Raw genomic sequence first — 57,671 nt, forward strand, 5'->3', positions numbered from 1 at the left:
AGGTAATCCGGGTATTGTGGGTTCCGGCATGGCGACGCATCAAGGCGCGTACACGTGCCTCAAGCTCGACCAGCTCAAACGGTTTTGCCAGATAATCATCGGCACCAAGATCAAGCCCCCGCACCCGGTCATCTATATCGTTGCGTGCTGTCAGGATCAGGACCGCACTTTCCGATCCGCGATGGCGCAACCGGCGCAGAATTTCAAGCCCGTCCATTCGTGGAAGATTAAGATCAAGAACGACAAGACCATATTCCTGCGTACGCAGGATTTCATCGGCTTCTTCCCCGTCGGAAATCACGTCAACCGCATAGCCCGCCTGCTGCAAAGAGCGGGCGATGCCATCGGCAAGTGCGGCATGATCTTCTACGACAAGGACTCTCATTGTGTCGGGTTCGGTCCCCTGTTAAACCAGCATGGTCTGGTGCATATTGACCCAAGCACATGAATTTTCCAGATTTTGCCGGATCGTGAAAGCCCCGATCACGATCATCCGGCAATAAGTTCTGCGAATGACCGGTTGATGAGGGCCTGTAAGCGATGACCTTGCGCAGTACTATCATTTTTGCTGTTTTCTGCGCAGCAATTTTCACTGTTCTGCCTGCGTCTGCCGAATTGTTTGTCTTTCCGGCTCCGCGCAGCACAACACCAGGTAACCCGGAACAAACCATGCTTTCGGAAAACGAAGCTGTGGTTATTTATGGTTCGGCCGATATCGAGGCTTTCAGACCAGCCATCGAAGGTTTTCAGCAGAGCAACCCGAATATACGTGTCGAGTATCATCAGCTTCAAACACTGGAAATGTATGATCGCACAATCGCCGAACGCGAAGCTGGCGAACCCAATGCCGATATCGTCATCAGTTCGTCAATGGATTTGCAGATGAAGCTCGCCAATGACGGTTACGCCTTCTCGCATCAAAGCGATGAAACCCGCGCATTACCCAACTGGGCACGCTGGCGGAACGAAGCCTTTGCAGTAACACAGGAACCGGCTGTAATTGCCTATAACCGGCAATTTTTCAGGGAAAACAATCTTGAGCCACCCCGAACCCGCAATCAGGTTATCCGGCTGCTAATTGAACATGACGATCTGATGAGCGAAAAGATCACGACCTACGATATCGAACGCAGCGGGGTCGGTTTCCTGTTTCTGGCCCGTGACGAACGCTATTTTTCAGGTATCTGGGATTTTGTGCGTGCCTTGGGTCAGGCAAAGGTAAAGCTTTATTCAAATACGTCGCCAATGCTTGAAAAGATAGCGAGCGGACAGGTGGCGCTGGGCTATAATCTTCTGGGATCATATGCCGAAACCTTCAGCCACCGAAATCCCAATCTTGGCGTCATCCTGCCGGATGATTTTATTGTGGTTTATTCGCGGATCGCCATCATTCCGCGCGGCGCGCGCAACCCGGAACTCGGCGGGCGGTTCCTTGATTATATCCTGTCGATCGAAGGCCAAAGCATTCTGCAGGATGAAGGCAATTTCAATCCGGTGCGCCCAGATGTCCCGCCCAGTCCGTTTTCGTCGCTGATTTTTGACCGTTACGGGGAACGGGTTCGGTCTTTCCCCGTGGGGCCGGGGCTTCTGGTTTATCTGGATCAGGCGAAACGCCAGCGGTTTTTAAGCCGCTGGCAAGATGCACTGCTTAATCGTCGCTAAGTTCCGATGGCACCGGGCGACGTTCCGGTCCGTCATAATTCCAGATCAGGCGACGCGGGATTGGACCTTTGTTACGCCCCCCCTGATTGGTTTGCTCCCACGCGTGGGCCAGGATCCCGACCGACCGTGACAAACAGAACAAACCGCGCGCCAGCGGTGCGGCAAAGCCAAGCTCGGCATAGATCACGGCGGTTGCACCATCGATATTCATCGGGATGCGTTTACCCTTCCGTTCCAGAAGGGTTTCCTCGATCTGGCTGGCAATTTTGCCAAACCGGCCAGAGACGATGCCATCACTCGCAGCCTCTGAAACAAGCGACAATAATCTTGGTGCCCTTGGATCAAGCGGATGGAAGCGATGCCCGAAACCCGGAATATGCTTGCCATGTTCGGCAATCTGGTGATCCAGCCCGGCAGCGGTCGCATCAGCCAGATTTTCGCCCCCATCCATGCGTGCGGCAATATCGTGATAAAGGGCAACCGCCTGTTCACCCGCACCACCGTGAACATCCCCCAACACATTAACCGCACTTGCCATCGCATTGTTCAGACCAATTCCACAGGTCGCAGCCATGCGGGCAATTGCAATGCTCGGTGCTTGCGGCCCATGATCGACAGCCGCGACGAGGGCCGCCTCAAGCAATGCGGCCTGTCCTTTTGATGGCAATTCGCCACGCGTCATCAACCAGATCATCCCGGCAAAGCTGATATTGCCAATCAGATCCTGAATGGGATAACCGCTATAATGGATTTTGCCCGGCTCCATATCGATGATGGATGTTTTCCACCAGTCACTGACTTCGTTTTCGATATCTTTTGCGGTTTTATCGCTCATAAAACGCCCTCGGCTTTCAGGGTGGCGACCTCGTCGGCAGATATGCCAAGACCGGCCAGAATGGTTTCATTGTCCTGCCCAAGAACAGGTGGCGGTGCGTCGACCGACGGCGCATCTCCGTTCATCTTGATACCGGTACGCAGAATTCGGATATCCCGTTCGGCACCCGGCACATCAGCAAAATCAGCAAGCATCCCGCGATCCGCAATTTGCGGCAGCGAAAGGGCCTGTGGCACAGACAAAACCGCGCCTGCCGGCACACCAACGGCGTTGAATTTGGAAACCCAATGATCAGTTGATCGGGTGACAAGCACTGCTTCAAGCAGATCGCTCAATTCCCGGCGATGCGACAGGCGTTCCGTGCGAGTGATAAAACGGCGATCAGCTTTAAGTTCCAATAGTTCCAGAACGTCGCAGACCGCCTCAAATTGTTCCTGTTTGTTAGCAGCGATATTGATTTTACCGTCCTGCGTGCGGAATGTCCCCGATGGCGACGAGGTGAAATTGTCATTACCATTCGCAGTCGGCTGTTTGCCCGCGATCAGGAAGTTCGACACCACCCACCCCATCGTGGCAATTACGGATTCCAGCATCGATATGTCGATAAAGCTGCCTTTGCCCCCGTTGCGGCCCAATGCACGCCCGGCAAGCGCTGCAGTGATCGCATAGGCCGCTGTCAGACCACCGATGGTATCGGCCATCGGGTATCCCACACGGTAGGTTTCCCGATCTTCTTCGCCGGTGATCGTCATAATGCCCGAAAGCCCCTGCACGATCTGGTCATAGGCCGGCAGCTTTTTCATCGGACCGGTTTGTCCGAACCCGGAAATCGCGCAATAGACCAGTGCCGGATTAACCTTGGACAGCACGTCATAACCAAGTTCAAGACGATCCATCACGCCGGGTCGAAAGTTTTCCACGACCACATCTGCCGTCGCGACCAGTTTTTTCAGAATGTCCTTACCGCGCGGGTCTTTGAGGTTCAGCGTCACGGATCGTTTTCCGGCATTTTGCGCCATAAACGAAACCCCCATCAGCTTTTCATTCAGCCCCTGATCCGCACCCAGTTGGCGGGCAAGGTCACCACGCCCGGGCGCCTCGACCTTTATGACATCGGCACCGAGATGCGCCAGTTGATGGCAGCAAAACGGCCCTGCCAGTACGTTGGTCAGGTCCAGAACGGTAATTCCGGCGAGTGGTTTGGTCGTATCCATGACATTTCCTTAAATTCTGTCTGATAGAATTTAATTCCATTATATAGAATTTCCTGATAACGTAAAACGCTCAAAATCGAGCCAGAGCTCTTCACGACCAGCAAGATTTGGAAATGTCATGTCAGAACAAAATGTTAGTGCCGTCGAACGTGCCCTGATCATTCTCGATGCCTTTACCGATCAGGATCGCGATCTGTCGCTTAAGGATCTGTCGGAGCGGACAGGAATGTATAAAAGCACCCTTTCAAGACTGGCCGGAACATTGGAGTCTCGTGGATTTCTGGCAATCTCGGGGCGCGGTCGCTATCGACTTGGCCCTGCATTGTGGCGATTAGGATCAATCTATCGCCGGTCATTTCGAATGGATGATGCCGTACGTCCGCATTTGGCCGCACTGGTAAGGGACAGCGGGGAAACGGCCTCTTTTTATATTGCAGAAGGCACAAATCGCCTGTGCCTTTTCAGGGAAAATTCACCAAGCAGCCTTCGTCACCATCTGGAAGAAGGTGCAATTCTTCCGGTTGACCGTGGTGCAGCCGGGCATGTCATCCGGGCCTGGGGAGAAGGTGTTGATGATCGTGCAATCGAGGTGCTTGATGCAGGATTTGCTGAAAGCGAAGGCGAACGCGACCCGGATATATCGGCAATCGCCGTCCCTGTTCTCGACCACCAAAGACGCCTTTTGGGAGTGATCGCCCTATCGGGACCACGCAGCCGGTTCGATGGCGCAAGACGCAAGAATGCCCTGATTTCCCTGAGAAAACATGCCATTGAATGCGGCTCGATCCTATCGGCATGACTTTCAAACGACGATAGTCTTTGCCGCCTTATCATAAATGCTGTGAATTTTTTTCACCCTGTTTCACGCGATGACAGGTTGGTGACAGGTTTGCCTGCTACCGTCTCCCGGCTGCCGATCCGCCAGGTCGCATGACCTAGCTTAAGGATAATCAAAAAGGATTATCGGCAAGGGAGGCCTTTCGCTGTTTGTTGTCATGGGGTACCGGCATGTTGCCGGAATGCAGGCACAGCCAGACCTTCGTTGCAGATATCTTGTCCTGAACGAATCGGCCTGCCGCCATTCGGCGGCTCAGGAAAGGTTTTTGTGTCTGGAGGAGACGACATAATGAAGAAGCTGACGATGTTTTCGCGTCGCGGATTTCTCGCAACAGCAGCAGCTGTTGCGGTTTCAACTGCTGCATTTGGTGCCTTTGATGCCAAAGCACAGGAATTTAACGATATTCACTTGATCGTTCCGGGTGGTGCCGGCGGCGGTTGGGACAGCACCGCGCGTGGTACCGGTGAAGCCCTGACCAAATCCGGTCTGGTTGGCACTGCGTCCTATGAGAACCTGTCGGGTGGCGGCGGCGGTAAAGCCATTGCCTATATGATCGAGGCCGCTGATCGCCTTGATAACACCCTGATGGTCAATTCGACACCGATCATCGTTCGCTCGCTGACCGGTGTGTTTCCGCAGTCGTTCCGTGACCTGACCCCTATTGCCGGTGTTGTCGCAGAATATGCTGCCTTCGGTGTTCCGGCCGACAGCCCCTATAAATCCTTCACCGATGTCGTCGAAGCAATCAAAGCCGATCCGAATGCTGTGAAGTTCGGGGGTGGTTCGGTTCGTGGCGGTATGGATCATATCGTAGCCGCCTACGCCGTTCAGAAGGGCGGCGGCGATGCCAAACAGGTGAAATACATCCCGTATGATGCCGGTGGCAAAGCAATTGCCGGCCTTTTGTCGGGTGAAACCGAAGTCATTTCGACCGGTCTTGGTGAACTGCTTGAACTGCATAAGGCAGGTCAGATCCGCATCCTCGCCGTGACCTCGACCGAACGCATCGAAGCAGCTCCGGACGTTCCGTCGCTGGGCGAACTTGGTATTGATGCAGAATTCGTCAACTGGCGTGGTTATTTCGGCTCCCCTGCACTTCCTGCCGAAAAAGCAGATGCCTATGCCAAGCTGTTGAAAGACCTGCAGGCAACCGAAGAATGGGAAACCGTTCGCAAGCGTAACGGCTGGGAAAAATTCTATAAGCCGCGCGCCGAATTCTCCACCTTCATGGAGAATCAGGAAAAAATGGTTGGCGACCTGATGCGCGAACTTGGCTTCCTGAAATAAGCCACTCGACCTGCAATAAAAAAGATCTCTGAAGGAAACCACGCCATGTCCATCAATCGTGACAAATTCGGCGCGCTGCTCTTTTTGTGCCTTGCGCTGATCTATGGCTACTACGTCAGCGATATTCCTCTTCTCTTCGGTGACGAAGATGCCCCGTTCAATGCCCAGACACTCCCCAATGCACTTGCCTGGGTATTGGGCGTGGTTTCCTTTATCCAGCTTGTAATGCCTGCCCGCGAAGAAGCGGGCAGCCTTTCAGCAGCCTTTCAGGGTCTGAAATGGCGCAGGGTTATTCTGCTTGCTGGCATGATGATTTTTTACGGCCTGACCATTCGATATCTCGGCTTCCTGATCTCGACGATCATTTTCCTGTCATGCGGCTTTGCTATTCTGGGAGAACGCCGGATCAAGGTCCTGCTTGGGGCATCCATTCCAATCGTCGTCGCATTCTGGTTCCTGCTGTCCCAACTGATGGGCATCTATCTGGCACCGGGTGATATTTTCGAGTTGCTGGGCTAAGGCGAACAAAAATGCTTGATGGAATTCTATCTGGTCTCTCGACCGCTGTGATGCCGATCAACCTTGTCATGGTTGTCGTCGGCTGTTTTGCCGGTACCTTTATCGGCATGTTGCCAGGCCTCGGGCCGATCACCGCAATTGCGCTGATGATCCCGATCACCTATGGCTTTGATCCGTCAACCGGCCTGATCCTGATGGCAGGTGTGTATTACGGTGCCATCTTTGGCGGCTCGACCTCGTCGATCCTGATCAACGCACCCGGCGTTGCCGGAACCGTGGCCACGGCTTTTGACGGTTATCCGATGGCCCAGAAAGGCCAGGCTGGCAAAGCACTTGCCATTGCAGCCTATTCTTCTTTCTCCGGCGGTACGATTGCCGCAATCTTCCTGCTGATTGCCGCGCCGATGCTGGCCTCGGTGTCCCTTTCGTTCCAGTCGGCCGACTATTTTGCCCTGATGGTGCTGGGTTTGACGGCGGTTTCAGCCTTTGCCGGCAAAGGGCAGGTGCTGAAGGCGATTACCATGACGCTGTTTGGCATCATGATTTCAACCATCGGGACCGATCCGGCAGCCGGTGTCGCCCGATTTACATTCGGCAGCATGGATCTTGTTGACGGTATCAGCTTCCTGTTGCTGGCCATGTCGACCTTTGCCCTGTCGGAAGCCCTGTTAACCATCCTGCGTCCGACCAAGGACACGAGGAGTGATGAACAAAAGGCGCTTAAAAATCTTGGCTCGATGAAACTCAGCAAGGAAGAGGTCAAAACCATTGTTCCGGTAATTGGCCGTTCATCCATTCTGGGCTTCTTTACCGGCGTGCTGCCCGGTGCCGGTGCGACCATTGCGTCCTTCCTGGCCTACGGGATGGAACGCAATCTTGCCTCGGCCAAGGAAAAGCTTAAGTTTGGCAAAGGTTCCATCCGCGGGTTGGCTGCCCCCGAAACCGCGAACAATGCTGCGTGCTCGGGTTCGTTCGTACCGCTTCTGACCCTTGGTATTCCGGGTTCGGGAACGACGGCCGTGATGATGGGTGCCCTGATTTCCTATGGTGTACAGCCGGGACCTCGTCTGTTTGTCGAACAGCCCGACGTTTTCTGGTCGGTCATCATTTCGATGTATATCGGCAACATTGTTCTGCTGGTGCTGAACCTGCCGCTAATCCCTTATATCTCGCGCTTGCTGGCCCTGCCGCAGCAGTTACTCGTCCCGTTCGTTCTGTTCTTCTCGCTGATCGGTGTCTATCTGGTGACGTTTAACACCATGGATATTCACATGATGGTTCTGGCTGCGGCGATCGCCATTGGCCTGCGTCTTTTGAACTATCCGATGGCGCCAATGCTGCTGGGCTTCATCCTTGGCGAGATGATGGAAGAAAACCTGCGTCGTGCACTGATGATTAGCGATGGTTCGATTTCCTTCCTTTGGGAACGTCCGATCACGCTGGTAATCCTGCTGATCAGCATTGCCTTCCTGCTTGCACCGCTTATCGGGAACACCCGCCAGTGGCTGCGCAATCGCAAGGCTGTTCCCAACGACGGTGAAATGTAAGACCACAACAGTCTTCGACGCGAAGGATCCATGAATAATGCGTTTTCTCGATAACCTTGCGATCGGCCCCAAAACTCTTTTGGTTCCTGTTTTTCTGATGATCGTGATCATTGCGATGGGTATCGCAACGGTTCTGACACTGGAAAGCGAAAAGGAAACGCTAAACAACCTTCGCGTCGAAGCTTATGAACGCCGTTCCGATGCACTCACACTCAGCGATGCACTAAACGAGGCGCACGGAACGCTTTTCCGAATTCTCACTTGGGATTCAAACGGCATCAACGCCGCTTCCGTCCCGGAATTGCGCGAAAAAGCCAGCCAGCTTTCGACTGAACTGGCCCCGCTTGCCGAGCGGCTGGCCGAAGTCGGCGGGGATGAATTTACCAGTGCCTATAACACTTATATGGCCGAGGTCGACCAGTTCCTGATCGAAAGCGAGATGAACATCTATGGCGCGCTTGAAGTCATCGCGCGCGCCGATGAATCTTTCAGGGCCCTTCAGGTGCCTCTCGACAAGATCCTTGTAAAGTCCCACGACGTTGCAACCTCCTCGTTTGGTAATGCTTTAACGCAGGCCGAAACACTGCAAAAGGCATTCGTCATTGTCGCAATTGTGGTGATTATCATTGCTGCAGTCGTATCGGTCTTTGTCTCCCGCCGCATTTCACGCCCGATGACCGATCTGGCAGAACTGATCGAACAGATTTCCAAAGGCGACCTTGATGTTGAAATTCGCGGTGTGCAGCGCCGTGATGAAATTGGTGTGGTTGCCCGCTCGGTAACGGTTCTGCGCGATCAGTCAAAAGAAGCTGAAAATCTGCGCCATGAACGTGAACGGGTACGCAAGATCGAACGCGAACGCCAGCTTGAGCTGGTCACGGCAACCGATAATTTCCAGCGCGCCGTGCAAGAAGCCCTTGGTGGATTTGATCGCGAGTTCGGTTCGCTTAACGGCTCTGCCAGCGACATGGAACAGATAGCAACATCGGCAACCGCCCGCGCCGCCGATGCCAACCATCATTCCGAAACGGTTCTGCACCATATCGAAGCCGTTTCACAAACCACCGCCAGCCTGTCAGAAGCTATCGGGGAAATTGGGCAACAGGCCCAGAGATCGGCCGAGGTTGCCGGACGTGCTCGCAATGAAAGCGAACATTCCCGTGCCCTGTTCGAACAGCTGACCGAAGCCACCCAGCGAATTGGCGATATCGTTACCCTGATCGAAGATATTGCCAACCAGACCAACCTTCTGGCATTGAATGCCACAATTGAGGCTGCACGTGCCGGTGATGCAGGCAAGGGCTTTGCCGTTGTCGCGGGCGAGGTTAAAAACCTTGCCTCCCAAACTGCGCGCGCGACCGAGGATATTTCAGCCCAGGTCGAAGAAATCCGTGGCCTGACGGACAATGTTGTCAGCGCCCTTGAATCGGTTGCCAACGTGATCGGCGAAGTTGACCAGTCCGCCGCGGCCATTGCTGCAGCTGTCGAGGAACAGCAGGCATCGACCAACGGCATTTCGGCCAGTATTCATGACGCCAATGGTGGCATGCGTACGGTTGCCGATGCGGTTGGCGCGCTCGATACAGAAACCGCACGTGTCCATAACGGTTCGGAAAATGTTTCACGGGCAACAAATACCCTGAATACCGAAGCTGCCCGCCTGCGCGACGCAATTGCCAGCTTCCTTGATCAGATCAACAAAAACAAGGCTGAGGCATAATGACCGTTCCGCCGGAAAAGCCTGCAAACGATAATTGGATCAACCGCCTTTCCGGCAGCCTCACCCCGAAGTTTTTCAAAAATCTGTTCATTGCACTTGGCATCGGATTGGTTGGTGGACTGATCGCACACAGCATTGATATGCCACTGGCCTGGATGATGGGGCCGATGCTGGCGACTTTCATTGCAAGCCTGCTGCGCGTGCGCATGGGCATTCCGATGCGGTTTCGCTCGGTCATTCTGGGTGTGATTGGCGTTTTCCTTGGCGCATCCTTTACCCCCGATACCCTTGATCAGGCTGCCCGCTGGCCGATCAGTATGATTGCCGTGCTGCTTTATGTTCCGATTATCACCCTTGTTGTCACATGGTTTTACTGCAAGGTCGCAAAGCTTGATCCCGCAACCGCTCTTTTTTCAGCCACACCCGGCGGGTTGACACCGATGGTGGTTCTGGGCGCGGCCGCAGGCGGTAACGAACAGGAAATTGCCCTGACACAGGGTTTGCGCGTTTTGCTTCTGGTGATGTCAGCCCCACTGATTGTTCTTATGATCACCGGTGTCGTGGCAAGCGGTCATGGTGATAACGAAGCCATACAGATGACCATGTCCGAGGGCCTGATCACGGCGGCATGCGCGATCATAACCGTCATTATTTTTCGCAGAATCGGCATTCCTGCCGCCGAAATGACCGGCGCTATGCTCGCCAGCATGATTTTGCATGTGACAGGTTTGGTCGAAGGCAATTTACCTGACTGGCTTTTGGCCGGAAGCCTTTTGATTCTGGGCTCCGCCATCGGCAGCCGTTTTGCGGGTGTCAAACTCTCCTTTCTGGCCCGTCTGGCCGGTTATTCGATCTTTGCAACGGTTCTTATCCTTGCCTTTACAGGTGTCGTGGCATGGTTTGTTTCCGATTGGCTGGATCTTGATTACATTGCTGTCCTTCTCGCCTTTGCGCCCGGTGGGGTCGCAGAAATGTCGCTAATCGCGTTGGCACTGAATGTTGAACCCAGCTTCGTTGCCTTCCACCATATCGTCCGCATTTTTGAAATCGTCTTGCTGGCACCGATTATGGCAAAGTGGTTCGAACGATATCGTCAGAAAAAGATAAACAACCTTTAGTTATAAAGCATTGGCGTCTTGTGATTAATTCGCTAATCTTTTTCTGCATATTCGGGGCAGGGAACAGATAATGCGAACGAGACTTTCGGGGCGGGACTCGCGAACATTCGGCTTGCATGGCCAAACACTCTTGCGGAAGCGGCTTTTCGATCTTTCAGTTGCAGCAACATTACTGATCGCGGCATTGCCGGTACTGCTTTTGATTGCGATTGCCCTGAAATGTGAACATCATGGCCCCATTTTGTTCAAACAGGTTCGTATCGGATATCTTGGCAAACCATTCACCATTTATAAATTCTGTACTCTTTGGGACTCGTTAGTCGCGGATGGTACACCTTTGGCGCCGACAAAATTCCGAAACTTCCTTCGGCGCTGGGGCCTAGACGAATTACCTCAGCTATTCAATGTCGTTCGCGGTGATATGTCACTTGTCGGGCCACGCCCGCACACGCCAGATGACAATCAAAATTTCACCCGGCACTTTGCATTTTACAACACACGCCATCAGGTACGCCCCGGCATCACAGGCCTGGCGCAAATCAACGGCTGGCGCGGTCAAATCCGGTCGGATTTTGATCTGAAAAGTCGCCTTGACTGTGACATTCTCTATATCAGTCGGCAATCTATCTCGTGTGACATACTCATTCTGATCTGCACCATCTTACGCCCGGGGTGCTGGGTGAATGGTCCTTGCCGAACATCCCCTGAAACCCTGTCATCATATCGCGTCAGATGAAAAACGTCGGCTTTAAGATTGCTTTGCTGTGTGGCAGCCTTATATTTGCCAACTGTTTCATCCCTATGGTTTGCGCAAAATCCGGAATAACTCAAAAGGACAAGCGTGATGCAGCAATTCAGCTTGGCCTTTTAGATCTGGTACCGTCGTTATCGGTGACTGAGGAATTCAACGACAATATTTTTCTGTCTGATAACTACCAAAAGTCCGATGTCATCAGCCGCGTCGCACCTGCCTTAACCTTGCAATCAAATTGGCAGCGGGCCCGGTTGCGGCTTGAGGCTCTTGGGGATGCAGGATTTTACACCCAATCAGACGAAGATGATTATCTGGATGGCGAACTTGGTGTTTCCAGCGGATTTGATATCGGTCCGGCATTGGCCGTCGATGGTGATTTACGCATCGCCAAACGCCACGAAGATCGTGGCGGCGATGATATTCCGACCGGTGCGGCCGAGCCCGTCAGCTATGTCGATCAAAATACTGAAATTGCGGTTCGCTATTTTGCCGGTGATGTTCATTACCGCACCGCCATAGCCGTGCGGCAGCTTGATTTTGACGATACAACGCTCACCAATAGAGGCATTGCCAATAATGATGATCGGGATCGCACCGAACTGCGACTGATCATGCGGGCTTCCTATCAACTGGGTCTTGGCCGCGAAGCTTATGGCGAAACCACATTTAACCAGCGGGAATATTCAAATACCCCCGACGATCAGGGCATTTTTCGCAATTCGAACGGTTACCGTTTGTTGGGAGGCATGACATTTGATCTTACCGATCTGATCAAGGCGGATATCGGGGCAGGATGGATGTCGCAAATTTATGAGGACTCCCGCCTGCAAACCAATGAAGGATTTTCAGTTCGTGCCGCAGCAACATGGAATATTACACGCATGACCGCGCTGGATTTCCGTGCCAAGCGTGAAATTGGTGAAACCACCGTTACCGGCGCCAGCGGGATCATCGGCGAAAGCTTCGATGCCGGTATCGAACATGAACTCCGCCGCTGGCTAGGTATCCGGCTTAACGGTGGTTATCAGCATGATCGGTTTGAGGGGGCAGGACGCGCGGACAAAATAACCCGCTTTGGTGCAGGGATACGGTATGAACTGAACCGCTTCGCCGATCTGGATGGTTCCTGGCGATATGACCAGCGCCGGTCAGACGAAACAGGCCATGATTACCGCCGCAATCGTACTTTGCTGACGCTTCGGCTGAAAATGTGATGTCATGAAAAACATAATTCTGTCTGCAATCCTTTTGTTCGCTGTTTCAAGTGGCATTGCAGTCCCAAAGTTAAGTGCCCAAACCGTCTACACGATTGATAGCGGCGATAAGCTACGCATCACGGTTTTTGACGAGGAAGCCCTTTCAGGTGATTTTTTGGTCGGCGCTGATGGATCCGTCACTCTGCCCCTGATCGGAACGGTTGCTTTACGCGACCTCACACCACAAGCTGCACAGCAAACCATCGCCAACGCCCTCGCAGACGGCTATATCCGCAATCCTGTGGTATCCATCGACGTTCTCCATTTCCGCCCGGTCTATATTCTTGGCGAAGTAAACGAGCCAGGTGAATACGAATATGCTTCGGGAATGAATGTGTTAAATGCCGTCGCCCTTGGCGGCGGATATACTTATCGCGCCGATCACGACGACATCGTTATCATGCGCGGTCGCGACGATAACCGTATCGAAATACCGGCCAACGAGCACAGCATTGTTTTGCCCGGCGATATTATCCACATCACCGAGCGGTATTTTTAAAACACATTACACACGAATAACCAATTGATCCCATTGGAACGTTTATAAAAAACTGACGAAAAACCGTGTTTCAGGAAGAACCCCATCTTTACCTGCCGGTTTAACCATGCTGAAATCCGGCCACGCGCAAAAGCGCCCCACCATGAAAATGCGCTATCTTCAGGGAGCCCCAAATGTCTAATACTGCGGAAATGCGTCACGGCGGACGTATACTGGTTGACCAACTTGCCCTTCACGGCTGCGAGCGAGTGTATCTTGTTCCGGGCGAAAGCTATCTTGCCGTGCTTGACGGGCTTGTCGACCATCCGGATATCGCCCCGATCATCTGCCGTCAGGAAGGCGGTGCCGCCATTATGGCCGAGGCACACGGCAAACTGACCGGAAAACCCGGCATTTGCATGGTCACCCGAGGACCCGGTGCTACCAACGCATCAGCGGGCGTGCATGTCGCCCATCAGGACAGCACCCCGATGATCCTTCTGGTCGGGCAGATCGGACGGGACATGGTCGACCGTGAAGCATTCCAGGAAGTCGACTATCGCAAGATGTTCGAACCGCTTTGCAAGTGGGTCGCCCAGATCGATGACATCAACCGCATCCCTGAATATATCAGCCACGCCTATCATATCGCGACCTCCGGTCGCCCCGGACCGGTGGTACTTGCCCTTCCGGAAGACATGCTGTCCTCGGCAGCCGAGGTTGCCGATGCCAAACCCTATGTCCCGATCGAAGCCAAAACCGCCCCCGAAGACGTCGCCCGTTTCCGTGGCGCACTGGCAGATGCAAAGCGGCCGATCATGATCGTTGGTGGTGGTGGTTGGACCGCAGAAACCACTGAAAACCTTAAATCGTTTGCAAAACGAAACAATGTTGCGATCGCCACCAGTTTCCGCTGTCAGGACTATATCCCGAACACGCACAGCCATTTCATTGGCGATGTCGGCATCGGGATCAATCCGGAACTGGCGAAATTCATTCGCGAAAGCGACCTTGTGATCCTTGTCGGGTCGCGCATGGGGGAAATGACCAGCAGCGGCTACAGCCTGCTTGAAATCCCCTGCCCGAAACAGAAACTGATCCATGTTTACGCAGGCCCCGATGAACTGGGTCGTGTTTATCGTCCTGATATCGCAATCAATGCATCCCAACGATCATTCATCCGTGCGATTGCCATGATGGAACCGGTGGATGGAAGTGGACGGGAAGAACAGATTGAAACGGCCCACGCTTCATATCTGAAATTCTCGACGCCGCTTGATACGCCAGGCGATGTAAAGATGGCGCATGTTGTCGCAAAGCTTCGCGAAATCCTGCCCGAAGACGCCATCGTGACCAACGGGGCCGGCAACTATGCCGCCTTCCTGCATCGTTTCTTCCGGTATGGCAAATATCGCACCGAGCTTGCACCGACTTCGGGTTCGATGGGTTATGGCCTTCCGGCATCTGTGGCCGCCAAGCTGACCCATCCGGATCGCCTGTCGATCTGTCTTGCCGGTGACGGATGCTTTATGATGCACGGTCAGGAGTTCGCAACGGCGGTTCAGTATGGTGCGAACATCGTCGTGATCGTGGTCAATAACGGCATGTTCGGCACCATCCGCATGCATCAGGAACGCAATTACCCCGGTCGCGTTTCCGGCACCCAATTGCACAACCCGGATTTCGCGGCCTACGCTGTTGCCTTTGGCGGACATGGCGAAACGGTCACCAAGACCGAAGATTTCGGACCGGCTTTTGAACGCGCCGTGCAATCGGGAAAACCCGCAATTATCGAGGTGCAGGTTGATCCGCAGGCCCTGACCCCGATCAAGACACTGGATCAAATTCGCGCAGGTAGTTGATCCACCAAACTGTGAAATACGGCGAGGTCGCTTACCGCCTAGGCAAGTCGATCTCGCCATTTTCAATTGCCTTGCGCAACTTGCCAACGGTTTCGGCTAGCTTCTCGTCAATGACATGCAAATAGGCTGTCCAATCCGAAAGCTTTTTGAGCTCTTCCTTGCCATCGGAAATTCCGCGCAAACCGATTAATGGCACATCAAACTTCTGGCAAACGCGCAGAATGGCATAGGTTTCCATATCGACCATATCGGCATCAATGGCATCATAAGCGACACCCGACACAACGTTTGCCCCCGTGGACAAACGGGCTTGCGCGACCCCTGGAATGCGATAAGGCAATTCCAGAACTGCCGGAAGATTCAGATAGGGCGTAATCCCCCTCTCGAAACCAAGCGCCGAGCAATCCATATCGCGGTAAGACACAGTCGAGGCCTGATAGACCTCCGCTTGCTCAAGCGTACGCGACCCTGCCGATCCAAGAGTAACCACCAGATCGGGTAAATCACCCGACAATCTAAGTTCCGTCAGGGCAGAGCTCAGATTAATTGCGGCCTCAACCGGACCAATGCCAATCATCAGCGGCTTGAACAGTTTTTCAAGATGGGGGCCATATTCCTGATTTGCCGCCATTGCGAACAGCACATTGGTTCCGGCAAAATCATGAAGATATCCGCGCATATCCCACCTATCTCGTCTGCGGTTGATCCGGATGCAGATTACTGGTCAGGGCATGCTTTGCCAGCCCTTATTTAGGCCGATTTGAAAATATTCCGGAGAAAAATGGTACACCCGACAGGATTTGAAGCCTGCGGCTTTTACCTACTCGAGCGCGCACAAACAAGCCATTTCCAGCGTAAACATCAAGCCGAGCAAAACATCGACTAACCGAGATTCTGCCCGCGCCAATGCCAGCATTGATCTCAACTTTCCAGCCCCCTACTCGTCAAGGGATTGATCTGCCGCTTCAAATGCAGTCCCTTTTCCGCTAAGGCAGGTTCGGCTGGGCAGTTGACGAGGAATACCAATTAGATTATTCATACTGTGAACGATATGCGGAACGAAAATGCCCGATAAGTCTGATATCAAGACAGAGATAGAATTTCTAGCCGCTCTTGAGCAGGGAGAAATCACCAGTCAAATGCGCCTATCACAGCGTATTGCTGTGTCTGTAGGGCTGGTAAACGCACTACTAAAACGTGCCGTTCGAAAGGGATTTGTAAAGGCGCAGGAAGTCCCTGCCAAACGTTATGCATACTATCTCACTCCTAAAGGCTTTTCCGAAAAAAGCCGATTGGTCACTGAATATCTTGAGACCTCGCTTGATTTTTTTCGACTGGCGCGTGGACAATACGAAGTCATTTTCGAACGCCTACATCAGATAAAAGCAGCACAGATCGCATTTGCCGGATCGGGTGAACTGGCGGAAATAGCCCTGCTTGCCGCGCGCGAGTATGGAATCGAGCCTAAAGCAATTTACGATAGCAAAACCAATGTCAAAAGCTTTCACGGAATACCAATTGTCCGCGACATGTCAGAAATTGGGGATTTTGACGGAGCCGTATTAACAGAATCCCGGCATCCTCAGCAGGTTTTCGATGAGTTGACTGTAAAATTTGGCCGAACCCTAATCTTTAGCCCGGCTTTTCTGCGTATCCATCATTGCAGCGCTCAACAAAACACAGCTTCAAAATATCCTGCAGATGGGGAAAACATCTCATGACCGGATGGTTTTCTGTTAAAAACTGCCCCACATCAGGAAAAACGCGCCCGCTGGTGAAGCATTTTTTCATCCAGATGAAAATAGCGTAATTAATTGAAACAATTATCTGGTATATAGAAATTGAATACTTTGAGAAAAATCTTATATCTTCTTGATAAATCAGAACGAAGGAAAGCTATTGTTCTGATGCTGATGATTATAGTTATGGCCTTCCTAGACATGGTCGGAATAGCTTCAATCATGCCTTTTATGGCAGTACTAACTGATCCAGACATTATCAATCAAAATCAATATCTTTCACAAGTTTACCAACTTCTTTCTTTTTCCGATCAAAAAACATTTTTGTTTTTTCTTGGTCTTTTGGTTTTCTCTCTTCTCATCATATCAATGGGATTCAAAGCACTAACAACATGGCACCAAGTCCGCTTCACAACCATGGCTGAATATACGCTTGGATGTCGCTTGGTATCAGGGTATCTAGGTCAACCATATGAATGGTTTCTAAACCGCCACAGCGCAGATTTAGGGAAATCCGTTTTGTCGGAAGTTTCCCAAGCAATAAATAACTCCATGACACCCTTAATGCAATGCATAGCTCAGACTGCGGTTATCACTGCTATTTTAACTTTACTTGTCGCTGTCGATCCAATGCTTGCGTTCGTCATAAGCTCGATTTTAGGGTGCGCATACGGACTACTGTATCTTGCTCTCCGTAATCTGCTCGGACGGATAAGCATCAAACGTGTGGCAGCTAACAAGGCACGCTTTCAAGCTATCACCGAAGCCTTCGGCGGCATTAAGGATGTAAAGGTTTCCGGTCAGGAGCAGACTTTTCTCACCCGCTTTTCAGTTCCCGCTCATATGTTTTCAAAATATCAGGCAATATCCAAACTGTCTGGCCAACTCCCCCGCTTTGCTCTGGAGGCTATTTCCTTTGGTGGTATGATTTTGCTCGTTCTTTTTTTAATGCGGGATGGAAAAGAACTTCAATCTGCCCTACCAATTCTAACTTTATATGCTTTTGCAGGTTATCGATTACTGCCCGCAGTGCAGATATTTTATCAAAACTTGGCAACATTACGCTTTGGAGGGGCTGCGCTATTATCCCTGCATCAAGATTTAGTATCTCTACCTATATCTCCTACATATAAAGACAACACACAATTACAACCAATATCTATCAGGAATAATATTCAACTTGATAAAATATGCTACAGCTACCCATACACCTCAAAAAAGGCTGTAAATAGTCTAAGTATAAATATACCAGCAAGATCAACTGTTGGATTCATTGGGAAAACTGGAAGTGGAAAAACAACAACTGTTGATATAATTTTGGGACTAATCCACCCCCACTCAGGACGATTAAGTGTGGATGGAGTTGCAATTACGGCAGAAAATGTTCGTTCTTGGCAAAGAGCAATCGGGTATGTTCCCCAATATATTTATCTATCGGATGACACGATAGCTGGAAATATTGCCTTTGGAGTTGACAAAAAATACATCGACTATGCTGCAGTTAAACGTGCCGCAAAGGTTGCCAATTTGCACAATTTTATTACCACAGAGCTCGCACAAGGTTATTATACAAATATCGGAGAGCGTGGTATTCGATTATCTGGCGGACAACGACAGAGAATTGGGATCGCAAGAGCACTTTACAATAATCCACAGTTGCTAATACTAGATGAAGCAACTAGTGCACTAGATAATTTAACAGAAAAACATGTAATGGAGGCGGTAGAGAATATTAGTCACTCACTTACCGTGATAATGATAGCCCATCGCTTATCTACGGTTCAAAAATGCGACAACATATATGTCATTGAAAACGGGACAATTACAAAATCTGGAGATTACAACACAATATCACAAGAAAGTATTTTTTTCTCAAAATGAGGCATAATCAAATCTGAAATCATTCAAAAAAATTTTTACCTATAAATGTACTAATACAGCACCAGCAAAGATATTATATTATTTTCAAAATTAGGAGTATCCAATGCCAGGAAGAAATATGCTCTCTAATAGAAACAAAAATTACATGAAGAAATTCTCCATACATATTGAAGCATCTATTATTGATGCCTTACGTGCGATCGAGGATAATAAACATCGTTTTCTCATTTGCGTCGATGATAGTTTCCACGTGACAGGGGTAATCGTGGATGGTGACATCAGGCGTGCATTCATAGAGGGAAAAAATGCAGAAGATCTCATCTCAAATGTCTATAATAAAAATTTCACAAAAATTGATGATAAATCAAGATTTAGCGAAATTTGCGAAATATTTAGGAGCAGAAAGATTGATTTTATTCCCATAACAGACAAAAAAGGTAAATTAAAAAACATTATAACCAAGAAACAATTCCACATTATGTTGCTTGAAGATGTAAATTACAATCCGAATGATGATTTTACCGTTTATGACGAACATGTTCTTGAACATGAGGTATATAATAAGCCTTGGGGATTTTACAAAAGTATACTTCTTAGTCCATTCGCGCAAGCAAAAATACTTACCGTATTTCCAATGTCACAGTTAAGCTTACAAGAGCATAAATACAGGGAAGAGCATTGGGTAGTGATCAAAGGGAATGGAATGTGTCAACTGGGAGAAACTCATCTTGAACTATACCCAGGAAAGTATGTTTTTATCCCTAAAGGCTGTAAACATCAATTGCTTAATAATGATCGCAAAAAAAATCTGATTTTATCGGAAGTACAGCTTGGAGATTATTTTGGTGAAGATGATATTATTCGCCACCAAGACAAATACGGTAGAGTATGAGAATCAGAAAGTTGAACCACATGAACTTTAAACATGACTACCACGAACCCAAAGTCGTAGCCGAAATCGGCTGCAACCATATGGGTGATATAAGAATTGCCAAAGAACTTATCTGGCTAGCGAAAGAATCCGGGGCACGATATGTCAAGTTTCAGAAGCGAAATAATCGCGAGCTACTGACCAAAGAGCAATACGATTCTCCTCACCCGGTACCCGCCAACTCTTATGGGAAAACTTATGGGGAGCATAGAGAGTTCCTCGAACTTAACAAGAATCAAAACCAAGATCTTAAGAGATACTGCGAAGAAATTGGAGTTACTTACTCAACCTCGGTTTGGGATCTAACGAGCGCTCAAGAAATTATTGAGCTGAACCCGGAATTCATAAAAGTCCCTTCCGCATGCAACAATAATATTGCCATGCTCAAGGCATTGCGAGATGACTATAGAGGGGGTGTTCAGATTTCGATAGGAATGACAACTAAATCGGAAACCGATGAAATCATACGATTTTTTGAAGAAGCCGACCAAGCAAGCACGCGTCTGGTTATCTACTCTTGCACCTCAGGTTACCCAGTTCCATCTAAGGATGTTTCGCTTCTGGAAATAAATTGGCTATACCAACGATTTGGAAATCGAGTTAGCGAAATTGGCTTCTCAGGCCATCATCTAGGTACGTCGCTAGACATTGCGGCCTATACATTGGGAGCTAGATGGATCGAACGTCATTTTACCAAGGACAAAACATGGAAAGGAACAGATCACGCAGCTTCGTTGGAACCAAATGAACTAAGTACACTTGTTAATCAACTAAGTGAAGTTCACTCGGCCTTAAACTACAAATCTTCTGAAATTCTTCCCATCGAGCAGATACAAAGGGATAAGCTCAAAAACAGGAAATAGCATGGCAATTGCGTTTATCCCTGCCCGTGGAGGCAGTAAGTCGATTCCATTAAAAAATATTCGGCCATTTTGCTCGTATCCACTTATTTATTGGAGCCTGCGGGCATTACAAGATGTGCCGGATGTAACTCAAATTGTGGTGGCGACAGACAGTAAGGAGATTACTGATACGGTAGAGAGTCTCTGTTTTAAAAATGTGATCGTCTATAAACGAAAGCCTGAGAATGCCACGGATACAGCCTCAACCGAATCGGTAATGCTGGAGTATCTGGATCAAGCAGGACTTTCTGATAACGAACTATTTATACTTACACAATTGACCTCACCTCTTACGCTCGCCCAGGATTTTATAGGAGCGTTAAAGCTACGGCAAAGCAGTGGAGCAGATAGTGTATTAACTGGAGTACAATGCAAACGTTTTTTCTGGACCAGAGATGGAACATCTTTGAATTATAACTATTTAGAACGACCTAGACGACAAGATGTTGGTGGGTGGTTGATGGAAAACGGTGCGTTCTACATCAATACAGTTGGCAACATTTTACAACATCGTAATCGTCTGTCTGGCAAAATAGCCCTATATGAGATGCCAGAATATACTGCGATCGAAATTGATGAAGAAGATGATTGGGCAGTAGCAGAAGGTTTGATGCGCACTCACATACTGCCACGTATAACCCATTCCACAGCCATTAAACTGTTCCTCTCCGATGTTGATGGTACTCTCACCGATGCTGGTATGTATTACGACCAACATGGCAACGAGATGAAGAAGTTCAACACACATGATGGCAAGGGCTTCGAACTACTTCGAAAAGCAGGAATCAAAACAGGTCTTATTACCAGTGAAGTAACTGCGATTGTGGAGTGTCGCGCAAGAAAGTTAGCGGTGGATTATATTGTTCAGGGAAAAGGCTATGGCGACAAACTCACTGCAGTTCAAGATATCTGCGAACGAGAAGGTGTAACTTTACAGGAAGTTGCATATGTGGGGGACGATGTTAACTGCATCGATTTGCTAAAGCATGCAGGTTTAGCAGCTTGCCCATCCAATGCAACTGATCCTGTGAAAGCTCTTGCTTCAGTTCTACATTTGAAACGTCGCGGTGGTGAAGGCGCCGTGCGCGAATTCATCGATAGTATTCTCGCTAAACATTAGATTAAGGGAGAATAACAATGAAGAACCCAATTTTTGATGTCCTATGTGACTTAGGCATTTGCGATGCCTCAGCAGTTGAACATTTTCATAAGGGCGTACGTGACCGCGATGACATAGATGTCCTGCTTTGCCAAAAATCTGGTGCACTATTTCTTAACCGTGTCGACCATATGGACATGGCTTATTACAATTCTAAACAGCCGACACACAAGTTTGGCACATCCAAACGCCAAATTATTTCTACCAATGACGACACACAACGGAGATATAACCAATTTTCAAACCTAGTAAGGGGCAAAAATTGGCTTGAAGTTGGGGCAGGTTCTGGTGCGATGCTTGATGTTTTTGCTCCACTCGTTGCTGAGTACGCGGCGGTAGAACCACAGGAACAAGCGGCTTCTTTTCTTAGAGAGATCGGCCATCCTGTATATCAGGACATAAAAGATGTTCCAGCAGGAACGTACGATGTAATAACTTTATTTCACGTATTTGAGCATCTAAATTCCCCTTTAGAAATGTTGAAAAATTTAATAAATATAATGCCTATTAACGGAAGACTAATTATTGAAGTCCCACACGCACGTGATATGTTAATTTCTTTTGCCGGCTGCAAGTCATTCCATAATCATACATTTTGGAGTGAACATTTGTTTTTACATACTCGAGATACCTTAGGAGCATTAGCAATTGCAGCAGGCTTCAAAATAACTTCAATACAAGGAGTCCAACGTTATCCGGTTTCCAACCATTTATATTGGTTAGCGAAAGGAAAACCTGCAGGACATGTCACCTGGAATATGTTAACTGACAGAGAATTAGATAGTTCTTATGAATCCGTGCTAGCAAAGCTTGACTTAACTGACACCTTGATAATGGACTTGAGTAAATGCGCATGAAAATACTACACGTAGCCTCCTTTTCTGGAAATATAGGAGATAATGCAAGCCACAAAGGGCTTTACCATTTGCTCAATAAATTTTTTAAGAATTATACTGTCAAACAATTAGAAATGAGAAACTTCTATCAAAACTACCAAGGCCCCTCCAAGAAACATTTTGATGAAGATTTTGTCAGCTATGCAAATGACTTTGACTTAGTGATTATAGGAGGAGGAGGCTTCCTTGACTACTGGGTGCCAAATAGCGCAAGTGGTACTACTATAGATATTCAACCGAAATTAATCCATAAACTGAAATGTCCAACACTTATTACTAGCGTTGGCTGTGCTCCACACAAAACTATCCCGGATGGAAATATCGATAAATTTCGCCACTTTCTTGATGCAGCACTAGAGAACTCCAAAATTTTAATTGCTGTTCGTAATGACGGATCAGTCGATTCTATTCGGCGTGATATAGGTAGCCAGTATTTAGAACACATTCCAGAAGTTGCCGATCACGGATTTTTCTTTAAAATAAAAGAACGCATCATAACATATACTCCAAATAAATATATTGCAATTAATATAAGCGAAGATCAACTGGCGATGGAAAGCCTACATCGAGGAAATATAGACAGCCATGTATTTTATGATGAAATATCTAAAACCTGCAAATATATTTGTGAGAATCTAGGCCTATCTGTAGTTTTTGTCCCACATATCTATACAGACCTGAACGCAATTTCGTCCATATTATCTAGATTAAGCGACCACCTCATTCGAGAGAAAATAAGTGTTGCTCCATGCATTCAAGGCAGAAGATCTGTAGATCATATATTTGGTATATATAAGCATAGCAAAATGGTCATAGCCACACGTCTTCATGCTAATATTTGTAGCCTCGCAATGAACATTCCTGTTTTGGGGGTAGCTGTACTTGATAGAGTAAAATACGTTTATGACAGCCTTAACCTCTCCAGTAAATGTGTCATACCAAGTGAAAATTTTTCCCAGGAATTGAATGACGAACTAAATTTCCATAACAACCAAAACTTAATCGCTTACAATTTTGACCAATTATCACTAAAGAAAAATGAAACGATATTAGTTTATAATAATTTTATTGAAAAAGAATTTTCTTAAGATGACATACAAAAATTACATATACTTACCTATAGAAACAAAATCACGGGAACTTGATGCAAAAATACTTCTTGCACTAGAAGCCTGCTCTCGTGGTTTTTGCACTATAATAGGAACGAAGAAAATAAATAGCATTTTGGAAGTTATGCCAAGAGGAATTTATTTCTATAAAGACTCATCTTATCCTCTATCGAAACGTTTTCAAAAATACAAAATTATCGGACATAAAATTGTTGTCCATGATGAAGAGGGTCTTATCATTCAAAATGATATGGATTACCTAAAAAGACGCGTTATGTTCGAAACAATCAAACACGTTGATAAGTTTTTTTGTTGGGGAAACCACCAACTTAAATTAGTTGAATCTGCAAAGAATATATTTTCTAGCAATGTCAAGTTGCATTCTGTTGGACACCCTCGATTTGACTTACTCCGCCCACCAATAAATAAATACTACCTCTCTCAATCAGAGGGGGAGGAAAAGATTATTTTAGTCAACACAAAACTGGCGGAATTTAATCATCGCCTCGGTGAAAATGGGTGGATTAATTTACTTAAAAGTCACAATATGCTTCATTCTGAAGAGTGCCTTCCTTTAAGAAGGGAACAGAAGTTATATAAAGAACACTTATTTTACTACTACAGGGAACTTTTGATAAAAATCAGTCAAAAATTTCCAAATCACAAGATTATTCTTCGTCCACATCCGGCAGAAGATATCTCAAAATGGGAAAGCATAGCTTCCAATCTACCAAATGTTACAGCGACAAAAGAGCAAAGCATTGGTTATTGGTTAAGCAGAGCCCTAGCAATCATACATACAAGCTGCACAACTGGAATAGAAGCATATATTGCGTCTGTCCCGGCAATAGCTTTTAAACCCATTCAAGAAGAGAGATTTGACAATGAACTGCCAAATAAAGTGAGCCATATTGCAGAAAGCATAGAAGAATGCATAAATATTCTGAAGAATATATTAAATAAAAATATCAAAAAAAACATCGATACAGATATTGCTAAATTATTACTTCATCCATATATAGATAATATCTCTGATAATAACTTTTCCTACCAAACGATTTTAAACGAACTTGAAACGTTTCCAAATGAATATATGCCCATACCAAATACACTTAAAGCAAAACTTTTTATCAAAAAAATTATGTATAATGTGATCCGGAAAATCAGGGCAAAAAATGGTAACGAAAGAGATATTCCATACGACGAACTGCGATTAAAAGTAAAGATATTATCCAGCATACTCGAAATTGCGCCACCAAAAATAACAAAAATTAGTGAAAATATATACATGATGAGAGCTTAAAATTGTCCATACTGCACAGTATAAAAAGATATATTTACCGATGTAAAATAAGAAAAGAATATTACTATAAGCATAAAGTTAGAATGGAACCCAATGTTACAATTCCGGATGGTATACAGATCGGAGCATACACTTTCATCGGTAGAGACGTTATTATTGGTCCCGCTACCAAATCAGTCGGTAGGTTTTGCTCAATTGCTCCCAGAGCAATAATTGGACCAAACTCTCATTATATATCAGCCATTACCACGTCTAATATTCCTCTATTATACTCAACAGAAGAAGAGTTCTTTCACAAACCCAAAGAAAGTAATGCTCAAAAGTACCAGGCACATAAGGAGGAGTTAAACAAGAAAAACGTAATAATAGAGGATGACGTTTGGATAGGGCATAACGCGATAATTTTACCTGGCGTAAAAGTAAGCATTGGGACTATCATTGCAGCAGGATCAGTAGTAACAAAAGATACAGAACCTTATAGTATTGTTGCAGGTATCCCCTCCAGATTTTTGCGCTACCGCTTCCGAAAGGAAACTATTGAAGCAATCTGCAATTCAAAGATTTTTCAAAAGAAAGAATCTGATATAATTCAAATCCTCAGCAAATACTCCGGCCTTTCTTTAGAAGATCATATTGAAGAAATTTTAGAAGACATAAAGAAGTTATGAAGGAGAAATATAATTGTTAGGAGATACAATTAACGAGTACCTTTACTATGGGTACGCAAAGAAGAACCCCATAACGTTGTGGGACGGTACCCTAAATTCAGAAGATAATTTTGAACTCGATTATACCCCAGATGGAGCATCAAAGAAACTCGACCACATTTTTGATGATGTTTTTTCAAAAATCAAATTGGACGGGTACTGCATAATTCCCTTAAGTGGAGGATGGGATAGTAGGGTTATGCTTGGTTCCGCCTTGAACCGCTTACCAACGTGCCAAATTAAAACTGTTAGTTTTGGATGTCCAAAACAACTTGACTATGAACTTGGATATAAGTTAGCCAACTCTGTTGGCGTGGAACATCACAGGGTAGACTTATCAAAAATTCAAGTAAACTGGTTATCATTAATTTCCAGTACAAGAAATTCACCTTGGACATATGCTTTAGATGCATTCTTTAATAGCTTTTCTATCTCCTCAGTATCTAACGAAAAAGACACGATCCTCTCTGGATTTATGGGAGATCCATTGACAGGAGGGCATACCTCACCCTCGACGACAAAACACGAAGCTATTGCTGAGTTCCAGGCAAAACAAAAATTCTCAAAGAGAGAGAATATTTCTCCAAGTTTATATAATCCGTCAGAAGGACTCGAACATCTAGTCCCTCCAAAAGAAATAAAATATATAGATTACCTCGACTATGGGATACGGCAAGCTAATTGTATTGCACCGATACTAGGATTTAAGAAATTTTGGGCCGGATGGGGAGATTATTATAGTCAACATTGCATGACTAAAGCCAATTTTTTGACGCCATTTACACATAAAGCTTGGGCAAATTATTGGCTTAAAGCATCTGACAATTGCAAGAAAGATCAAAAATTATACAAAGAGATGATAAATACCAATTTTCCAAAATTGGTAGAAATAGGTTCAAAGGATACATTTGGAATACCACATCAAAAAAAAATGAATATAAAAATTCAACAAACTATATCGAGAGGAAAGAAAAAAGCACATAGATATTTCCCATGTAAATTAACTAGAGAAAACTCAATGTTAAACTATGTGGATTTCTCCACTTTTTTTCGAATCCGCAATGACTATCAAGAAATATTATACCAAGCAGTCGACATCTTAGACAAAAATTGCATAGCACCTTGGGTAAACTTTGAGAAAATAATTGACCTACATATGAAAAGAAAAGAGGACAACTATCAGTCTATTTTGCTAATTATAGGGTTGGCATTAAACATAGAATGCCTTTCAAAAAACAACCATTAACCCAGCATAAGCCATGAATATTTCATATTTTTCAAATTCCCATATTCCTTCCCGGGAGGCAAATTCGATTCATGTTATTAACATGGCGTCATCATTTGCGAAAATGAACAACAACGTAAATCTGTATTGCCACCTAGCAAATCAACAAAGATATAGTCAAGAATTAATAGAAAGACAGATTCCAGAATACTATGGAGTAGACTGTCAATTCAAGTTGACGCCAATACGGCACTTTCCTTTCCAGGGATCGAACACCTTGGGGTCAATGGAAGCTGTAATTAATAGTAAATGGAATAAAACAGATTTAGTGTATGGGAGACATGGTAGAGCTTGTGCGTTTGCCGCTTTTTCAGGGATTCCTACGATCTTTGAAACCCATCAACCAATTTCGTGGTTTTCTAAAATAGACAAAAAATTAATACATACTGCTTTAAATAGAAATTTATACAAGTATGTTGTAACAATATCAGAACCATTAAAAGAGATATTACTACGTGAAACTAATTATCCACCAGAGAAAATTATTGTTGCCCATGATGGAGCGCCGTCAGTAACACATCTTCGGCCTATGAAGATCGGAAGGGAAAATAGAATCAAAGTTGGTTACTGCGGACATCTATACGAAGGAAGAGGCATTGAAATAATAGCTGATTTAGCAAATCGAATGACAGATATTGACTTTTATCTTGTCGGTGGAAATAATGATGATATTGTTTCTTGGAAAGAAAGAACCAAGAAATTAGATAATTTACATATATTGGGGTTTCAATCTCCCGCTGTTGCAGCACGGATGAGGTTATCTTTCGATATACTGCTAGCACCATATCAGAACAATACCTCGTTAAAAAATGGCAGAAATACTTCCAAGTGGATGTCCCCATTAAAAATATTTGAATATATGGCTTCCTCCAAGCCTTTTATTTGTTCGGATATTCCGGTCCTAAGAGATGTACTAGAAAACAACTTAAACTGTCTCTTGGTGCCACCGTCAAACGTAGACGAATGGGAGGATTCTCTTATGAAACTAATCTCGAACGAGGACCTACGGAAACGATTGGCGAAAACCGCCCTCAAAGATTACCAGGAGAAATATTCGTGGGACAATCGCGCTAAGTCTATCATTGATATGATTTAAAAAATGAAAAATGCTAAATCTCATAATATAGTTTTTTTTGTGGAATCTTTAAAAGGCGGTGGCACTCAGCGCGTAGTTTCCAACATTATAACGCACTGGGACTCCATTTCAAAAAAAATCATACTTGTTACTTTGAAGAAAACTGAAACAGACTTTTATTTAATCCCTAAAAACGTTCAAAGAATATGCACAGGGACAAGTAAACGCTCAAATAATAAATTTATAGCGGCAATAAATAACATAAAAACAATTATAAAATTTCGCGAAATCTTGAAAAATTCAGATTGCGATGCCGCGATTTCATTCTTAACATCGACAAACATACTTACAATTATTGCTTCTATCGGAATTAAAAAAAGAATTATTATCTCAGAACGATCAGACCCATCACTGCAAAAAATTGAAACTATATGGATTGTCCTTCGATTTTTGGTTTATAGATTCGCGGCAGTTGTCACCGCCAACAGCCCCCATGCTGTAAAGACGATGTCCTCTTACGTACCAAAAGAAAAACTGTGTCTTATCCCAAATCCCATTGTCCTGCCGTCTATTTTAGCGCGTCCTCGCAATGCTAAAATGATCTTAAACGTAGGAAGGTTAGTACCTCTAAAAGGACAAAACCGAATTATACAAGCATATCTCCAAACCGATTGGTTTGAAGCAACTGGTTGGAATTTAACAATTCTGGGGGACGGGCCAAGTCGAGACGAACTTGTTACCCTCACCAACTCTCAAAGAAAGCATAACAGCATCAACCTTCCGGGAGCCATTTCTAATCCAAATATATTTTATCAATCTGCAGCAATGTTTGTCATGGCCTCGGACTATGAGGGAACCCCTAATGCCTTACTCGAAGCAATGGCACACGGCCTACCTTGTATTGTTCCAGATTGCTTACCCGGTGCTCTGGAGCACGTTGAGCATAACATATCCGGACTTGTCTATTCCGCAAAAGACGTCACAGCATTAAAAGAATGTATGATTAGCCTTGCTCAAGACTCGGATCTACGGGAACGCCTTGGTAACGAAGCTCGTACACGAATGGATTCATATTCGATCGACAAGATTGCGCGTCAATGGGAAGAGCTTCTCTTGTCTAGCGAAACGGGAAAAGATGCCAACAACTAACCTCTCCAGAGACAAGCTTGCGAGCCGAAATGTCGCAGAGCTCCAAGCCCGGATACTGATAACGCTTGGCATTGATGCTTTATCTAGTATGCGTGTTCTTGATATCGGTTGCGGTAACGGAAGCACTGTCAATGGTTGGCTTGGAATCGGTGCAAATGCGTATGGCTGTGATTTCCGCTTCAAAGACGGAAAGCATGTAGCAAGCCTTCAACAACAAAACCGTCTTAGTATAATTCCTAACACCCACTATCGCCTTCCTTACCCGGATGAGAGTTTTGATCTTGTTTTAACAAATCAGGTGATGGAACACGTCATCGATTATCCTTCAACCCTGTCTGAAATCCAACGTATTCTCAAACCTGGCGGTTATTGCCTCCATATCTTTCCTTCCCGATGGATGCCGATTGAGCCCCATGTGTTTGTACCATTTGCTACAGTGCTGCGCTCCTACTGGTGGTTATCACTCTGGGCGTTTATTGGCATTCGCAAACGCAGCCAACGGGAACAGACATGGCGTGATGTTGCATGGGAAAATCAGCAATACCTTCTGACAAGCACAAACTATCTGACCGGGAAAGAGATAGAGAAACACTTCAGGCAATTTTTCAGTAAATTCAACTATGCGGAGAAACAGTTCCTCCAAAACAGCCCAAACAAACGCGGTCAAAAGCTGGCCCGTATCGGAGAGATATTTCCCTTTGTTTTCCCACTTTATCGAGCGATATGGTCAAGAGTGATTCTTACCCAAAAATGAGATATCAATCCTTTCAGATGAGACAACGAAAAATTATCACATTTATCCTGCCATCATTCGCAGGTGGGGGAGCTGAACGGGTTGCGATAAATCTTTTAAATAGCATTGATTGTAAAAACTTCGAGCCCCATCTTGTTGTACTTTCATCGCAGGGGCCTCTTGCGAAACTGGTAAAAGAAGATATCCCGATCAAAGTTATTGGTCACAATCGACTAAGAGATGCTTTGCCAAATTTAATATTCTATTTGCGGAAAAGCAAACCAGATATAATTTTTTCAACTTTCACGCATATCAGCTTGGTGCTGCTTCTCGTGAAGCCGCTGTTAAAGAAAACCAAATTTATTATACGCGAGGCATCCCTGCCATCTGCTAATATTGCCAGAATGCCTTTTTCTTCGGCCATGAAATTTCTTTTCGGTAAAATATATCCGAACGCAGATAAAATTCTCGCGTCTTCCGTTCGCATGTTCGAAGAATTAACAATTTATGGAATTCCCAAAAATCATATTCAAATATTGCCTAATCCGATCGATACCGCGGCGTTACAAAAAAATTCAGTCCCGATTTCAAGCAGTACAAAAGGCGCTGGACGATGTTTTATTGCTGCAGGTCGACTTAGGCCGGAAAAAAATTTTCCTTTTCTTCTTGATGCGATGTCAAAGATTTCACCTGAAGATCACTGTATAATTCTTGGTGAGGGAGATCAGCGAAACCTTCTAGAAGAGAGAATTAGCCAATTAAATCTTCAAGATCGCGTAACCCTAATGGGATTTGTCGACAATCCCGCTCCATGGGTTGCAAATGCAGATGCTTTTCTTATGCCATCACTCTTCGAAGGCATGCCAAATGCCGCACTTGAAGCTCTCGCTCTTGGAACGCCGGTAATCGCAAGTCCAGCAGCAGGCGGTATTGGGGAACTACCATCTGTGACTATTGCTGAGCCTGGTCCGGACTTTCTGCGTGCAATGCAAAATGTCCCAATTAAACGAATACATAAGAGCGATTTTCTTGCACCGTCTCTTTTACCTGATGAATATGACATAGAAAATGTCGGCAGGCGGTTTAACAACCTCATTACCGAACTATGCCTTCTTTCAAAAAAGGACGAAAGCTAGAATGCTTGTATGCCACATCATTACCGGTCTCGGTTCGGGAGGGGCAGAACGCATGCTGGGTCGTATCGTTATCAGTGCGCAACAACCGCCTAATACATGTCACATGGTGGTATCCCTTACAGGGGAAGATATTCATGGTCCAGCTATACGGGCGTCAGGTGTACAATTATATTGCCTAAACATCCAAAAATTGCGTGAAGTACCGCTCGCTTTCTGGTCCCTCGTTCGCTTACTGCACCGCTATAAGCCTGATGTCATCATGACTTGGCTTTATCATGCGGATTTATTTGGAACATTTGCGGCGATCACAGCCGGACTTGGCCGTAAACGACTGGTATGGAATTTACGTTGTTCAGACATCGATTTCTCCCGTTATGCCTATTCGACAAAGATTATATGTCGACTTCTGGCGTATCTATCTTTCCTCCCGGCTCAAGTAATCACCAACTCCCAAGCAGGTCGCAGACATCACCTGAGTTTGGGATACAAACCACAGAAATGGGGATATCTCCCCAACGGATTTGACACATCGGAATGGTATCCTGATGCTGAAGATCGTGAGAATGTAAGAATTGAGTTTGGACTTTCGGCACATGATGTCGCGATTGTCGTTGTTGCACGTCATGATCCGCAAAAGGATCATACCACCTTTTTGGCCGCTGCAGACAAGCTGGCTAAACGATACTCGAAGGTGAAATTCATTCTTATCGGCCGCAACACGCAAAATATCCCTTTGCCCAATGCTCTCCGAAACAAAATGATTGTATTAGGGGAAAGGACTGACGTTGCGCGACTGCTTCGCGGCATGGATATTGCCGTGCTCTCCTCCGCCTATGGCGAAGGTTTCCCCAACGTTGTTGGAGAGGCAATGGCTACCGGCTTACCTTGCGTTGTGACAGATGTTGGAGACTCTGCGCTTATAGTAGAAGACACGGGCATCGTTGTGCCACCTCGTAATCCAGATAGCTTGGCCGATGCCATCCAAATTCTTATTGACGACCCTGATCTTCAGAACCGAGGAGCTGAAGCACGACGCATCATTATCGGTTGCTATTCAATAGATGTCGTAAGAGAGAGATATCAGAAGCTTTTTTCTGACATTCACGCAAACAGCAACTGAAAATGCCAGAGCACTGGCATCTATAATGTACCTTAAAACAGCTAGTTTATTTGCTCTGAAGAATTGGCGCACCCGACAGGATTCGAACCTGTGGCCTTTGCCTTCGGAGGGCAACGCTCTATCCAGCTGAGCTACGGGTGCGCAATAGGCATCGGGCAGCACGGCCCGAGCGGTTGGGTGATACAGGTTTTGTCCGTCGCGGGCAAGGACTTTTGACGGCCCTCGCCAATCGCATTCTGCTGCCCGTTCGGTTAAATTCTTGTTGCGGCATATCACAGCGATCAGCTTTCGACGTCGCGTCGCTCATAGGGATCCCTAACGATCCACGTCCCGTTCCATTCCCGGTCCTGTTCACGACGCTGCAGGCGTTCCATACGATTAAGCATTAACTGGGCAGCAAAATCGCTGCCTATGCCTTCCTGAACTTCCTCGAATAGAGGTTGGGCCTTGTCAAAATCGCCCTCGCGATAAAACGCAATCGCGGTTTCATAGGTTTTGCGCCAGTCGCGACGTTCATCGCTTAGCTGCCCGGACTGTGCCAGCACTTCATAAAGATAAACCACATGCTCGGTCCCGAGCAGTACAACATGATCCAGATCGCGCATCTCAATCTCGCCGGCTGCCATGCTGGCCGTTTCATGTGAAGCCAGAATCTGGGTACCGTATATACGGTTGGCCTTTTCAAGGCGGTTGGCATAGTTCACGCAATCGCCAACCACCGTATAGGCGCGTGATTTATCCGTCCCGATTGAGCCGACAACAACCTCGCCGGTCGCGATACCAATACGAATATCAAGCCCGTGATCGCCGATCAGGTCGGCATATTTGGTCTTCAGCGCATTAAAGCGTGCCACCTGCTCCAACGCTGCCAGACAGGCATGCCCGGCGTGGCTTTTTTCCCCGCAGAAGGGCGGGCCCCAGAAACCGATCACCCTATCCCCGACAAAATTGTCGATAATGCCACTATGGTTTGCAATCGGTTCGGTCATGGCGGTCAGATAATCATTGAGAAAATCGACGAGTTTCTCGGGCGGTATATGTTCGGCCATCCAGTCAAAATTGGTCAGGTTCACAACACTGACCGTCATCACCCGCTTTTGCGAGGTTTCAAGCGCGGTTTCCTGTGACAGCAGGTTATTGATGATCTTTGGATCAATATATTTGCCAAACCGTTCACGCATACGGAACCGTACGCGCAATTCGCGCGTCATGCGGTTAAAGGCATCCGCCAGCCGGGCAAAATCGCCCTTGCCCTTGAAATCAAGGCTTGTATCAAGCTTGCCTGACTGCACGCTGTTCAACGCATTGGTCGTATCGCGAACGGCTTTGACCACCGCTTGCGCCAGATAATAGGCAAAGGAAATGCCGATCACCACCGCAGCCAGCATCATGATAAATTCGGCCTGGATCAGAAAATCTTCGCGCTCCGAGACATTTTCGACTGTTTCGCTGGAATATTTTTCCAGCAGCAAAATCTCGCTGCGCAGATCAAGCACAATGTTGCGATGAATACCGCGGACAAGATTTTCCTGACGCTGCGCGTCATCAAGGTCGCCTTCACGCACCCGGCTCAGTAATCTTTCAACGCCCAGATTGAATTGGGCGGCAATATCGGCGAATTCGCGCATACGAACATCAAGATCAAGCAACACACCTTGTTCGAAATGGCCCGATGCCTGTGCCCGGCCAAGGGCTGCCGAGGTAAAGGCCTTGCGAAAGGCCTGCTCAATCTGGGTCTGCTTGGCATCAATCTCGATTTCGATACCACTTAACAGGGGGGCATCAGGGCCTTCATTTTCGACAACACGCATGTAACGGTCGATCAGTGATATCTGTTCAAGCTGACGGGAACGAACATCGGAAAGCGCATCCTTGACTGGTGTCACATAGCGCGACACCGCTTCAAGATCGCCATTGATCCCAAGCGACTGGATAACGGAGAACCCGGTAGCCACAACAAGCCACACGACAAAAAAGGCCGCGACACCCAGGAACTTCGCCCGAACGGTCCTTAGCATGCCGGTCCTGATCCTCCGAAAAACGTAGCTGAAAATGCCACCGAATACACAACGGCAATAGGTGCCATATCGTGACGGTCGCCCCGGGTAACAACCTTGGCAATCATATGCAACTGATTAAAAATGCTACCTGATCAGGGATCAGCGGTCAAAACGCAATCAATTGAGCGTACACGAAAAATCCCGGGCAGCCGCACCGCCCTTGATCCAGCGTCTGATATCGCCGATCACCGTTGGTCCGTTCAGGTCACGCAGCAACATGTGGTAGCCATCAGGAAACAGGCAAACCGCACTCCGGTCCGGGTTTGATGCCCTGATGTCCTTCGCAATTGTGCCAATCGCCGCCGGTGGAATCACCTGATCCTGTTCGCCGGACAATAAAAGCGTTGGAATATCAATTTCTCCTGCCCGTTGATGAGCCAAATCCATCAAATCAGCCAAACCGGCAACCATATCAACCCGTACCGATTTCATCATATGCGGATCACGTGACAGACGACGGAGCATTTCAATATTGTCCGAAGGCCAGATATCAAGTCCCTGCCCAGACAGGGGCAACCAAGGCAAACTGTGTGAGATGACAGAAAGCGGTGCGGTCTGATACCACGGCATCATGTCGCGGTTCCATACTGCCGGAGCCACCAGAATAACCCCGTCCATCCACCGGGGCCGCGATGCCGCCGTCACAATTGCAACCGCACCGCCCATCGAGTCCCCCATCAGATAGACCGGTCGATCCGGATATTGCAAACGAAGGGTGACCAGCATTTCAGCCGCATCATTGACGAGGCTTTGTATTCCCGACCAGAAAGGTCGCGTCGCAGTGCGCCCAAAGCCGCGCTGGTCATAAGCAAAAAGCGCAATATTATCAGACGCCAGCATCGTTCCGGCTTCGTCAAATGCGTTGGCGTAATCGCCAAATCCGTGCAGACCAAGGATCACCGCATCCGGATCGTCAACCGAGCCCCAATGCTGCAAGGGTAACGATTCCCCGTCAGATGCAATGAACGCATTTTGGGTAATTTTAACGCTGCCAATCGGATCACCGGCAGGAATGACAGTCGGTGCGCAAGCCACCAACAAAAGCGAGAACCCGAACCCGGTAAACCACAACAATGTTTTCAACATGTGGTTAATTGCCGCCCCCAGGGTCATCTTGGCTTGCGTTCGAAAGCCAAGTTAAGGCCAAAAAACAAAACCCTGCAAGCAACTTGCAGGGTTTTGGATGATCTGGCGACTGTCTGAAAAATCAGGCGGCCTTGCCCGCACGGGCCTTGTCATTATCTCGTGTCAACATCAGGAAGATATCTTCAAGATCGCCTTCCTCGGTCGACAGGTCCGTGATTGCAAGACCGCAGCCCTGAATAGCATTAAGAATTTCAGCCATCTGGGTGTTGCTGGGCCGGTAATGGAGCGCAATCTGGTTTCCGCCCTTAAGCTCCGCCCCCCAGGGAGATAATGCATCGGGGACCGCGTTCAGGTTGTTTTTGACCGTCAGAACCAGTGTCTTGTGATCGATCCGGCGCAACAGACTGCGTTTGTCTTCATGGGCAATCACATTGCCCTTGTTGATGATCGCGATCTCGTCGCAAAGTTCTTCAGCTTCTTCAAGATAGTGCGTGGTCAGAACGATAGTGACACCGGCCTTGTTCAGTTCCTTCACATAGGCCCAAAGCTGCTGACGCAGTTCGATATCGACACCCGCTGTAGGTTCATCAAGAACCAGTACCGGCGGGTTATGCACCATCGCCTTGCCAACCAGAAGACGCCGACGCATCCCGCCCGAAAGCGACCGGGAATAGGAATCGGCCTTATCCGACAGTCCAAGGGCAGCAAGAATTTCGTCCGTACGGCGTTCGGGTTTGGGGACACCATACAGGCCGGCCTGCAATTCCATCGCCTGACGCGGCGTAAAAAATGCATCCAGATTAAGTTCCTGCGGCACGATCCCGATCGAACAACGCGCGGCACGCATCTCGGCCTCGATATCGTAACCCCAGATTTTTGCTGTGCCGCTTGTCTTGGTGACAAGACCAGCCAGAATATTGATAAATGTAGATTTTCCGGCACCATTAGGGCCAAGAAGGGCGAAAAACGAACCGCGCGGAATTTTCAGCGACACGTTATCGAGCGCCAGTTTTTCGCCGTTCGCGCCCTTATAGAGCTTGGTCAGCCCTTCGACTTCGATGGCATAGTCGGGCATTGCAGTCATGAAAGCGTGATCTCCGCTCTTTTCCACATGGCTTGTTTACGCTAAGACCATGCGGAAGTGTTGATTGAATATGCGCAATCGGTATCATCCCCATGAAAGCGGGGTCAATGACTCTCGGACCTGCCCGGGTCGATGATCCACCGATGGCAATACCTATGCCTGTGCTAACTGGGAAACTGGATATATGAAGATCACCGAAGAAATCAAAGTCGGCAGCCTGAATGTTGCCTGTGACGGCGGCAAAGGCCACCTTGGTCACCCCACCGTTTACCTCAATCTCGAGGAAAAGGGCGAGGTGGTCTGCCCGTATTGCTCGAAGAAATATATTTTCGACAAATCCCAGGCCGAGCACGCAGCACATTAATCCGTTTTGCCTGACCACGGATAAAAGGAACCGGCATCAAAGCTGCCGATACCGTTGATCTGGCAGCTTTTAGCTGACTTAATGACTGTCGCATGTCTTGCCGTCGCGGCATTTTTCGCGGCCCATCCACGGGGAAATCCTATGACGTCTGCACCAACCGCACTTAACAGCTATCGTGCCCTTCCGGATCCGGACGGGCATTTCGGCAATTTCGGGGGCCGCTTTGTCGCCGAAACCCTTATGCCGCTAATTCTCGAGCTGGAGCAGGCCTATAAGGATGCCAAGGCAGACCCTGCGTTTCAGAAAGAACTCGACTATTACCTGAAGCACTATGTCGGTCGTGCAAATCCGCTTTATTACGCCGAACGCCTGTCCGAACATCTTGGCGGGGCAAAAATCTATTTCAAGCGCGAGGATCTGAACCATACCGGCGCGCACAAGATCAATAACTGCATCGGTCAGATCCTTCTGGCCAAGCGAATGGGCAAAACCCGCATCATTGCCGAAACCGGCGCGGGTCAGCACGGTGTTGCGACTGCAACAGTTTGCGCGCGTTTCGGTCTGCCCTGCACGGTTTACATGGGTTCGAAGGACATCGAACGCCAGTCACCAAACGTGTTCCGCATGCGCCTGCTTGGTGCCGAAGTCAAACCGGTCAAATCCGGCTCCTGCTCGCTCAAGGACGCGATGAATGAAGCCCTTCGTGATTGGGTCACCAATGTCGAAGATACTTTTTACATCATTGGGACTGCTGCGGGCCCGCACCCGTATCCGGAACTGGTCCGCGATTTCCAGTGCGTGATCGGCAACGAAGCCAAAGAACAAATCCTTGAACAGGAAGGCCGCCTGCCCGATCAGGTAATCGCAGCCGTCGGTGGCGGATCAAACGCGATTGGCCTTTTCCATCCGTTCCTTGATGACAAGGATGTAGAGGTTGTTGGCGTTGAAGCCGCCGGTCACGGCATTCACACCGGAAAACATGCCGCCAGCCTAAGCGCGGGTAAACCCGGTGTCCTGCACGGCAACCGCACCTATCTGTTGATGGATGATGACGGTCAGATCAAAGAAGCCGACAGCATTTCTGCCGGTCTGGATTATCCGGGTATCGGTCCGGAACATAGCTGGCTCAAGGATATCGGGCGCGCACGCTACGAACCGATCGGCGACAAGGAAGCCCTTGAAGCCTTCAAACTCTGTTCGGAACTTGAAGGCATTATACCGGCACTGGAATGCGCCCACGCCATCGCACAGGTGATGAAAGAAGCACCGAAAATGGGCAAAGACAAGATCATTCTCATGTGCCTGAGCGGCAGGGGCGACAAGGACATCTTTACCGTGGCCGAAGCACTGGGAGTAGAACTGTGAGCGACGCAATCATCGGCGGCCAGGACCGCATCGCCAAACGTTTCGCCAAGCTCAAGGAAGAAGGCCGCGCCGGTCTGGTCACTTTCATCACCGCAGGTGACCCGGACCCGGAAGCATCGTTTGAAATCCTCAAAGCCCTGCCAGAGGCCGGTGCAGATGTAATCGAACTGGGCATGCCCTTTACCGATCCGATGGCGGACGGACCGGCAATTCAGGAAGCATCGCTTCGGGCATTGGCGTCTGGCATGCATATGCGAAAAACACTATCGCTGGTCCGCGGTTTCCGCGATCAGGATCATGAGACGCCGATCATTCTGATGGGCTATTACAACCCGATCTATATCTATGGCGTCGCAGAGTTTCTTGAAGATGCCCGTAACGCCGGTGTTGATGGCCTGATTGTCGTCGATCTGCCGCCCGAAGAAGATGCCGAGCTTTGCGTCCCGACCGTGGAAAAGGGGTTGTCGTTCATTCGCCTGACAACACCGACATCCGATGACAAGCGTCTGCCGAAACTCGTTCGGAATACGTCGGGCTTTGTTTATTATGTCTCGGTTGCTGGCGTTACTGGTGCCGGTTCGGCAACCAATGACCAGATTGTCGAAGCCATGGCGCGCCTGCGTCGCCATACGGATTTGCCGATTGCGGTTGGCTTTGGCATCAAGAATGCGACTCAGGCCGCAGAAGTTGCCCGACAGGCGGATGCCGCTGTGGTCGGGTCGGCAATCGTATCAAAAATTGCCGAAAGTCTTGACGAAAACGGCAAGGCCACCGATAAGACCGCCTCTATGGTCACAGGCCTTGTTCGCGAACTTGCAAACGGGGTACGCAACGCGCGTAAATAACGCTGCGCGTTGCCGTGAAACGACCGATATAGGCAAAACCAAGGATCAGTATCCGATATGTCGTGGCTGACAGAATTCGTCCGTCCCAAGATTCAGAAACTTGTTCGCCGCACTGAAGTGCCCGAAAATCTCTGGCATAAGTGCCCGTCTTGCGAACAGATGATCTTCCACCGTGACCTGGCAAAGAACAAACATGTTTGCCAGCATTGCGGCCATCACATGCGTATTTCCGCCAAGGAACGCCTGGAACTGCTGTTCGATGAAGGGAAATACCAAACCATCGAACTGCCGAATGTTCCAGTCGATCCGCTGAAATTCCGCGACCAGAAAAAATACACCGACCGCCTGAAAGCAGCGCAGGCCAAGGCAACCTATAAGGATGCCCTGGCTGTTGCCCATGGTGATGTCGGCGGGCATGCAACCGTGGTTGCGGTCTTCGATTTCTCCTTTATGGGCGGATCAATGGGCACCGCCGTTGGTGAAGGCATTGTTGCCGCCGCTGAATTGGCGACGGTTCAGGACGCCGCCCTGATCATCGTTCCGGCATCGGGCGGTGCCCGCATGCAGGAAGGCATCCTGAGCCTGATGCAGATGGCGCGCACCACGGCCGCGATCGAAAAGGTCAAGGAAAAGGGCCTGCCCTATTTCGTCCTTCTGACCGATCCAACCACTGGTGGTGTTTCGGCATCCTTCGCAATGCTCGGCGACATCCAGATTGCCGAGCCGGGCGCACAGATCGGTTTTGCCGGTCGTCGCGTGATCGAAAACACCATCCGTGAAAAGCTTCCCGATGATTTCCAGACAGCCGAATACCTTCTGGATCACGGGATGGTCGATATGGTCGTGCCGCGCGGTGAGTTGAATGAAACCATCGGTCGCCTGATCGATATGATCCGCCGCACCAAGCCGGGTGCTGCGATCGTTCCAATCAAGGATGCAAAAAAGAAACCCGCAAAAAAGGCCGAGACCGAAGGTGACAACGCCAAGAAGTGACGCCATTCTTGCGCGTCTGGGCCAGCTTCATCCAAAAGTGATCGACCTTTCATTGGGTCGGATTACCCGCTTGCTCGACAAGCTGGGTAATCCGCACCTCAATCTACCGCCAGTCATTCATCTGGCCGGAACCAATGGCAAGGGATCAACGCTGGCTTACCTGCGTGCCATCTATGAGGCAGCAGGCCTTCGTGTTCATACTTCGACCTCCCCTCACCTTGTTCGCTTTCATGAACGCATACGTCTGGCCGGTGAACTGATCCCAGAAGATATGCTTTGCGCCCTTCTCGAAGAAGTCGAAGCGGTCAATGGCGGAGAACAGATAACCTTCTTTGAGATCACCCAGGCTGCGGCATTTCTGGCCTATTCACGGGTTCCGGCAGACGTTGTTCTACTTGAAACCGGCCTTGGCGGTCGGGTTGATGCATCCAACGTGATTGATAAACCGGCTTTGACCGTTATCACCCCGATCTCGCTTGATCATCAGGGTTTTCTTGGCGATACCATTGCCAAGATCGCCTTTGAAAAGGCCGGAATCATGAAACCGGACATACCTTGCGTTCTGGCACCGCAAAGCCTGGAGGCATTTGATACACTGGTCCGCCATGCCACAGACATCGGTAGCCCGCTGGTCACGAATTTTGGCATCACCGCAGAACGCGAAGACGGCTTCACATTACGCATTGTCGACGAAGAATTCGATCTGCCATTGCCTGCTCTACCCGGCCGTCACCAGTTTATCAATGCCGCAACTGCCATTACTGCCGCACGCCATGCCGGTATCCCCGATATAGCAGGCCCGGATATGGCAACCGTTGCACGCGGCATAACAGAAGCCAGCTGGCCCGCGCGTCTTCAGAAACTGACAACAGGGCCACTTTGCGATGCCCTGCCCGCCGGATGTGACCTGATCCTTGATGGTGGGCACAATATCGCAGCCGCCGAAGTGATTGCCGATTGGCTGTCACGCCAAACGGCTGGCGACACGGTTGTGATTATGGGAATGCTTGATAACCGCGATCCGATTGCCTTCCTGCAACCACTTGTGCCGCATGTGGCGTCTTTTGCCGGCATTCCGATTTCGGGTGGCCATGAAGTGCATAGCGCCGATACACTGCGTAATGCCGCGATTACATCCGGTATTTCAAATGCCCACGCCTGTACCGATCTTGCCGATGCTTTGGCAAAGTTGAAAGCCAATACCCCCCATCCCAAGCGCGTTTTGATTCTGGGTTCACTTTATCTGGCTGGTGTAGTTCTGGAGAACCACAACTGATCAGGAACCTTCTCTGAAATCGGACAACAGAAGGCCACATATCAGGCCCTTTTTATCCGACAGGGATCAGCATCTCAGATCTCAGGCAAACGGACTTTGCCGTTTGCCGCTGGCGACCCACCACCTCCCGTTCCCCCGCCATTGGATGACCCGTCATCATCGCTGCGCAGACGCAGGCTACCCGCCTGATGCACCTTGCGCCGATCCTGGCTTACGCCCGGTGGTAATCCATTTGATGCAGATGTTCTGGAAGCTTGATTTTTTATCTGTTCCATCCGGTCAAATCGGTTGGCATCGCGCCGTACCTGCCGACCGGCCACCCAAGTATATCCCAGTACATAAAGCAGGAACCCACCCACACCGATGGTCAGGGTCAGGAATTGCAGCACCGGCAAGAAACTGCCGAAAAGCTGCCCGCCGCCATAAATCATGAAAATGCAAACCGCCGCAACCGGTGCCAAGGCAAGAAAAAATATTCCGCGTACCTTGTGGCGGATCGGCCCGTAATGCATCAGCATCGCATAGAACAGGTACATCAGCGCAACAAACACCACGAGCTTGATCAGAAGCACGAAATGGTCAACAGCGGGAAGACGCTGGTTGCGATCATAAACGCCAAAAACCACAAATAAACCATGCAGGAACAGCCCGAAAATCCCAAAGGTAATCAGGAACCGCATCCACGAAGACGCACTGAACAGTTTACGCCAGCCGGATCCATTGGCCTGCGCGACACGTTCCGTTTTCTTTTCCTTTTTGCGCCGATTTGCCAGCTTCATGTCGTCATGCAGCTCGCGCAGCGGTTCTGCGGTTTCAATACCGATGCCTTGCGGTTTGAAAACCGGTTTATCTTCCATCGCCGGCAATGACCGGTTCTCCCATATCCCGAAGGGAAGTTGCACTGCAAGTGACCATATCAATCCTGACACTTTCTGATAAGCCCAAAGCGATGCCCTGCCACAAATGGTCAGAATTTGTTCGTTAGCCACTTCATTGCGAATCCGATATGAAACTGGGCATACCTGACATCCCCTGACAGAACCCGTCAGGAGGAAGCGCTAAAATCGGTTATATATTCGCGCTTTCGACGATGCCCTACTCGACTTCACCGATCGGATCGGGCATTCTGCGGATCATCAAATCAAACGAACGAATGAGCATCAGACGCATGACAGATTCTGCGCCATCCACCGGCCAACCGCCCCGCCGTGTCGTTCTGGTCGACGGGTCCGGTTTTATCTTCCGGGCCTTTCACGCCTTGCCACCAATGACAAGCCCCGACGGTACGCCTGTGAATGCGGTGTACGGTTTCTGCACCATGCTGATGAAACTGCGCGAAGATACCAAGCCCGATCATATGGCGGTGATCTTTGACACCAAGGGAAAGTCGTTCAGAAACGATTTTTATCCCGAATACAAGGCGCACCGGCCGCCGCCGCCCGAAGAACTCGTTCCGCAGTTCGGGCTTATCCGTGATGCAACACGTGCCTTTAACTTGCCATCCATTGAACTCGAAGGATACGAGGCTGACGACCTGATCGCGACTTATGCCCGACAGGCCGAGGCCGAAGGTTCTGACGTTATTATTGTATCTTCGGACAAGGACCTGATGCAGCTTGTCACGGACCGGGTGCAAATGTTTGATGCGATGAAGAATCGCACAATCGGTGCAACAGAGGTTCTGGAAAAATTCGGCGTAACTCCGGACAAAGTCATCGATATTCAGGCGCTTGCAGGTGATTCGGTTGACAACGTCCCCGGTGTACCGGGCATCGGGATTAAAACTGCGGCCCAATTGATTGAAGAATATGGCGATCTGGATGGATTGCTGGAACGTGCTGGTGAAATCAAACAACCCAAACGCCGCGAAAAGCTTATCGAAAATGCCGAACTGGCGCGCATTTCACGTGATCTGGTTACGCTCAAAACAGATGTTCCAGTTGTTGAAACGCTTGATGGATTCGAATTGCGGGAACCCGACCCGGATGTTCTTTTAAGCTTTGTTTCAACACACGGCTTTAAATCACTGATCTCCAAGATAAAGGCAAAGTTCGGTGGTTCAATTGATGCAGACGGCATTGTCGAGCCGGGCACCGGTGTCAATGATATCAGTGTCGAAAAGGCAGAATATGAACTGGTGCAAGATGAAGACCGCCTAAAGCACTGGATTTCAATGGCTGAATATGCCGGTACCATTGCTGTCGATACCGAAACCACATCGCTTAATGCCCATCAGGCCAAACTGGTTGGTATTTCGCTTTCGACCGAACCGGGTAATGGCTGCTATATCCCTGTTGGACACGGAATTTCTGACGATGACACCCACAGTAACGAAGCCCAGGGCGGTTTTGATTTTGATGCCCCGACAGAAACACCCGTCGAGCGCGATATACCCAAGCAAATCCCGCTGGACCGCGCAATTGCGCTGCTAAAACCGCTTCTGGAAGACCCGGGTGTCCTCAAGGTCGGGCAGAACCTGAAATACGACATGATTGTTTTGTCGCGCCACGGTATCAATGTCGCACCGATAGACGACACCATGGTGCTGTCCTATGTTCTGGACGGCACGAGCCACGGCCATGGTATGGATGAACTGGCCGAACTGCATCTGGATTACAAACCGATCAAGTTTTCCGATGTTTGCGGATCGGGCAAAACCCAGATTACGTTTGATCAGGTGCCGCTCGACAAGGCGCTTGATTACGCCGCTGAAGACGCCGATATCACGCTTCGCCTGCATCGGTTGCTGAAACCTCGCATTGCTCAGGAACACATGGCCAGCGTCTATGAAACACTGGACCGGCCGCTTGTCCCGGTACTGGCGAAAATGGAAAGCCTTGGCATCCGTATTGATGCCGAAAAACTCAAAACCCTCTCAAACGATTTTGCCAAGCGGATGGCCGCCCTTGAAGAAACCATTCATGAAATGGCCGGTGAACCTTTCAATCTCGGCAGCCCAAAACAGCTTGGCGAAATCCTGTTTGAAAAAATGAGCCTGCCGGGCGGTAAAAAAACCAAAACCGGTGCATGGCAGACCGGTGCAGACGTTCTTGAAGCACTTGCCGCCCACGGTCATAATCTTCCGACGAAGATTCTTGAATGGCGACAGCTTTCAAAACTTAAAAGCACCTATACCGATGCTCTTGCCCATCACATTAATCCCGAAACTGGTCGCGTTCACACAAGCTACGGTCAGACCAATGTGAATACCGGGCGCCTTTCATCAAACGACCCGAACCTGCAAAACATTCCGATCCGCAGTGAAGAAGGCCGTAAAATCCGGACCGCTTTTATTTCGGAACCCGGTTGTAAACTGATTTCTGCCGACTATTCACAGATCGAATTGCGCCTTCTGGCACATGTGGCCGAGATCGACGCCCTGCGTGATGCTTTCAAAAACGGCGAGGATATCCACGCCGCCACCGCATCCAAGGTATTTGGCGTGCCGATTGAAGGCATGGATCCAATGGTCCGCCGCAAAGCCAAGGCCATCAATTTCGGCATCATTTACGGGATTTCGGCCTTTGGCCTCGCCAATCAGCTTGGCATTCCACAAAAGGAAGCCAAAGCCTTTATCGAAGCCTATTTCGAAATTTATCCCGGCATTCGCGATTATATGGAACAGGCAAAAGACTTCGCCAAAAAGCATGGCTTTGTTCGGACCCTGTTTGGCCGTCAGATCCATATCAACGGCATCAATGACAAAAACGGGATGCGCAGAAGTTTTGGCGAGCGTGCTGCGATCAACGCCCCGATTCAGGGCGGTGCTGCCGATATTATCAAACGCGCCATGATTGCAGTGCCCAGTGCACTTGTTGATGCGGGGCTTAAAACCCGCATGCTGCTTCAGGTCCACGATGAATTGATCTTTGAAGCCCCCGAAGATGAAACCGAAAAGGCCGTCAAGGTGATCCGCGAGGTCATGGAAAATGCCGCGCACCTTTCCGTACCACTTATCGCAGATGCCGGTATCGGGGATAGCTGGGCGGATGCCCACTGATCAGATCAATGTCCGGATACCTCAGTAAAACAAAAGCCCCGGCAGCACTGCCGGGGCTTTTGCATAAAATGACCGGATCAGGGCCGGTTTAAAGACCCAGAACGTCACGCATCGAATAAAGACCGGGCTTCTTGCCTTCCGCCCATTTCGCCGCACGTACCGCCCCCTTGGCGAAAACTTCGCGCGATGACGCCTTGTGGGTAATTTCGATCCGCTCGCCCTCGCAGGCAAAGACAACCGTGTGATCGCCTACAACATCACCACCACGCAGCGTTGCAAAGCCGATGGTACCGTTTTCGCGCGCGCCGGTATGCCCGTCGCGTGAGCGCACCGAAACCGCATCCAGATCGACCCCACGACCCTTTGCCGCCGCCTCACCAAGGCCAAGTGCCGTACCTGACGGGGCGTCAACCTTATATTTGTGATGCATTTCAACGATTTCGATATCAGCCGTATTCTTATCGAGGATCGCCGCAACCTTCTCGACCAGCGCAAAGGCAAGGTTCACACCGACACTCATATTCGGTGCGAAAATGATGGTTGCTGTTTTGGCTGCAACCTTAAGCTCCGCTTTCTGATCATTTGAAAGCCCGGTCGTTCCGATCACAAGAATCTTGCCGGCTTCAGCTGCCAGCTTGGCATGGTTCATGGTTGCCGCCGGTGCGGTGAAGTCAATTACCGCATCAACAGCTTCAAACAATGCCCTGGGATCGTCACCGACCAGAACACCACTTTCTTCCAGACCGGCAATCAGGGTGACATCCTTTCCGACAAACGGGCTGTCTGGCAGGTCAGTACCACCGCCAACCTCACAACCGCTGGTCCTGACCGTTTCATTGACCAGCATGCGCCCCATACGGCCGGCACATCCGACAATCCCGATTTTCATTTCCGGTCTCCTCCGGCAAGCTATTTCAAACGTGTCATTGCTTTAACATATGCTGCCCTGTGATGAAATCACCGGAAATGTCCAAATGCGGGGCAAATTAACAATCAGCCTGTTGTGGAGGATTGCGCGGCAATCCCGTCAAGTTCAGCAACTGCGTCAACCGGAAGCTTCAGGCTGGCCGCAGCAAGGTTTTGCGAAAGATGCTCGGGCGATGAAGTTCCCGGAATCAACAGGATATTGGCCGAACGCTGCAACAACCAGGCAAGGGCAACCTGCATTGGCGTTGCGTCAAGGCGCTTCGCAACCTGTGAAAGGGTTTCTGACTGTAACGGTGAAAAACCACCCAGCGGGAAAAACGGCACATAGGGAACGCCATCTGCAGCAAGGCTGTCAATCAGCGTATCATCATCGCGATGAGCCAGATTGTACTGGTTCTGAACACACACAACGTCACAAATCTTGCGTCCTTCGGCAATCTGGGCCGGCGTCACATTCGACAATCCGATATGACGGATCAGTCCCTTTTGCTGCAAATCGGCTAGAACCGACAACGGTTCTTCGATCGAACCTTCGGCCGGGCCGTGAAGACCATGCATGGAACGGAAATTGACGACATCAATCACATCAATTCCCAGATTGCGTAGATTGTCGTGCACCGCTGATATCAATTCTTCGCGCGATAATGCCGGTAACCATGAACCGTCATCACCGCGTTTCGCACTGATCTTTGTTACGATCACAAGGTCATCCTGATAGGGATGAAGCGCTTTGCGGATCAACTGATTGGTAATGTGCGGGCCGTAAAAATCGCTGGTATCGATATGATTAACCCCGGCTTCGATCGCCGCACGCAAAACCGCGATTGCACTTTCGCGATCCTTGGGCGGGCCGAAAACCCCGGGCCCGGCAAGCTGCATGGCACCATACCCCATACGGTTTACAGTCAGATCGCCAATGGTAAAAGTTCCGGCCTGTTCGATAATGGACATGGGAAATCTCCTTTCATGTCGGGCATTCGATGTCTGCCCCAAAGCTAGGCCTTCCTTCTTTGATCGACAATCCACTACAATCGGAACAACTTGTACGGATTTATGAACAATGAAACTTGATCTGGCGAACATTACTGCCTTTATCACTGTCGCACGCGCAGGCGGTTTTCGCGAAGGTGCTCGCTTAAGCGGTGGCAGCGCATCACGTTTAAGCGATCAGGTCCGTCGACTTGAAGCGCAGATTGGCGTGCGGCTGTTTAATCGCAGTACACGCAGCGTCGCACTGACCGAAGCTGGTGAAGGGCTTTTAAAGCGGCTTTCGCCGGCTCTTGATGAAATGGAACTGGCACTTGATGTGGTGAACAGCTTCCGCAGCCGTCCGGCAGGGACTCTGAAACTGAACGTGCCTGTAAGTGCGGCACGCCTTGTTCTACCGCATTTTATTCCGCCCTTTCTTGCTGCCTATCCCGATATCCGGGTTGAAATCATCACCGAGGAAAGCTTCGTCGATGTACTGGCGGAAGGATGTGACGCCGGCATTCGCTATGACGAAAGTCTTGAACTGGACATGATCGCAATTCCAATTGGCCCGCGTGCCCAGCGTTTTGCCGCCGCGGCCTCATCCGGATATCTGGAAAAACACGGTATGCCGGTACATCCCCGCGACCTTCTGGGACATGCCTGCCTGCGCGGACGGTTCGCCAGTGGGGCCATGCTTTCATGGGAATTTGAACGCGGTGATGAAACCATTGAACTGAATCCCGGCGGGCCGTTGCTTGTGCGTCCCGGCGGGGGGACTGATCTTGCGACTCACGCCGCCTGTATGGGCACCGGCATCGTTTATCTGTTTGAGGACTGGCTACAGCCCTATTTTGACAGCGGTGCTCTCATTCCCGTACTCGCAGACTGGTGGCCACAGTTTCCGGGACCCAAGCTTTATTATCCGGGACGTCGCCTTGTCCCCACACCGCTCCGAACTTTCATCGACTTTGTCAAAAGCCACCCTTGGCCACATGATACGGCCAAAGAAAAACCCCACTCCGGGTAGCAGAGCGGGGTTAAACATCTTTAGAAACCAGTCGATTTGGCAGGCATTTAATCCGTCAGGTCTTTCCAGATTTCCTTCATCTTGGAAAAGAACCCTTCGCTTTCCGGGTTGCTACCTTCCTCGCGCGAAATCTCGTCAAACTCTCTCAAAAGTTCTTTCTGCCGCTCGGTCAGTCTGACCGGGGTTTCGACGCTGATTTCAACGAACATGTCACCACGTGCCTGCGACCGCAGGATGGTCATGCCCTTGCCGCGCAGACGCAGCTGCTGTCCCGATTGCGTACCTTCGGGAATATTGATCCGGGTGCGCGTCCCCTCGATTGTTGGCACCTCTATGGTGCCGCCAAGGGCTGCCTTGCTCATCGGAATCGGAATACGGCAATACAGGTTCGCCCCGTCGCGCTGGAAGAAGCGATGGTTCTGTATATCAAGGAAGATATACAAATCACCTGCAGGTGCACCATTGGCCCCGGCTTCACCTTCGCCAGCCAGACGAATGCGCGTGCCATCTTCAACCCCGGCCGGAATCGTTACCGACAGGGTCTTTTCCTGTTCAACACGGCCGACACCGTGGCAGGATTTGCACGGATTCTTAATGATCTTGCCTTTGCCATGGCAGCTCGGGCAGGTACGTTCAATCGTAAAGAAGCCCTGCTGTGCACGAACCTTGCCATGGCCGTTACAGGTCGGGCAAGTTACCGGCTGCGAACCGGCCTCGGCACCGCTGCCGTTGCATTCGTCGCACGCAACAGAACCAGGAATGGTGATTTCGGCTTTCTTGCCTTCGAACGCCTCTTCAAGCGAGATCGCCATATTATAGCGTAGATCAGCCCCGCGCGACGAACCGCCGCCACGACGTCCCCCGCCCATGGCGCCAAAAATCTCGTCAAAGACGTCGGCGAATCCGCCGCCACCGAAACCACCGCCAAAGCCGCCACCGAAACCACCGGCACCGCCCGGCCCGCCTTGCTCAAACGCAGCATGACCAAACCGGTCATAGGCAGCACGTTTTTCCTGATCTTTCAGGACTTCATAGGCTTCGTTGACTTGCTTGAACTTTACTTCAGCCTCCGTATCCCCCGGGTTTTTGTCCGGGTGATACTTCATTGCCTGTTTACGATAGGCGCTTTTGAGCGCGGCAGCATCGGCATCTTTGCCAACACCCAACAGCTCGTAATAATCTTCTTTCGCCATCTGTAACTCCGAAACACGGTCGGGCCGTTCCCGCAATTTTTGCGTCCGGAACGGCCCGATTTTTATTTACAGGGCGTCGTTCAAGACGACCTCTGCGGTCGCCTTACTTGTCTTTTTTGCTGTCATCGACTTCTTCAAAGTCGGCATCAACAACACCGTCGTCAGCCTGTGCAGATGCACCGGCAGCATCACCCTCGCTACCTTCTTCAGCCTGCTGTGCCTGATACATGGCTTCGCCAAGTTTCATTGCAGCCTGCTGAAGTTCGTTGACCTTCGTGGTGATCGCTTCCGGATCTTCGCCATCCTTGGCTTCTTTAAGCGCCGACAATGCATCCTCGATCATCGATTTTGCACCGGCATCAACCTTGTCACCGTGTTCGGCAAGGTTTTTCTCGGTCGAATGAATGACGGCTTCCGCCTGGTTGCGGGCTTCGACAAGCGCTTTACGCTTTTTATCGGATTCCGCATTGGCTTCGGCGTCCTTGACCATTTTTTCGATCTCGTCATCGCCAAGACCACCAGATGCCTGAATGCGGATCTGCTGCTCCTTGTTGGTCGCCTTGTCTTTGGCAGACACGTTGACGATACCGTTGGCATCGATGTCAAAAGTCACTTCGATCTGCGGAACGCCACGCGGTGCCGGCGGGATACCAACCAGATCGAACTGGCCAAGCATCTTGTTGTCAGCAGCCATTTCGCGTTCACCCTGGAATACACGGATGGTCACAGCCGTCTGGTTGTCTTCCGCAGTCGAGAAGGTCTGCGACTTGCGGGTCGGGATCGTAGTGTTACGGTCGATCAGACGGGTGAATACACCACCAAGGGTTTCGATACCCAGCGACAGCGGCGTCACGTCAAGCAGCAGGACGTCTTTGACGTCACCCTGCAGAACGCCACCCTGAATGGCCGCACCAAGGGCAACGACTTCATCCGGGTTCACACCTTTGTGCGGATCACGACCAAAGAATTCCTTCACGCGTTCCTGAACCTTCGGCATACGGGTCATGCCGCCAACCAGAATAACGTCGTCGATCTCACCTGCGGTAATGCCGGCATCTTTCAGCGCAGCCTTGCACGGGGTCATCGTGCGTTCGATCAGGTCACCAACAAGGCTTTCAAGCTTCGCACGCGACAGCTTGATGTTCAGGTGTTTCGGGCCTGATGCATCTGCAGTGATAAACGGCAGGTTTACTTCGGTCTGCATTGACGAGGAAAGCTCGATCTTGGCCTTCTCGGCTGCCTCTTTCAGGCGCTGAAGGGCCAGACGATCCTTACGAAGATCAATCTGCTGTTCCTTTTTGAACTCGTCAGCAAGGTAATCAATGATGTTTTTATCGAAGTCTTCACCACCAAGGAAGGTATCGCCGTTGGTCGATTTCACTTCGAAAACACCATCGCCGATTTCCAGAACCGACACGTCGAAGGTACCGCCACCAAGGTCATAAACGACCACGGTGCCACCTTCTTTCTTGTCCAAACCATATGCCAGTGCTGCTGCAGTCGGCTCGTTGATGATGCGTTTGACTTCAAGACCGGCAATTTTACCGGCATCCTTGGTTGCCTGACGCTGGCTGTCGTTGAAATATGCCGGAACGGTAATAACGGCTTCGGTTACCGGTTCACCCAGATGGGCTTCTGCGGTTTCCTTCATTTTCTGGAGAACCATGGCTGCGATCTGGCTCGGTGCCATTTTCTCGCCATTGACTTCAACCCATGCATCGCCATTCTCGCCCGCAACAATTTTGTACGGGACAAGGTCTTTGTCTTTTTCGACTTCCGGGTCGCCATAACGACGGCCGATCAGACGTTTGATGGCGAAAAGGGTATTTTCCGGGTTGGTAACAGCCTGACGTTTTGCCGGCTGACCGACGAGGCGCTCACCATCATTGGTGAAAGCGACCATCGACGGAGTGGTACGGGCACCTTCGCTGTTCTCGATCACGCGGCCTTCTTTGCCGTCCATGACTGCGACGCAGGAATTGGTGGTGCCAAGGTCGATACCGATAATCTTGCCCATAGTAAGTTCCTCTTTTAGCGGCCGGTCCGTCCCGCAGCCTTCACGATCTAAGCGCTGCGCAGGACCTCCTGGGACCAATGGTTGTAATAGTCTCAAATTTCTTGGGGTGATTACCCCGCGCACCTATATATGAAAGTCATCAAAAACTCGCAAGCGGTGAAAACCGGGAATCTCGGGTGAATTTTGCTGCTAAAGGCCTAAATCGGCTTTCCGCCCCCTTTCTGACGCCGGTTTCGCGGCCAAAATTGCATCTTTTCAAGCGGTTTATACAACTAAAAAGGTAGAATTCGCGCAAAGCATATCCGGGTTGCCAAAGCTGCAAAACCCGTCACATACCGGAAAAACCCGCACCAAACAGCGGTTTGATGATCTCTATCCGGTTTGTGAGGCAGGCTGACAACGTACCTGACGCAGGAATTTTTCAAGCTTTTCGGCAAGATCGGTCTTTGCTTCGGCCCCCAGAAAGCCGCCAATCTCGAAACGCTTGCCGTGCGACCGTAAATAAAGTTCACATTGATCGTCTTCGCCACGTTCCAACACGACCTGAAGCCAATAAGGCTGAAAATCAAATTCCTGACGCGCTCCGCGAGCAGATATACGAGTCACTCGCAAATTACCCCGGCGAAGCTCGATCCGTTCCTCTGCCCGTGCGCTCCGAAAACTGAAATAAAAGGCAAGCGACAGCAAGATCACATCAACGCCCAGAAACCCGATGACCGGCCATGCGCCCACCGCCCAGAAAACCAGCCCGATCAACGATGTAACGCAAGCCAGCACAATAACAATATTGCGTGCTGCCCGCCTGCTCAAAGAGCGCGGCGGATGCAAATTGATGCAAAATATCGGTTTTTCGGTTCTTGGTACGGCTGGCATGGCAATCGACCGGGTTGCAGCGTTTCCAATCGGCCAATTCTGGAACGCTTCCAATATTGCCGCAATCAAAATTCGACCTTTGCAGATCGTCAGTTTATATATGCCGCTAACAGGAGATCGCATCAGGGATGCCAGAACGCCATCTGCCAACATCCCGAAATTGACCGCAAAAATGCAGTCCCAACACAGAGATGAATATCCATGTCCCGCCCGATGAGCAAAGCCGCCATAGAAGAGTTTTTCCAACGCCTTTCAGACGCCGATCCGGAACCGAAAGGCGAACTGGACTACACCAATCCCTATACACTTCTGGTGGCCGTTGCCCTGTCGGCGCAGGCAACCGATGTCGGGGTCAACAAGGCCACGAAAAAGCTGTTCCAGATTGTCGAAACACCACAGGACATGCTTGATCTTGGTGAAGAAGCTCTGATCGAACACATCAAGACCATCGGATTGTACCGCGGCAAGGCCAAGAATGTTATGGCCGCTGCCAGAATTCTGGTCGAAAAGCATGACGGAGTCGTCCCCAATGATCAGGATGCGCTCGAAGAACTTCCCGGTGTCGGGCGCAAAACAGCAAATGTTGTTCGCAATATCGCCTGGGGCGAACACACCATGGCTGTCGACACCCACATTTTTAGGCTGGGTAACCGGACTGGGATGGCGAATGGCAAAAACGTGCTAGCCGTTGAAAAGGGCCTTATGAAAAAGGTTCCTGCGCGCTTCATGACCCATGCGCATCACTGGCTGATCCTGCATGGTCGTTATATCTGCAAGGCCCGCAAACCGCGCTGTGGTGACTGCATCGTCAATGATCTGTGCAATTACAAAGACAAAACACCCGCCGAAGCATAATCCGACGGGTGTTTGATATCGGTATGCAGGTTTCCCAAACCGATGGGATCAGAAAACCTGATCGAATGCGGCAGGTGCCGGTGCAACGACTTTGGCGCCGTCAGGCTGAATTTGCATCACGGCATAACCGCGTTCCGAACGCCCCTCTGCAGTCAGACGGAAAATCCCATCGACACCCACAAAGCCGTTGGGGTTGGTAACGGCCTCGCGGGTCATGTCACCGGATTCGCGCGACAATACTGCGGCCAAGGCTGCGCTGTCATAGGCAAGGCTTGAAATGCGCGGCGGTTGTTCGCCAAAAGTCCGCTCGAACCGGTCCGAGAACAGCTTCCAGTTTTCCGGATCGGGTGCTGCAAAAATACCGCCCTTAAGTGCCGGCTCGGAAAACAGGCCCGGATCGTTCCAGCCGAATGTCCCGATGAACTGCACTTCGGAACTATCAATGTCAAAATAAGCCAGAAGGGCTGACACCTGTCGTAACTCGCCGCCAGTCGCAGGAAGGATCAGCGCATCAAAATCAAGCTCGCCCAGTGTGTCGACACCTTCAAGCCGCTTCAATGCACGCTGGGAGGCAGTCGAACCATCTGCCTCCAATTCGCGCTTGCGGGCCCGCAGATTGGCACGCCTTGCATCGTAATTGGCAAAACTGCGAATCGTCTGCTCAAGGTTGTCTGATCCCGGATCATAAAATGCGACCCTTCCAAGGTTGCCTCCTACGCGGGACATAACACTCTGTAGCGACCCCGCGATCTGACGCCCGTAATCATTTTGTGGCAATAAAGCAGCAAAACGGTATTTGCCCTGGGTGGTCGCGTAACCGGCCGCACGCGCGATCTGGTCTTCGGGAACAAAACCATTAACCCAGACACCGCTTTCCGCAACCCGCTGATTGTTCGAAAACGCGATCACCGGCACACCGGCGGCCTTGGCAATCTCGCTTGCGCCACTAACCGATTCGGCAAAAAGCGGACCAAGGATCATTTTAGCCCCGGCATTGATCGCTTGGTGGGCAGCAGCCTGTCCGCCCTGATATGTTCCGGCCGTATCGACCGGCATCAGAACGAAATCGTCACCTGCGATATCGAACATCGCCAGTTCAGCAGCATGACGCATCGCCCGACCAAGTTCTTCATTGGGACCCGACAGCGGCAGCAAAAGTGCCACACGTTTTTCATTCAGCGCAGCTTCATCGTTGTAAATGGTCAGCAATTCCTGATCTTCGCCCGCTGGCAACGCAGTGTCGCCCGCCCATGGATCGGCTTCAGGAATAAGCCCCTGATTGGGCGGCCGTGTCGGGTCATTCGCCGTTTCGACAGGCGCCCCATCCCGTTGCATGCCCAACAGGTCCGTGATACTCGTGGTGCCACTGCATGCAGCAAGCCCCAGCGAAAGGACCAACACAGATGCCGTCCGGCGCGCAATCCGGCACCATGCCGAATTCCCGTCCAGATTCTGCAACGGATGACGTTTCGGAAAACCCACTCTCACCTCCCGATAGCTCGTTTCGCACGCAGGGTAATCCGCGCGAGGGATCAAGTAAACCGGATGAACGACACTTGCCGCTTTCATCGGGTCTTTATCTTGTCGCCACTCCAATCGGTAATTTAGGCGATATTACGTTTCGTGCGCTCGATATCCTCAAACGCGCCGATATTATTCTGTGCGAAGACACCAGAACGTCGGGGAAATTGCTGTCTCGATATGGCGTCAAAACCAAGCGGATCGCTTATCACGAACATAACGCTGCAAAAATGCGTCCCGAAATCATGGATCGCCTTGGCAAAGGTCAGGCACTGGCTCTGATTTCCGATGCCGGTACCCCGTTGATTAACGATCCCGGCTACAAGCTGGTACGTGATTGCAAGACCGAAGGTTTTAATGTGACTGCCGCCCCCGGTGCATCGTCACCGATTGTCGCCTTGATTTTGTCGGGCCTGCCCAGCGACCATTTCTTTTATGCCGGTTTCCTGCCGCCCAAAACGTCCGCGCGTAAAAAGCAACTGGCCCACTTTGCCAATATCCCCGGCAGCCTGATATTCCTTGAAAGCCCCAAACGTCTTGCAGGCAGCCTTACCGATATGGCCGAAATACTGGGCGAGGCACGCGAAGCCGCCGTAACCCGCGAACTGACCAAAATGTTCGAGGAGGTCCGAACCGGAACACTTGCCAACCTTGCCACCCATTATGCCGAAGAAGGCGCACCTAAGGGTGAAATCGTCGTTATCGTCGGACCGCAGGAAGAAGGCAGTGCCGAACCTGACGCCGACGACATTGATGCCCGGCTGACCGAGCTTTTGAAAACACTGCGCACCAAGGAAGCAGCGGAACTTCTGGCTAGGGAAACCGGCCTTAAGAAACGCGATCTTTATAACCGTGCTCTGGAAATCACCAAACAGGTCGGGGAATAGCCGATGTCCCCTGTCCGCAATGCCCGTCCAGATACACAACATGGTCGAAAGCAGGCGGAACGGGCCGGACGACGGGCAGAATGGATTTGCGCGATGTGGCTGCGGTTATGCGGCTACCGTGTTCTTGCAATGCGGTTTCGCTGCCCGGTTGGCGAGATTGATATCATCGTGAAAAAGGGCAACCTGATCGCTGCAATCGAGGTCAAGAATCGCAACAATATTGACGATGCGCTTCATGCGCTGCGTCCCAGACAGCAACAACGCATTGCTCGTGCACTTTCAACCTTTGCGGTGCGCACCAGCCATCAGGGTGATTTGCGGTTCGATATCATGGCAATCAGCAAGGGCTGGCGAATCAGGCATCTGAAAAATGTCTGGACGGTATGACTTTGACACTGGAATGACCGATCATCGGTAACCCCCTATGGATGCATTCTGGCACCCTTGGTAATTTTATCCGTCGCGCGTTTCTCAGCGCAAAGGGCAATACCGACCACCTTTGCATCGTCAGGGGCGAATTGACTGAAAACCTCGCGATTTGCGGCATCATGGCCGGTGGCAAACATTTCCTCGACGTAAAGGGATGCCGTTACCCCGCGTTCCAACGCACGGCGATGGATTTTGCCCATGGTCACCGGATCGGCCGCCAGAACAATAGCCGGTTGGCGCGATAACGGGTTATAGATATTCTTGTCGCGATCAATATAAGGTTCACCGATAATGTCGGGGAACTGGGCAACGATGCCACTCATTAAAAAGGCTGTCACATTCAGTGATTGCCAGTTTTCCAGATCGTTACGAAGAACAATGGCGACTTTGGTATCAAACATTCGCGGTATCCGCTGATTTTGGGTTTCGGAAAAAGCTGTCATGCAAAATGCTATAAACGAAGCCACATCTGACGGTCTTGAACGTTTGTGCAAACCGCAAGAACGCTTTATTTCCGCAAGCCCCCTTCCGGGGATCGAGCGGATGGAAGCCCTTTTCTTTGGCAATATGTTTGCCCCGCACCGTCACGATACCTATGCGCTCGGCCTCACCCTTCAAGGCGTTCAGACCTTTCGTTATCGCGGGTCCTTGCGCGCCAGCCATCCGGGCAATGTAATTGTTCTTCACCCCGACGAACTTCATGACGGCGGAGCCGGAACCGACGAGGGTTTGCGCTATCGCATGCTTTATCTTGAACCATCCTTGCTGCGTCATGGTCTTGGCTCGGATACGGCATCCCTGCCTTTTGTCGCCGCCCCCGTTATTTCCGATCCACAACTGGCCGCCACCCTGGCCTTGGTGCTTGCCCACCTTGATCAGGATGTCGACCCGCTTCAGATCGATCAATTCATCTGTGACATTGCCGAAAGCCTGGCACGTCATTCCAAAGCCCCGATCAAATCGATAGGATTGCTGGCATTTGATCGCATGGAACGGGCAAGGCAGTATCTGGAGGACAATTTTGATCGTCCAGTACAATCAGGCGAACTTGAAGACGTCACCGGCTTTGATCGGTATCGCCTGATACGGCAGTTCCGGGCCTGCTTTGCCACAACACCCTATCGCTATCTGATGATGCGTCGCTTGCAAAAAGCCCGAACCCTTATCACCCTTCGTCACCCGCTGGTCGACATCGCAGGTGAAACCGGATTTGCCGATCAAAGTCATCTGAACCGGCATTTCAAACGAGCCTTTGGCGTAACGCCGGGCCGCTGGGCCGAACTCACATGCGAAAAAAGTCATTAATCGGCCAAACCTCGCCTCGAATTTAAAACTCCTTAACTGGAAGCCCTCATATTGGCAGTTGAGAAGACGGGGGAACGCGGGGCGAGAAACCAATTAATGACTTCACTGTCACGCATATTGCGACGGTCAAAAGACCGTGTTGTTAAAGTCAGACATTACATTGCGCAAGCCGGACCGGCTCTGGTGATCGTTGCCATTTTGCCGCTTGCCGGATGCACTTCACTTGCGATTGGTGCTGGCGCAACCGCCGGTGTGGCGGCCATGCAGGAACGCGGATTTAACGGTGCTGTCAGCGATACCGCCATCACAGCAGAAATCTGGCAGAAGTTTCTGAGCGAAGACGAAAATCTGTTTCGCCGGATTGAGATCGAGGTGGT

General features: G+C 49.8%; 54 protein-coding genes and 1 tRNA gene (2 of these 55 running past the window's edge). 39 read left to right on the plus strand and 16 right to left on the minus strand.

Annotation, left to right across the window (positions count from 1 at the left end; genetic code table 11):
* Nucleotides 1-385 carry the 5' portion of a response regulator gene (locus tag LG297_RS19640; RefSeq protein ID WP_404423303.1) on the minus strand. Its footprint begins 281 nt before the window's first position, so the window shows 385 of its 666 coding nt (coding positions 1-385); its start codon is at nt 383-385; its stop codon lies beyond the left edge, outside the window.
* 284 nt (nt 386-669) lie between these two features.
* Here LG297_RS19640 and LG297_RS19645 point away from each other — a divergent pair, with 284 nt between their 5' ends.
* Entirely contained in the window at nt 670-1,662 is a 993-nt protein-coding gene (locus LG297_RS19645) for an ABC transporter substrate-binding protein (RefSeq protein ID WP_404423305.1), read from the plus strand.
* On the opposite strand, the gene LG297_RS19650 is transcribed toward LG297_RS19645, so the two are convergent.
* Nucleotides 1,649-2,497 carry a citryl-CoA lyase gene (locus LG297_RS19650; RefSeq protein WP_404423307.1) on the minus strand — a complete coding sequence of 283 codons (849 nt, stop codon included), beginning with the start codon at nt 2,495-2,497 and terminating at the stop codon, nt 1,649-1,651. The genes LG297_RS19645 and LG297_RS19650 overlap by 14 nt on opposite strands.
* The gene (locus tag LG297_RS19655; protein ID WP_404423309.1) at nt 2,494-3,711 is read right to left on the minus strand and encodes a CaiB/BaiF CoA transferase family protein; all 1,218 of its coding nucleotides are present in this window, start codon (nt 3,709-3,711) and stop codon (nt 2,494-2,496) included. Before LG297_RS19655 ends, LG297_RS19650 begins: the two co-directional genes overlap by 4 nt.
* A 118-nt stretch (nt 3,712-3,829) precedes the next feature.
* On the opposite strand from LG297_RS19655, the gene LG297_RS19660 reads away from it, so the two are divergent.
* The 10 genes from LG297_RS19660 to LG297_RS19705 all read left to right on the plus strand — a co-directional run bounded on the left by LG297_RS19660 (nt 3,830) and on the right by LG297_RS19705 (nt 15,090).
* On the plus strand, nt 3,830-4,510 hold the full coding sequence (locus tag LG297_RS19660; protein ID WP_404423311.1) for an IclR family transcriptional regulator: 681 nt from the start codon (nt 3,830-3,832) through the stop codon (nt 4,508-4,510).
* 327 nt (nt 4,511-4,837) lie between these two features.
* Complete coding sequence (locus tag LG297_RS19665) at nt 4,838-5,836, plus strand: tripartite tricarboxylate transporter substrate binding protein (protein WP_404423313.1); 999 nt, start codon at nt 4,838-4,840, stop codon at nt 5,834-5,836.
* A gap of 45 nt (nt 5,837-5,881) precedes the next feature.
* Complete coding sequence (locus LG297_RS19670) at nt 5,882-6,355, plus strand: tripartite tricarboxylate transporter TctB family protein (RefSeq protein WP_404423315.1); 474 nt, start codon at nt 5,882-5,884, stop codon at nt 6,353-6,355.
* Nucleotides 6,356-6,366: 11 nt separating this feature from the next.
* Nucleotides 6,367-7,902 carry a tripartite tricarboxylate transporter permease gene (locus LG297_RS19675; protein ID WP_404423317.1) on the plus strand — a complete coding sequence of 512 codons (1,536 nt, stop codon included), beginning with the start codon at nt 6,367-6,369 and terminating at the stop codon, nt 7,900-7,902.
* A 37-nt stretch (nt 7,903-7,939) separates the two neighbouring features.
* A complete protein-coding gene (locus LG297_RS19680) occupies nt 7,940-9,622 on the plus strand; it encodes a methyl-accepting chemotaxis protein (RefSeq protein ID WP_404423319.1) in 1,683 nt (560 codons plus the stop codon).
* Nucleotides 9,622-10,740, plus strand: a complete 1,119-nt coding sequence (locus LG297_RS19685; protein WP_404423321.1) for an AbrB family transcriptional regulator — start codon at nt 9,622-9,624, stop codon at nt 10,738-10,740. The genes LG297_RS19680 and LG297_RS19685 overlap by 1 nt, the downstream gene beginning before the upstream one ends.
* Nucleotides 10,741-10,810: 70 nt before the next feature.
* The gene (locus tag LG297_RS19690; RefSeq protein ID WP_404423323.1) at nt 10,811-11,476 is read left to right on the plus strand and encodes a sugar transferase; all 666 of its coding nucleotides are present in this window, start codon (nt 10,811-10,813) and stop codon (nt 11,474-11,476) included.
* Nucleotides 11,477-11,541: 65 nt separating this feature from the next.
* The gene (locus tag LG297_RS19695) at nt 11,542-12,708 is read left to right on the plus strand and encodes an outer membrane beta-barrel protein (protein WP_404423325.1); all 1,167 of its coding nucleotides are present in this window, start codon (nt 11,542-11,544) and stop codon (nt 12,706-12,708) included.
* A 4-nt stretch (nt 12,709-12,712) separates the two neighbouring features.
* Nucleotides 12,713-13,249: a polysaccharide biosynthesis/export family protein gene (locus LG297_RS19700; protein WP_404423327.1), complete on the plus strand. Its 537-nt coding sequence runs from the start codon at nt 12,713-12,715 to the stop codon at nt 13,247-13,249.
* Between the two features lie 173 nt (nt 13,250-13,422).
* Nucleotides 13,423-15,090 carry a thiamine pyrophosphate-binding protein gene (locus LG297_RS19705; protein WP_404423329.1) on the plus strand — a complete coding sequence of 556 codons (1,668 nt, stop codon included), beginning with the start codon at nt 13,423-13,425 and terminating at the stop codon, nt 15,088-15,090.
* Between the two features lie 31 nt (nt 15,091-15,121).
* On the opposite strand, the gene LG297_RS19710 is transcribed toward LG297_RS19705, so the two are convergent.
* Entirely contained in the window at nt 15,122-15,769 is a 648-nt protein-coding gene (locus LG297_RS19710; protein WP_404423331.1) for a 5'-methylthioadenosine/S-adenosylhomocysteine nucleosidase, read from the minus strand.
* Between the two features lie 385 nt (nt 15,770-16,154).
* Here LG297_RS19710 and LG297_RS19715 point away from each other — a divergent pair, with 385 nt between their 5' ends.
* The 15 genes from LG297_RS19715 to LG297_RS19785 all read left to right on the plus strand — a co-directional run bounded on the left by LG297_RS19715 (nt 16,155) and on the right by LG297_RS19785 (nt 32,215).
* Entirely contained in the window at nt 16,155-16,811 is a 657-nt protein-coding gene (locus tag LG297_RS19715; RefSeq protein ID WP_404423333.1) for a hypothetical protein, read from the plus strand.
* Between the two features lie 186 nt (nt 16,812-16,997).
* Nucleotides 16,998-18,710 (plus strand): ABC transporter ATP-binding protein, encoded by a 1,713-nt coding sequence (locus LG297_RS19720; RefSeq protein WP_404423335.1) that lies wholly within the window; start codon nt 16,998-17,000, stop codon nt 18,708-18,710.
* Between the two features lie 103 nt (nt 18,711-18,813).
* A complete protein-coding gene (locus LG297_RS19725; RefSeq protein ID WP_404423337.1) occupies nt 18,814-19,602 on the plus strand; it encodes a CBS domain-containing protein in 789 nt (262 codons plus the stop codon).
* Nucleotides 19,603-19,622: 20 nt separating this feature from the next.
* Nucleotides 19,623-20,504, plus strand: a complete 882-nt coding sequence (locus tag LG297_RS19730; protein ID WP_404423339.1) for an N-acetylneuraminate synthase family protein — start codon at nt 19,623-19,625, stop codon at nt 20,502-20,504.
* Nucleotide 20,505: 1 nt separating this feature from the next.
* On the plus strand, nt 20,506-21,663 hold the full coding sequence (locus LG297_RS19735) for a cytidylyltransferase domain-containing protein (protein WP_404423341.1): 1,158 nt from the start codon (nt 20,506-20,508) through the stop codon (nt 21,661-21,663).
* A gap of 17 nt (nt 21,664-21,680) precedes the next feature.
* A complete protein-coding gene (locus LG297_RS19740) occupies nt 21,681-22,559 on the plus strand; it encodes a class I SAM-dependent methyltransferase (protein WP_404423343.1) in 879 nt (292 codons plus the stop codon).
* A complete protein-coding gene (locus LG297_RS19745; protein ID WP_404423345.1) occupies nt 22,550-23,686 on the plus strand; it encodes a polysaccharide pyruvyl transferase family protein in 1,137 nt (378 codons plus the stop codon). Before LG297_RS19740 ends, LG297_RS19745 begins: the two co-directional genes overlap by 10 nt.
* A 1-nt stretch (nt 23,687) precedes the next feature.
* The gene (locus tag LG297_RS19750; protein ID WP_404423347.1) at nt 23,688-25,010 is read left to right on the plus strand and encodes a surface carbohydrate biosynthesis protein; all 1,323 of its coding nucleotides are present in this window, start codon (nt 23,688-23,690) and stop codon (nt 25,008-25,010) included.
* Nucleotides 25,011-25,093: 83 nt separating this feature from the next.
* Nucleotides 25,094-25,678: a CatB-related O-acetyltransferase gene (locus LG297_RS19755; RefSeq protein WP_404423349.1), complete on the plus strand. Its 585-nt coding sequence runs from the start codon at nt 25,094-25,096 to the stop codon at nt 25,676-25,678.
* Nucleotides 25,679-25,691: 13 nt separating this feature from the next.
* Complete coding sequence (locus tag LG297_RS19760; RefSeq protein ID WP_404423351.1) at nt 25,692-26,963, plus strand: hypothetical protein; 1,272 nt, start codon at nt 25,692-25,694, stop codon at nt 26,961-26,963.
* A gap of 13 nt (nt 26,964-26,976) precedes the next feature.
* Entirely contained in the window at nt 26,977-28,098 is a 1,122-nt protein-coding gene (locus LG297_RS19765; RefSeq protein WP_404423353.1) for a glycosyltransferase, read from the plus strand.
* Between the two features lie 3 nt (nt 28,099-28,101).
* On the plus strand, nt 28,102-29,226 hold the full coding sequence (locus LG297_RS19770; RefSeq protein ID WP_404423355.1) for a glycosyltransferase: 1,125 nt from the start codon (nt 28,102-28,104) through the stop codon (nt 29,224-29,226).
* Nucleotides 29,213-29,980, plus strand: a complete 768-nt coding sequence (locus tag LG297_RS19775) for a class I SAM-dependent methyltransferase (RefSeq protein WP_404423357.1) — start codon at nt 29,213-29,215, stop codon at nt 29,978-29,980. The genes LG297_RS19770 and LG297_RS19775 overlap by 14 nt, the downstream gene beginning before the upstream one ends.
* The gene (locus LG297_RS19780; protein WP_404423359.1) at nt 29,950-31,095 is read left to right on the plus strand and encodes a glycosyltransferase; all 1,146 of its coding nucleotides are present in this window, start codon (nt 29,950-29,952) and stop codon (nt 31,093-31,095) included. Before LG297_RS19775 ends, LG297_RS19780 begins: the two co-directional genes overlap by 31 nt.
* Nucleotide 31,096: 1 nt before the next feature.
* A complete protein-coding gene (locus LG297_RS19785; RefSeq protein WP_404423361.1) occupies nt 31,097-32,215 on the plus strand; it encodes a glycosyltransferase in 1,119 nt (372 codons plus the stop codon).
* Between the two features lie 64 nt (nt 32,216-32,279).
* Here the strand turns inward: LG297_RS19785 and LG297_RS19790 are convergent.
* The 4 genes from LG297_RS19790 to LG297_RS19805 all read right to left on the minus strand — a co-directional run bounded on the left by LG297_RS19790 (nt 32,280) and on the right by LG297_RS19805 (nt 36,445).
* Nucleotides 32,280-32,356 (minus strand) — tRNA-Arg (locus LG297_RS19790).
* A gap of 140 nt (nt 32,357-32,496) precedes the next feature.
* A complete protein-coding gene (locus LG297_RS19795; protein ID WP_209220693.1) occupies nt 32,497-34,233 on the minus strand; it encodes an adenylate/guanylate cyclase domain-containing protein in 1,737 nt (578 codons plus the stop codon).
* 159 nt (nt 34,234-34,392) lie between these two features.
* Complete coding sequence (locus tag LG297_RS19800; RefSeq protein WP_404423364.1) at nt 34,393-35,361, minus strand: lysophospholipase; 969 nt, start codon at nt 35,359-35,361, stop codon at nt 34,393-34,395.
* A 121-nt stretch (nt 35,362-35,482) separates the two neighbouring features.
* Nucleotides 35,483-36,445 (minus strand): ABC transporter ATP-binding protein, encoded by a 963-nt coding sequence (locus LG297_RS19805; protein WP_404423366.1) that lies wholly within the window; start codon nt 36,443-36,445, stop codon nt 35,483-35,485.
* A 184-nt stretch (nt 36,446-36,629) separates the two neighbouring features.
* Between LG297_RS19805 and LG297_RS19810 the strand changes: the two genes are divergently transcribed.
* The 5 genes from LG297_RS19810 (at nt 36,630) to LG297_RS19830 (ending at nt 41,288) form a co-directional block, all read left to right on the plus strand.
* On the plus strand, nt 36,630-36,809 hold the full coding sequence (locus tag LG297_RS19810; protein ID WP_007088596.1) for a zinc-finger domain-containing protein: 180 nt from the start codon (nt 36,630-36,632) through the stop codon (nt 36,807-36,809).
* Between the two features lie 141 nt (nt 36,810-36,950).
* Nucleotides 36,951-38,174 carry a tryptophan synthase subunit beta gene (gene trpB / locus LG297_RS19815; protein ID WP_404423368.1) on the plus strand — a complete coding sequence of 408 codons (1,224 nt, stop codon included), beginning with the start codon at nt 36,951-36,953 and terminating at the stop codon, nt 38,172-38,174.
* On the plus strand, nt 38,171-39,019 hold the full coding sequence (gene trpA, locus LG297_RS19820) for a tryptophan synthase subunit alpha (RefSeq protein WP_404423370.1): 849 nt from the start codon (nt 38,171-38,173) through the stop codon (nt 39,017-39,019). Before trpB ends, trpA begins: the two co-directional genes overlap by 4 nt.
* Nucleotides 39,020-39,076: 57 nt before the next feature.
* A complete protein-coding gene (gene accD / locus LG297_RS19825) occupies nt 39,077-40,012 on the plus strand; it encodes an acetyl-CoA carboxylase, carboxyltransferase subunit beta (RefSeq protein ID WP_404423372.1) in 936 nt (311 codons plus the stop codon).
* The gene (locus tag LG297_RS19830; RefSeq protein ID WP_404423374.1) at nt 39,993-41,288 is read left to right on the plus strand and encodes a bifunctional folylpolyglutamate synthase/dihydrofolate synthase; all 1,296 of its coding nucleotides are present in this window, start codon (nt 39,993-39,995) and stop codon (nt 41,286-41,288) included. Before accD ends, LG297_RS19830 begins: the two co-directional genes overlap by 20 nt.
* Nucleotides 41,289-41,362: 74 nt before the next feature.
* On the opposite strand, the gene LG297_RS19835 is transcribed toward LG297_RS19830, so the two are convergent.
* The gene (locus tag LG297_RS19835) at nt 41,363-42,145 is read right to left on the minus strand and encodes a hypothetical protein (RefSeq protein ID WP_404423376.1); all 783 of its coding nucleotides are present in this window, start codon (nt 42,143-42,145) and stop codon (nt 41,363-41,365) included.
* A gap of 311 nt (nt 42,146-42,456) precedes the next feature.
* Between LG297_RS19835 and polA the strand changes: the two genes are divergently transcribed.
* Nucleotides 42,457-45,288 carry a DNA polymerase I gene (gene polA, locus LG297_RS19840; RefSeq protein WP_404423378.1) on the plus strand — a complete coding sequence of 944 codons (2,832 nt, stop codon included), beginning with the start codon at nt 42,457-42,459 and terminating at the stop codon, nt 45,286-45,288.
* 88 nt (nt 45,289-45,376) lie between these two features.
* Here polA and dapB read toward each other — a convergent pair whose 3' ends face one another.
* Nucleotides 45,377-46,177: a 4-hydroxy-tetrahydrodipicolinate reductase gene (gene dapB / locus LG297_RS19845; protein WP_404423380.1), complete on the minus strand. Its 801-nt coding sequence runs from the start codon at nt 46,175-46,177 to the stop codon at nt 45,377-45,379.
* Nucleotides 46,178-46,281: 104 nt separating this feature from the next.
* On the minus strand, nt 46,282-47,166 hold the full coding sequence (locus tag LG297_RS19850) for an aldo/keto reductase family oxidoreductase (protein ID WP_404423382.1): 885 nt from the start codon (nt 47,164-47,166) through the stop codon (nt 46,282-46,284).
* A gap of 109 nt (nt 47,167-47,275) precedes the next feature.
* Here LG297_RS19850 and LG297_RS19855 point away from each other — a divergent pair, with 109 nt between their 5' ends.
* Nucleotides 47,276-48,214 (plus strand): LysR family transcriptional regulator, encoded by a 939-nt coding sequence (locus LG297_RS19855; protein WP_404423384.1) that lies wholly within the window; start codon nt 47,276-47,278, stop codon nt 48,212-48,214.
* A 47-nt stretch (nt 48,215-48,261) separates the two neighbouring features.
* Here LG297_RS19855 and dnaJ read toward each other — a convergent pair whose 3' ends face one another.
* The 3 genes from dnaJ to LG297_RS19870 all read right to left on the minus strand — a co-directional run bounded on the left by dnaJ (nt 48,262) and on the right by LG297_RS19870 (nt 52,297).
* The gene (gene dnaJ, locus LG297_RS19860; RefSeq protein ID WP_404423386.1) at nt 48,262-49,407 is read right to left on the minus strand and encodes a molecular chaperone DnaJ; all 1,146 of its coding nucleotides are present in this window, start codon (nt 49,405-49,407) and stop codon (nt 48,262-48,264) included.
* A gap of 103 nt (nt 49,408-49,510) precedes the next feature.
* Complete coding sequence (gene dnaK, locus LG297_RS19865; protein ID WP_404423388.1) at nt 49,511-51,424, minus strand: molecular chaperone DnaK; 1,914 nt, start codon at nt 51,422-51,424, stop codon at nt 49,511-49,513.
* A 372-nt stretch (nt 51,425-51,796) separates the two neighbouring features.
* A complete protein-coding gene (locus LG297_RS19870; protein WP_404423390.1) occupies nt 51,797-52,297 on the minus strand; it encodes a DUF2244 domain-containing protein in 501 nt (166 codons plus the stop codon).
* Here LG297_RS19870 and LG297_RS19875 point away from each other — a divergent pair.
* Both LG297_RS19875 and nth read left to right on the plus strand, forming a co-directional pair.
* Nucleotides 52,257-52,514: a hypothetical protein gene (locus tag LG297_RS19875; RefSeq protein WP_404426977.1), complete on the plus strand. Its 258-nt coding sequence runs from the start codon at nt 52,257-52,259 to the stop codon at nt 52,512-52,514. The two genes, LG297_RS19870 and LG297_RS19875, sit on opposite strands and share 41 nt — an antisense overlap.
* Nucleotides 52,511-53,152 (plus strand): endonuclease III, encoded by a 642-nt coding sequence (gene nth, locus LG297_RS19880; RefSeq protein ID WP_404426970.1) that lies wholly within the window; start codon nt 52,511-52,513, stop codon nt 53,150-53,152. The genes LG297_RS19875 and nth overlap by 4 nt, the downstream gene beginning before the upstream one ends.
* Before the next feature lie 48 nt (nt 53,153-53,200).
* On the opposite strand, the gene LG297_RS19885 is transcribed toward nth, so the two are convergent.
* Nucleotides 53,201-54,634, minus strand: a complete 1,434-nt coding sequence (locus tag LG297_RS19885) for a penicillin-binding protein activator (protein WP_404423392.1) — start codon at nt 54,632-54,634, stop codon at nt 53,201-53,203.
* Between LG297_RS19885 and rsmI the strand changes: the two genes are divergently transcribed.
* Nucleotides 54,556-55,560, plus strand: a complete 1,005-nt coding sequence (gene rsmI, locus LG297_RS19890; RefSeq protein ID WP_404423394.1) for a 16S rRNA (cytidine(1402)-2'-O)-methyltransferase — start codon at nt 54,556-54,558, stop codon at nt 55,558-55,560. The genes LG297_RS19885 and rsmI overlap by 79 nt on opposite strands.
* 3 nt (nt 55,561-55,563) lie before the next feature.
* A complete protein-coding gene (locus LG297_RS19895; protein ID WP_404423396.1) occupies nt 55,564-55,947 on the plus strand; it encodes a YraN family protein in 384 nt (127 codons plus the stop codon).
* Between the two features lie 35 nt (nt 55,948-55,982).
* On the opposite strand, the gene LG297_RS19900 is transcribed toward LG297_RS19895, so the two are convergent.
* A complete protein-coding gene (locus LG297_RS19900) occupies nt 55,983-56,390 on the minus strand; it encodes a DUF2000 family protein (RefSeq protein WP_404423398.1) in 408 nt (135 codons plus the stop codon).
* A gap of 40 nt (nt 56,391-56,430) precedes the next feature.
* Here LG297_RS19900 and LG297_RS19905 point away from each other — a divergent pair, with 40 nt between their 5' ends.
* The gene (locus tag LG297_RS19905) at nt 56,431-57,294 is read left to right on the plus strand and encodes an AraC family ligand binding domain-containing protein (RefSeq protein ID WP_404423400.1); all 864 of its coding nucleotides are present in this window, start codon (nt 56,431-56,433) and stop codon (nt 57,292-57,294) included.
* Between the two features lie 96 nt (nt 57,295-57,390).
* Nucleotides 57,391-57,671: the 5' portion of a BON domain-containing protein gene (locus tag LG297_RS19910; protein WP_404423402.1), read on the plus strand. The gene runs 376 nt beyond the window's last position; only the first 281 of its 657 coding nucleotides appear in the window; the start codon lies at nt 57,391-57,393; its stop codon lies off the right edge, out of view.

The organism is Thalassospira australica, from assembly GCF_044790785.1.
Classification (GTDB): Bacteria; Pseudomonadota; Alphaproteobacteria; order Rhodospirillales; family Thalassospiraceae; genus Thalassospira; species Thalassospira australica_A.

Bases quoted from the DNA above. Each gene is read 5' to 3' on its own strand.
- LG297_RS19645 (WP_404423305.1), top strand. From the start codon at position 670: ATGCTTTCGGAAAACGAAGCTGTGGTTATTTATGGTTCGGCCGATATC.
- LG297_RS19650 (WP_404423307.1), bottom strand. From the start codon at position 2,497: ATGAGCGATAAAACCGCAAAAGATATCGAAAACGAAGTCAGTGACTGG.
- LG297_RS19655 (WP_404423309.1), bottom strand. From the start codon at position 3,711: ATGGATACGACCAAACCACTCGCCGGAATTACCGTTCTGGACCTGACC.
- LG297_RS19660 (WP_404423311.1), top strand. From the start codon at position 3,830: ATGTCAGAACAAAATGTTAGTGCCGTCGAACGTGCCCTGATCATTCTC.
- LG297_RS19665 (WP_404423313.1), top strand. From the start codon at position 4,838: ATGAAGAAGCTGACGATGTTTTCGCGTCGCGGATTTCTCGCAACAGCA.
- LG297_RS19670 (WP_404423315.1), top strand. From the start codon at position 5,882: ATGTCCATCAATCGTGACAAATTCGGCGCGCTGCTCTTTTTGTGCCTT.
- LG297_RS19675 (WP_404423317.1), top strand. From the start codon at position 6,367: ATGCTTGATGGAATTCTATCTGGTCTCTCGACCGCTGTGATGCCGATC.
- LG297_RS19680 (WP_404423319.1), top strand. From the start codon at position 7,940: ATGCGTTTTCTCGATAACCTTGCGATCGGCCCCAAAACTCTTTTGGTT.
- LG297_RS19685 (WP_404423321.1), top strand. From the start codon at position 9,622: ATGACCGTTCCGCCGGAAAAGCCTGCAAACGATAATTGGATCAACCGC.
- LG297_RS19690 (WP_404423323.1), top strand. From the start codon at position 10,811: ATGCGAACGAGACTTTCGGGGCGGGACTCGCGAACATTCGGCTTGCAT.
- LG297_RS19695 (WP_404423325.1), top strand. From the start codon at position 11,542: ATGGTTTGCGCAAAATCCGGAATAACTCAAAAGGACAAGCGTGATGCA.
- LG297_RS19700 (WP_404423327.1), top strand. From the start codon at position 12,713: ATGAAAAACATAATTCTGTCTGCAATCCTTTTGTTCGCTGTTTCAAGT.
- LG297_RS19705 (WP_404423329.1), top strand. From the start codon at position 13,423: ATGTCTAATACTGCGGAAATGCGTCACGGCGGACGTATACTGGTTGAC.
- LG297_RS19710 (WP_404423331.1), bottom strand. From the start codon at position 15,769: ATGCGCGGATATCTTCATGATTTTGCCGGAACCAATGTGCTGTTCGCA.
- LG297_RS19715 (WP_404423333.1), top strand. From the start codon at position 16,155: ATGCCCGATAAGTCTGATATCAAGACAGAGATAGAATTTCTAGCCGCT.
- LG297_RS19720 (WP_404423335.1), top strand. From the start codon at position 16,998: ATGCTGATGATTATAGTTATGGCCTTCCTAGACATGGTCGGAATAGCT.
- LG297_RS19725 (WP_404423337.1), top strand. From the start codon at position 18,814: ATGCCAGGAAGAAATATGCTCTCTAATAGAAACAAAAATTACATGAAG.
- LG297_RS19730 (WP_404423339.1), top strand. From the start codon at position 19,623: ATGAACTTTAAACATGACTACCACGAACCCAAAGTCGTAGCCGAAATC.
- LG297_RS19735 (WP_404423341.1), top strand. From the start codon at position 20,506: ATGGCAATTGCGTTTATCCCTGCCCGTGGAGGCAGTAAGTCGATTCCA.
- LG297_RS19740 (WP_404423343.1), top strand. From the start codon at position 21,681: ATGAAGAACCCAATTTTTGATGTCCTATGTGACTTAGGCATTTGCGAT.
- LG297_RS19745 (WP_404423345.1), top strand. From the start codon at position 22,550: ATGCGCATGAAAATACTACACGTAGCCTCCTTTTCTGGAAATATAGGA.
- LG297_RS19750 (WP_404423347.1), top strand. From the start codon at position 23,688: ATGACATACAAAAATTACATATACTTACCTATAGAAACAAAATCACGG.
- LG297_RS19755 (WP_404423349.1), top strand. From the start codon at position 25,094: ATGGAACCCAATGTTACAATTCCGGATGGTATACAGATCGGAGCATAC.
- LG297_RS19765 (WP_404423353.1), top strand. From the start codon at position 26,977: ATGAATATTTCATATTTTTCAAATTCCCATATTCCTTCCCGGGAGGCA.
- LG297_RS19770 (WP_404423355.1), top strand. From the start codon at position 28,102: ATGAAAAATGCTAAATCTCATAATATAGTTTTTTTTGTGGAATCTTTA.
- LG297_RS19775 (WP_404423357.1), top strand. From the start codon at position 29,213: ATGCCAACAACTAACCTCTCCAGAGACAAGCTTGCGAGCCGAAATGTC.
- LG297_RS19780 (WP_404423359.1), top strand. From the start codon at position 29,950: ATGGTCAAGAGTGATTCTTACCCAAAAATGAGATATCAATCCTTTCAG.
- LG297_RS19785 (WP_404423361.1), top strand. From the start codon at position 31,097: ATGCTTGTATGCCACATCATTACCGGTCTCGGTTCGGGAGGGGCAGAA.
- LG297_RS19795 (WP_209220693.1), bottom strand. From the start codon at position 34,233: ATGCTAAGGACCGTTCGGGCGAAGTTCCTGGGTGTCGCGGCCTTTTTT.
- LG297_RS19800 (WP_404423364.1), bottom strand. From the start codon at position 35,361: ATGTTGAAAACATTGTTGTGGTTTACCGGGTTCGGGTTCTCGCTTTTG.
- LG297_RS19805 (WP_404423366.1), bottom strand. From the start codon at position 36,445: ATGACTGCAATGCCCGACTATGCCATCGAAGTCGAAGGGCTGACCAAG.
- LG297_RS19810 (WP_007088596.1), top strand. From the start codon at position 36,630: ATGAAGATCACCGAAGAAATCAAAGTCGGCAGCCTGAATGTTGCCTGT.
- trpB (WP_404423368.1), top strand. From the start codon at position 36,951: ATGACGTCTGCACCAACCGCACTTAACAGCTATCGTGCCCTTCCGGAT.
- accD (WP_404423372.1), top strand. From the start codon at position 39,077: ATGTCGTGGCTGACAGAATTCGTCCGTCCCAAGATTCAGAAACTTGTT.
- LG297_RS19835 (WP_404423376.1), bottom strand. From the start codon at position 42,145: ATGGAAGATAAACCGGTTTTCAAACCGCAAGGCATCGGTATTGAAACC.
- polA (WP_404423378.1), top strand. From the start codon at position 42,457: ATGACAGATTCTGCGCCATCCACCGGCCAACCGCCCCGCCGTGTCGTT.
- dapB (WP_404423380.1), bottom strand. From the start codon at position 46,177: ATGAAAATCGGGATTGTCGGATGTGCCGGCCGTATGGGGCGCATGCTG.
- LG297_RS19850 (WP_404423382.1), bottom strand. From the start codon at position 47,166: ATGTCCATTATCGAACAGGCCGGAACTTTTACCATTGGCGATCTGACT.
- LG297_RS19855 (WP_404423384.1), top strand. From the start codon at position 47,276: ATGAAACTTGATCTGGCGAACATTACTGCCTTTATCACTGTCGCACGC.
- dnaJ (WP_404423386.1), bottom strand. From the start codon at position 49,407: ATGGCGAAAGAAGATTATTACGAGCTGTTGGGTGTTGGCAAAGATGCC.
- dnaK (WP_404423388.1), bottom strand. From the start codon at position 51,424: ATGGGCAAGATTATCGGTATCGACCTTGGCACCACCAATTCCTGCGTC.
- LG297_RS19875 (WP_404426977.1), top strand. From the start codon at position 52,257: ATGCAAAATATCGGTTTTTCGGTTCTTGGTACGGCTGGCATGGCAATC.
- LG297_RS19870 (WP_404423390.1), bottom strand. From the start codon at position 52,297: ATGCCAGCCGTACCAAGAACCGAAAAACCGATATTTTGCATCAATTTG.
- nth (WP_404426970.1), top strand. From the start codon at position 52,511: ATGAGCAAAGCCGCCATAGAAGAGTTTTTCCAACGCCTTTCAGACGCC.
- rsmI (WP_404423394.1), top strand. From the start codon at position 54,556: ATGCCGTCCGGCGCGCAATCCGGCACCATGCCGAATTCCCGTCCAGAT.
- LG297_RS19895 (WP_404423396.1), top strand. From the start codon at position 55,564: ATGTCCCCTGTCCGCAATGCCCGTCCAGATACACAACATGGTCGAAAG.
- LG297_RS19900 (WP_404423398.1), bottom strand. From the start codon at position 56,390: ATGTTTGATACCAAAGTCGCCATTGTTCTTCGTAACGATCTGGAAAAC.
- LG297_RS19905 (WP_404423400.1), top strand. From the start codon at position 56,431: ATGCAAAATGCTATAAACGAAGCCACATCTGACGGTCTTGAACGTTTG.